The sequence below is a fragment of the Streptomyces sp. NPDC036815 genome (assembly GCF_055609205.1).
The window spans coordinates 1-47937 of the sequence record NZ_JBVJPW010000034.1; the positions used below are offsets into that span (position 1 = coordinate 1).

The window sequence follows — 47937 nt, forward strand, 5'->3', positions numbered from 1 at the left end:
AGACCAACGGCAAGGCCGAACGCTTCCACCGCACCCTGCTCGACGAATGGGCCTACCAGCAGCCCTACACCTCAGACGCCGAACGGCAAGCCGCGTTTCCCGACTGGCTGGACTGGTACAACTACCACCGACCCCACACCGGCATCGGCGGCCAAACCCCACCCAACCGCGTCACCAACCTCTCCGGACAGCACACCTAGGGGGTGTCTCCTCGATCAGTGGCTCGTTGGTCTCGGCATGCTCAGCAGGGGACGGCGAGTGGGCGGTGCTCGAACCGCTACTCCCAGGAGTAAGCACCGGTGCGGCCGGTGGCGGGATCACCGGCAGGTAATCAACGGGATCATTCATCGACTCAGCACCGGCTGCCAGTGGCGCAAGCTGCCCGAACGCTTCGGTCCTGGGCAGACCGTTCACAAACGCCATGCCTTGTGGTCGGCCGACGGCACCTGGGAACGACTGCTCCAGCATGTCCAGGCGGTCGATGATGCAGCCGGTGGCATCGATTGGAACATCAACGTTGACTCCACCTCGATCCGGGCCCACCAGCACGCAGCCGGTGCCCCGAGTAATCCGCCTCCAGCACCGCCCAGCGCCTCAAAAGGGGCCCTGCAAAGATCAGTTCACCTGCGAGGGCACATGCTCCGGCACCTGTTCCTGGCGGAGGCGGAGCAGGCGAGGCGCTCGGCCGCTCCCGTGGCGGCCTGACCACGAAGATCCATCTGAGCGCCGACGGCAGGTGTCGCCCGCTCTCCCTGGTCCTCACGCCTGGCCAGCGGGCGGACTGCACGCAGTTTGAACCCGTCATGGACAAGATCCGCGTCCCCCGGCTCGGTGCCGGCCGGCCTAGGCGACTGCTGGACAGCGTCAGCGCCGACAAGGCGTACAGCAACAGCCTGATCCGTTCCTATCTTCGACGACGCGGCATCCGGCACGTGATCCCGGAGAAGAGCGACTCCCGAACCGCCCGCTGGCGCAGAGGCTCAAGCGGTGGGCGACCTCCCGGTTTCGGGGAGACCCGGTATAGAGCACGGAACACCGTCGAGCGAGCGATCAACAAGATTAAGCAGTTCAGAGCCGTTGCCACCCGCTATGACAAGCGCGGGTACATCTACCTCGGCACTGCGACCGCCGCCGCGCTGCTCATCTGGCTCCGTTCCTGAAGCCCGACGGATACCGAAGGAACGAAGTCAATGACGAGCAGGCCGGTGTCCATATGTTGGTCTACGTGACCAACATATGGACGACTTGGCCGCTGTGATCATCTTGGGGGCAAGATCCCTCCATGACGACGGAGATACGCAAGGCGTACCTACTGGCCGCTGAACAGGCCGTGCAGCTCCTGGCTACCGAAGAGCTGGCTCGTTGCTGGGAGAAGGAGTCCGTACTGCCAGGGATGTCGGTAGGCGGACTGGCCGGCCACCTTGCACGCAGCGTGTTGCAGGTCGAGTGGTTCCTGGATGGCCAGATAGCCGACGCGGAACCGGTGTCGCCGGTGCACTACTACGCCAGACTCGTGGGCACCTCCGTTCCCAACTCTGCGCTGAACGTCGGCGTGCGGGCCCGGAGTGAGGAAACGGCCGCAGTCGGCCCCGCCGCCGTTGCTGAGCAGGCGCAGGTTGCATGGCGGCGGCTGGCGGACCGGCTCGGCAAGGAGCCGGCGGATCGGCGAGTGGCCGTCCTTCACCGGCCAGGAGAGGAGATGATGCTCGACGGCTACCTCCAGACCCGCTGCGTCGAACTGGCAGTTCACCTGGATGACTTGGCGCTGAGCATCGACGCTCGTTGCTCAGCGCCCGCAGCCGCACTGGCCATCGCAGTTGACGTGCTCGTTGCGGCTGCCCGCGAGCGGCATGGCGATCAAGCCGTCCTGCACGCATTGGCCAGACGCGAACGCGACTCCGGCCAAGCCCTGCGAGTGCTGTAAAAAAGCCTCACTCCCCATCAAAGCCCGCGCTCCCAAATATCGGGGAGACAGGCCCTAGTCCTCGAGGAGTTCGTGGAGCCCCGACGGACACGTCGTCAGTCATGGCTCAGGGGACTCCCTGGACGGCTCCTTGGCCAGACCAGAGGGGGCTACCGGAGGGTGGTGGGCCGTCTTTCTATTTGTCTACTGTTCCAGAGACTTGAGTCCCTGATACGCCTCGCGCAGGTCCGACGCTTCAGGTAGGTGCCGAGCCTCCACAGCCGTCACGACCTCCAGAGCCCGCCAGTGATTGCTGGGCACAACCTTGCCGCTGAGAATGGCTCTCTGCGCCGAGACGCAGGCTTCATCCAAGCGGTTTTCCGTGACCAGAACCAAAGCAAGATCGATGTTCGCTGAGGCCACCCGCCTAGGCCAATAGGCCTCATTGTCACTGGGGCTCAACCGCTCGATGACTTCCCGCGCGTAGGGCTCTGCGGCCACGTCACCGAGCCATGCAAGCGTCGTGGCGGTGTACGAGAGTGACTTAGCCGGATCGTACCGGTAATGGTGTTCTGGGCTCTCAGGCGTGCCTACAGCAGCCGAGAAGGCTTGCACCCGCTCTATGGCTGAGTAGGTTTCTCGGCCGTTACCGAGCCTCGCGTGTGCTCTGCCCTCTTGCGCGGTCGCTTGGATTAGGGCTGAGGAGCCGGGCGGAGCTGCTGCCTGAGCGACGCGGGAAAGCTCCAGAGCCCGGACGTAATCGCCATCCGTCAAAACTCTCCAGGCGTCAGTCTCGAAGCACCACGCTTCGATCTCAGGCACTCCGGCCTCTTGCGCGAGAGCCACCGCAGACTGAAGCCGAGCAGTCGCCGCACCCTCCTGCTTCAGATCGATGTGCAGCGTCGCACCGAGTAGGGAGAGCCAGCCACCGACGATCAACAAGCGTCGGTGTTCAGCGAGCGTCTTCTTGGCGCCCAAGAGTTGGACGACGTAGTCCGCCTGCCTTCGCACCTTCCGTAGCAAGTCGTCTGGATCAGCCTTCGGGTAGGCCATGGCCAAGTCGTCGAATGTTCGCTCTAGCCGACTCAGGGTGGCCGCACCTACGTCACTGGCCTGGACACGGCGGACCAACTCCCACGCGTCCATCTCATCATCATGTGGACTCGCATCTTCCACAGTGAGCGAGAGGCCAAGAAGTTCGTTTACAGCTTGGACCAGTTCGGCTGAAGGTGCCTGTTTCCCACCGACAACCCGGCTCAGATACGCAACATCGTAGTGAAGCTCCTTGGCCGCACCCCGCAGGCTCTTCCCTTGGCTCTTCAAAGCCCTACGGACCTGGTCCCCGAAGTCAATCATGGCGCCGCTCCCGTTGACTGTTGACCAGAGCGTACGTCAACGCTGGTCAACTGCCCTGTGCATACGCGAAATCGGTTGTCTGAGGCAGAGAACCGCCCGACCACACGCAGCGTAATCGGGCGGGCCGACTGCTAGGAGCCGACATGGCAGACAGTACGGGCCGTGCAGGGAAGACGAAAAGTGACACCACCCCCCAACCAGTGCACGCGGCCTTCGACTGGTTGGCCAGCGCCCTCCAGGAGCCGCGCTACGCACACCGGGAGTGGCAGGAACGAGGGATCGCACTGCTGCCTCTGGGCGCCAAGTTCAACACGGTGTGCCTGGAGGCCCGTCTCGTGAACAGCGCGGTCGGGTCGGATGACCTGGACATCGTGGCGCAGGCACTGGCCGAGCTGCTGGATGGACCGGTCATCCACAACTGCGTGCAGCGCATGTACTACCCGCTGACCCAGGTGTCCCCGGTGGCACGGTGGGCGTACGGGCAGGCTGCTCCCATGCTGGGCATCGGGCACTTCCTCAGCGTCCCCGCCTCAGACCTCACAGGGCCGCTCGGTCATCACTGGGCCGTGCGCCCCCGCGACGTGGGGGACCTCTGCGCCGTCCCGGGCGTCGCCGCTCTGATCCACCTCGAACGCGAAGCGCGGGCACGGGGGGCCCGATGATCGCCAACGAGGGGGTAGCAGCCGCCTCACTGTTCAGTCCGGAGGGGGCGGCGTACGCGTTGAACGGACGTCTGCGCGGGCACACGCTCAGTTGCCCCGCCTGCCGCACCGAGGAGTGCGAAGAGGGGGCGCGGATGCGCCGAGCACTGCGGGCCGTGCAGACCCTTCTGAAGGAGCCCGAGCCTCCTGTGACTCCCCAGAGGGGGTCTGCATGCTGAGCAGGTCAGAGCCTCCACAATGCGGCCGGTGCGGCTGCACCGTGCGAGAGGGCGAGGCCAACGAGCCGCGCTTGGGTGCGTCCCTTTCCCGGCCTCCCATTCGCGGTGTTGTCCACAGCCCTAAGTGCCTCCCCCCCCCTAATGGCCCGTGTCATCGTGCCCTGTGCGCCGTCTCTCCGCCTGCTCCTGAAGGACAGGGCTGGCGAGCAGCACGACTGTGTGCTCACTAGCGCGGTCGTCGTGGAGGCCACGCGGTTGGTCATCGGCCTCGAGGAGGACTGCCCGTGTCCATGCCCGGTCCCGGAGGAGAGCGAAGCTCTCCGAGCAGCTCGGGCCAAGGCCCGCAGATCGCCAGGTCGACTCCGCCCTATTATCTGCGGGGAGATTGATTCTTCCCCTGCGATGACATTTTCCGGCCCGCACGTGAAGCGGCCCCGTTATCCGTAGCAAGAGGGAAGCGGTGCCCATCGTCGTGCGACTGCCGGTCGGGAAGGCGTTGACCGTCCGCGCGGCGTCCTATGCCTTCTTCGACCGGTTCCCGCCCTCGACCGAGGACGGCGGTCTCAGTTCAGGCCGGTGAGGAACTCGCCGAAGAGCCGGTTGGCGGTCTCCGAGTCGTAGAGGCGCTCGAACTCGGCGCGCGCCAGGCGGCGCCGGAACTCACTGCGGTAGGAGGCGTCAGCCGCGTCGTGCATGAGGTCGGTGAACCACACGGCGAACGCCTGGTAGTTCCACACGTGCTTCAAGCACGTGGCGGAGTACGCCTCCAGCAGGCTCCTTGACCTGTTTCACTACGGCCGCGGCGAACACGTCGGCGTCATGCAGCGCCAGATTCATGCCCTTGGCGCTCATGGGCGGAACGATGTGCGCGGCATCGCCGAGCAGGTACAGGCGGCCGTGGCTCATCGGGTCGTGGACGACACTGCGCAGGGGCACCAGCGTCTTACCGGCGATCCGTCCCTTCACAGCGACCGTTCACCGAAGCGCGCCTCGATCTCTTCCCAGATGCGGTCGTCCGTCCACTCCTCGACGGAGGTGTCCAGGGGGCACTGGAGGTAGAAGCGGCTCGCCTGCGGGCCGCGGGCGAACTGACCGGCGAATCCCCGGTCATGGATCGCCATCATGGATTGGTGGTTGGCGGGGGCCTCCGCCAGCACGGTCAGCCAGGCGTACCCGTACTCGTGGGACTGGCGGGTGGGTACGTTGTCGGGGATACTCGCCCGGCTGACGCCGTGGTCTCCGTCGCAGCCGGCGATGAGGTCGCAGGTGATGGTGCGGGTCATGCCCGTGCTGTCGCGGTAGCGCACGCGCGGTCGGGGGCCGGTGATGTCGTCCAGTCGCACGTCCTCGGCTTCGAAGCGGAGGTCGCCGCCGTCGCTGACGAACACGTCGATGAGGTTGCGCACGAGCACTTGCTGGGGGCAGAAGCGCCCGTCGCCGAGGTCGTCGGTCACGTACCTGAAGGGCCGGGTCACCCCGTCGACGCGGAAGTTCAGCACCGGCTCGAAGGGAACGCCGCCGACAATCCGGTCCGGGCCGGGGTCAGCATCGCCACCGTCTTCCGGAACTTCGCCACCAAGCAGGACCTGATCGAGGCCACCGCAGTGCGCTATCTGGAGAAGCTGACCGCCGAGGGGTTGCAGCTCACCGGCAGCCAGGATGCAGGCAAAGCCTTCGCCTCCCTGATGAGGACGCTCGCAGCAGCCGGGCCGGTGAAAATGACCCTGCTGGACCTGTTGCCGCCCCACGGCGACGGGGAGGGCCTGTCCGGACCGGTCGCCGAGGCGGTCGACGCCTTCCGGACGGCGGTCGACGACGCGCTCCACCGCGCCCAGGCCGTCGGCGCCGCCCGCCCCGAGGTCACCTACGACGACGTCTCGCTCCTCCTGCGCGCCCTCGCCTACGCCACCGACCTCAGCGAAGGCGAAGCCCTCGACCGTGGCTGTGGGCATCGTCCTCGACGGCCTCGGCGTACCGCGCTGACGTGTTGAAGAGGACGACCGCTCTCTCACTCAGGGAACGAAAAGCCCAGCTCACGCAGGCGGGGCAAGCACACGGCGAGGCATTGCTCCACAGACGCGGCATCGGTTCGCACCAGGATGTCCGCGCGCAACGGCGCCCCACTGGCGACGAAGGTCCAAGGCTTGCGCCTCTCTGCCATCCGCTCAGCATCGGCCTTGAACAGCACCGTTATGCCCTGTTCCGCCAACGCTTCCATGATCGCGACAACGTCCACCCGGTGGTCTCCCCCTTCAGAAGTGCTTCGAACGCACCACCGGAAGAACCTACCAGCGCCGGACACCCCGCCTACCAGCAGCGATGGCACCCCTAGCCCTTGCGGAGAGGCACGCTCTAGTCGCCCGTCGTACCGTCGAGCATCTCGCGCAGGATGTCCAGGTGTCCGTTGTGGCGGGCCGTCTCCTCCGTGAGGTGGAGGAGGATCCAGCGCAGGTCCACGTGGAGGCCGTCGCGGACGGTTCCTCGGGACCGCTCGTCCAGGCTGTTCCCGGCGACCAGCTCGCGGTAGCGGGCGCTCTGCCCGGCGTATTCGTCGAGCAGCTGCGGGAGCGGGAAGTCGACGGCGATGCGCATCTCGCGGTCGGGGTCCTCATCGGTCCAGGGCCCCTCGTCCTTCTCGCCGAGGAAGACCACCTGGAACCAGTAGTACTCGACCCAGCGGAGGTGGTTCACCACTCCGCTCATGGTCATCAGCGGTGAGCCCGGCAGGATCGCCTTGCGGGCGTTCTCCGCGGAGACGCCCTCGCACTTGGCGCGGGCGGTGTCACGTGCGTAGTCGAGGAACGTGGTGAGCTGGGTGCGCTCGTCCCACGCGGGCGGCGTGTCGTCGATTCTGGTCATCGCGCGAAGCGTCCCCGATCACCCCGGCCGATGTCGAGGCATTTATGAACGGCCCCGGTCGCTGACCGCGCGGAAGCCCCCGACAGGTCCGCCTCTACGATCACCCGATGGCAACCGAATACCTCCGCCAAGGCCCGCGCGTGGCCATACGCCGCATCAGCCCACAGGACTACGAGGAGATCACCGCCCTCCGCGCGGAGAGCGCCGACATGCTGCACCGCTGGCTCGGCGTCCGCGCCCACGAGAACACGAGGGAAGGGTTCGAAAGCTCCCTCGCGCGGTTCGACCTGCCCACCCATGAGGGCTTCGTGGTCTGCCTGCACGGCACCGGCGCGATCGTGGGCGGCGTCAACATCAACAACATCGTCCGGGGCGCCTTCCAGTGCGGCACCCTGGGGTACACCGCGTACGCCTCCACCACCGGTCGCGGCTATCTCACCGAAGGGCTGGGGCTCGTGGTCGCGTACGCCTTCGACCGGCTGGGCCTTCACCGCCTCGAGGCGAACATCCAGCCGGACAACACGGCCTCGCTGAATCTCGTCAGGCGTCTGGGATTTCGGCGCGAGGGGTATTCGAGCGCCTTCCAGCATCAACGGCGAGTGGCGGGACCACGAGCGCTGGGCCATCACGGTCGAGAGCACCGACCGTCGGCCGTAGGCGTACGGGCGTACGGAACGCCTCACCGACCCGCCCTGCATGCAGGCGCCAACTCCCGCGCACAGTCGTTCTGTTGACGTAGAACAGCACGTCACTTCACGATGAGATGAAAGGCACCTGGAGGGGCCTCACGCCTCACCCGTCCCGCGGAGGTCGCAGTGCGCTTGTCCTCATGGCTCGGCGGTCTCGCTGCGGCCGTCCTCGCCCTCTCCGCCCTTCCGGCCCCCGCCGCGCACGCCGCGGCCGACCCGTCGCCGCCGCTGGAGATCCCGGCGGCCGAGCTCGCCAAGCCCCTGCACTGCCGGACCGACCTGGCGGACCTGCGCGAGGCCGACGACAAGCCGACCGTCGTCTTCGTTCCGGGCACCGGCCTCAAGTCGGAGGAGAACTACGCCTGGAACTACATGGCGGAGCTCAAGAAGAGGGGTTACCAGGCCTGTTGGGTGGACTCCCCCGGCCGCGGGCTCAGGGACATGCAGGAGTCCGTCGAGTATGTCGTCCACGCGGTGCGCACCGTCCAGGAGCGCACCGGGCGGAAGGTCGACCTGGTCGGGCACAGTCAGGGCGGGCTCCTGACCGCGTGGGCCCTGCGCTTCTGGCCGGATCTGGCGGGCCGGGTCGACGACATGGTGACGCTGGGCGCGCCCTTCCAGGGAACCCGGCTCGCCAGCCCCTGTCGCCCGATCGCCGAGATCGCCCGCTGCCCCGCCTCGGTCCTGCAGTTCGCCCGCGACTCGAACTGGACGAAGGCACTGGCCGCCGACGGCGCCCCGATGCCCGCGGGGCCGTCGTACACCACGCTCTACTCGTACGCCGACGAGTCCGTGATCGCCGACGGGCAGCCCCCGTCGCTGGCGGGTGCCCACCGCATCGGCGTCCAGGACATCTGCCCCGGTCGGCCGTGGCCCACCCACATCGCCATGGTCGTCGACCAGGTCAGCTACGACCTGGTCGACGACGCGATCGAGCACCCGGGCTCCGCCGACGCCGACCGGATCGACCGCGCGCACTGCGCCCGGCCGGTCATGCCGCTCAACAGCGAAGAGGCCGTCAACGCCCTTCCGGGCCTGCTCAATTACCCGATCGAACTCCTCATCCACAGCCAGCCCTGGGCGGACGAGGAGCCACCGTTGCGCGACTATGCGCGGTGAGTGTCCGCGGGTGAGGCTCCGCGTGATCACGCTCCGCGCGTGACCGTCAGGCCGCGTGCGGGATGATCGTCCGGTACTTGCCGCCGTCCCCCTGCCGCGGCGGCTCCTCGCCCCGTTCCACCGTGACGTTGTCGAGTTTGTTGTCGGCGAGCAGGCGGTTCAGTCCGTCGTGGGCGTTGCGCCACACGCGGTCCGCGTCGGCGCCGGGGGCCTTGACCAGGCGTACCCGCAGGGTCGACGGCTCCGTCTGCTCGATCTGGAAGAGCTCCACCCCGGGCATCCGGTCGAAGAGGCTGCTGAAGGCCAGCGGGGCGAGCCGGACGTCGTCGCCTCGGCCGGAGGGGAAGGCGAGGATGTCGCCGGCGCGGCCCTGGACCCGGATGGCGGGTGACGCGGCGCCGCAGGGGCAGGGGTCGGGCCGGAGCATGACGCTGTCGCCGAGGTCGTAACGGAGGAACGGCTGCACGCGGTTGGCGAGGTTGCTGATCAGGACCGTGTGCGAGAACTCCCCCGGCGGGACGGGCTGGTGGTCGGCGTCGACGGGTTCGAGCACGGCCCAGTCGTCGTTGACGTGGTACCAGCCCTCGACGCAGCCGTGGCTCAGATACGTGCACTCCGTCGCGCTGTACATCGTGCGCACCTTGGCGCCGAATGCCTTCGCGATGCGGTCGGTGTCGTTCTCGCTCATCGTCTCGCCCGCGGGCTCGATGAGGACCGGGTCGATGTGCAGGCGTCCCGCCTCCTGTTCGGCCGTGAGCAGCATGATCGTGCTGGCGTACCCGATGACGAACGCCGGTCGGTAGTCGTTGAGTTCGGCGACCAGCTTCTCCATCGGCTCGTGCACGGACAGGGCGCGCAGCAGCTTGCTGCGGCCCCCGCCCTCCAGGGCCATGCGGGAGTATCCGGCGAAACCGACGTAATGCCCCTCGGTGGCGACGAGTTGGGCGAAGCGGCCGCCGTGGGCGACCGCCCGTACGATGCCGAGGGGGCCGAGCCAGGAGGCGAGCACCCGGGACGAGACGGCCGAGGACACGGACATGTACCGGTCGTCGAGGACGAACAGGCCGCGCCTGCCGCTGGTCCCCGAGGTCGTGGCGACCAGATAGCGGCCGAGGAAGCGCCGCCCGATCAGGTCGGGGTCGTCGGTGAACGCGCGCACCTTCTCCAGGGTGATGTCCCGGTCCGTCGGCCAGTCGTCGAAGTGGTCCATCAACTGCTTCTTGTCGGTGACCGGCAACAGCGTCGGATCCTCCACCCGTTCGGGCAGGCCCCGGTACAACTGCCGGTAGTACGGCGATGCGGAGCGGGCGTAGGCGACCAGGTCCGCGAGCCGGTCGCCCCGACGCCGCGCGACCGCCGCCGCGCCCTGCTTGCGGGTCCGGCGGATGTCCCGCATCAGCCAGGTCGTGCTTTCGCTCTCGCTCATCGTCTCGTGCTCCTTCGGGTGGCAGGTCCGGCGGACGGCCGGCCTGCCGGAGACCGGCGGGGACGTTCGGTCGAGTGTCTTCCTCGCCGGTGGGTGTCGGGGGGTGGGTGGCGTGGGGCCGTGGGGCGGTGGGTCGACGGGCGGGCGCGGGTCCGGTCGGCCGGGCCGGTCGGGCGGCTGGGCGCGCCGGTCGGCTCCGTCCTGCCGCTCCGACGGGCTCGGGCGAGGTGGCCGGCCTCCGCGGGGTCGGCCTCCGACCGATCGTCTTCCCGCGGCTCGCGCACTTCACCCATGGCATGACGATCGCGGATACGCCGCCGTGCGGGGCCCCTTGAACGGCCCACAGTCACCCCAAAAGGTGACAACTCCGCCTGCGCGTGGGACCGCGCCGAGGCCAGGTGCGACTGGGTGCGCCCGAACGGGCCGAGCGGCCGCCCGCCAAACGGCCACCCGCCGGGGGTTCGCACCGGGCACGGGCCGGATCCGGCCACGCGTCCACCACCGGCCCGCCCCTGCGGCATGCGCCCGACGACGTACGAAGGGCAACGCGCTGGGGTTCCCGCGAGGCGATGGCAAGCACCAGAGTCATAATCAAGACCAATCCCGCCCCGCCGTCACCGCAAGAAAACAACCAGCCAGAATCGCGATCCCCAGCCATCCACCCGCCGCCGACGCGAGGAAAAGAGATCATTTCCGTTCGCGTACGCCGAGGTGAAGAAATGACGCAGGCCAACGGAGGGAGGGAAGCGGCAAACCCGCGCGGCGTAATGATCCCGCAAAAGTTGGCGTGGGTGAAAGTGGAGCGGGAGTCGAGGTGGCTTGCATCCACCCTTGAGCCCCGCCCGACCGGGCACGACACCCGACCCCTCCGTCGCCACCTGGGGCTATGCTCGCCGAGGCGTCACCACCGGCCCCGGAACGCAGCTCACGCCCCACGCCCCACAAGGCGCGATGTCAAGCATTCATAGTGAAACTTACCTCAAACTTGCCTCCTTCGATTCGATCACGAAAGAATGCGGGCGGAAAGCAAAAGGGAATGTCTCATTCCGCCCCGTTCTCCTTTCTCCACGTTGCTCTTTAAACTTTGAGCTGCGCATGATCAGGAGTGGATCCGCAATGCGGCGACACCGTTCTCAGCGTTCCTGGTGAAGGGAATGATCTTGTCTGCCTCCCCCCCACCCGATATGTCGGACCCGTGGATACGTCGTTTCCGGCCCCGTCCGGAAGCCGATGTCCGCCTCGTCTGCTTCCCCCACGCCGGCGGCTCGGCCACCTACTACCAGCCACTGGCACAGTCCCCCACCCTGCTGCCCGACGCGGAGATCCTCGCGGTGCAGTACCCGGGACGGCAGGACCGGCGCAAAGAACCGCTCCTCGACCGCGTCCCCGACCTCGCCGACCGGATCACCGAGGCGCTCACGCCCTTCGAGGACCGGCCGTTGGCCTTCTTCGGCCACAGCATGGGCGCCGTCCTCGCCTACGAAGTCGCACTGCGGCTGAGTGAGCGGACCGGCAAGGAGCCCTGCCACCTGTTCGTGTCGGGGCGCCGCGCGCCGTCCCGTTTCCGGCCGGGCACCGTACATCTCCTGAGCGACGCCGACCTGGCCGCCGAGCTGCGCCGCGCGGGCGGCACGGACCCGGTCTTCCTGAACGACGAGGAGTTGCTCGCGGAGATCCTCCCGGTCGTCCGCAACGACTACCGGGCGATCGAGCTCTACCGCTGGACTCCCTCGCCTCCCCTGACCTGCCCCGTCACCGCGCTGACGGGCGATCAGGACGCACAGGCCGCGCAGGACGACGTGGCCGCCTGGCGGCAGCACACGGACGGCCCCTTCGACCTGAAGGTCTTCTCCGGAGGCCACTTCTATCTCAACACGCTCCTCAAGGGCGTCACGGAGGCCATCTCCCAAGCCCTGACGGCCGACGCACGACAGGCCGCGACGGCAAGGGGGACAGTCAGGTGAGGTACGAGATGTTGGGACCGCTCCGCATCAGGGACGGGAACAGTTACTCCACCATCAACGCGCAGAAGGTCGAAGTCGTCCTCACCGTCCTGCTCGTCCGCGCCGACCGACTGGTCTCCCTGGAACAGCTGATGCGGGAGATCTGGGGCGAGGACCTGCCGCGGCGCGCCACCGCGGGGCTTCATGTGTACATCTCCCAGCTCCGCAAGTTCCTGAAGCTGCCCGGCACGGCGGGCAACCCCGTCGAGACCCGCGCGCCGGGGTACGTGCTGCACAAGGGCGAGGACCAGATCGACGCGCAGGAATTCCCCGAACTGGTCGACGTAGGAAGGTCGTTGCTCAGAGAGAAGCGGTACGGCGACGCGGCCTCCTGTTTCGATCGGGCCCTCGCGCTGTGGCGCGGCCCGATCCTCGGGCAGGGCGGGAACGGGACCGTCGCCAACGGCCCGATCATCGACGGCTTCTCGACGTGGCTGACCGAGATCCGCCTGGAGTGCCAGGAGATGCTCGTCGAGTGTCAGCTCCAGCTCGGCCGGCACCGGGAGGCGGTGGGCATGCTGTACGCCCTCACCGCCGAGAACCCGATGTGCGAGGCCTTCTACCGGCAGCTGATGCTGGCGCTCTACCGGTCCGAGCGGCAGGCGGACGCGCTGAAGGTGTACCAGTCCGTGCGCAAGACACTCAATGACGAACTGGGCCTGGAACCGGGGCGCCCGCTCCAGGATCTGCAGCGGGCCATCCTCTCGGGTGACATGCACCTGATGTCACCGCCCCTCGCCCTGTCCGGTCGCTGACCGGAGCCCGGCCATCGCGTGGCGTATGCGCACGGAGGAGGCATACGTCGGCGATCGGGCGAGGGCGAGCCGCGGTGGCCGCAAGGCGCACCATCGGTGTCAGAAGGCGCACTGCAGATGCTTGATGCCTTCGATGAAGCTGGAGTCGAGTCGCCGCGGCTGCCCCACGGCGTGGATCTGGGGCAGCGCGGCGAGGAGTTCCCGGTACAGGGCGGTGATCTCCATCCGGGCGAGGTGGGCCCCGAGACAGACGTGCGGGCCCACCGCTCCGAACGTGACGTGCGCGTTGGCCCCGCGCGTGATGTCGAAACGGTACGGGTCCGGGAAGACGTTCTCGTCGCGGTTGCCGGACCAGTAGAACAGGAAGATCCGGTCGCCCCTGCGGAACCGGTGCCCGTTCATGTCGCAGTCGCGCGTGGCCACCCGGCGCATCCAGTTGATGGGCGTGGAGACCCGGAGGATCTCCTCGACCGCGCCTTTGGCGTAGGTGTCGAAGTCCGACAGCAGCAGCTGCTTCTGTTCGGGGTGCTCGGTCAGCAGCACCAGCGCGTGCGAGATGGCGTTACGGGTGGTCTCCATCCCCGCGATGACGAGCAGGATGAAGAACGAGACGAGCTCCTGGCGGGTCAACTGCTCGCCGTCGGCCTGCACTTGGACCAGTTTGGTGATCAGGTCGTTCCCGGGGGCGGCGAGCCGCTCCTCGCGGAGCCCCGCGATGTAGTCCCCGAGTTCGCGCGACGCCTCGATCACCGCTCGCTCGGAGTCCGCCCGATCGGGCACGTAGTCCGGGTCGAGCGGGCCCACGATCGTGTTGGACCGCTCGAAGAGGAAGTCGTAGTCCTCCTGGGGAATCCCCATCATGTCGCTGAGCACGGCGATCGGCATCTCCGCCGCGACGGGCCGGATGAAGTCCCCCGGCCCGCGCGCGACGAGTTCACCGATGATGCGCCGGGCGGTGCGCGTCGCCACGGCCTCGAACTCGGGAACCATGTTGCGGCCGAAGGAGCGCGAGACGATGCGGCGCAGCCGGGAGTGCTCGGGATTGTCCATGTTGATCATCGAGCCGTAGTACTCGTCCAGTTCGGGCGGCAGGCCGATGATCGTGGTCGCGCCGTTCGAGGAGAAGTCCTGCGGCCGGCGGCTCACCTCCACGATGTCCGCGTACTTGACGAGGGCGTGATAGCCGAACGCCCAGGGCACACCCGGCATGTTCTGCTGGATGAACGCCGGACGCGGCAGCCCGCGCATCTCCTCGAACAGCGTCACACGTTCGCCGTGCGGCCGTGCCCAGAAAGAGGGGTCGACCAGATCGGGAAGTGTGGCGGCCGGCTTGCTATCCGTGATGGGCACGATGCCTCGCTTCGCGTTGTCCGGACCAACGGTCAGGCACCACCGGCGCCCCGGTTCGAGCGGCCCCCGGCTCTTCCCGGTTCTCCCCGGACCTCTCCGGACCTCTGCGGACCTCTCCGGTCCCGCCCGGTTCGACCGGACACGCACGGAGTGGCTTCGCCGATCCCCGCACGCCGACGTCGATCAGGGGTGTACGAACGCCCCTCAGGGCGTGGCGACCTGACACCGGCTCACCTTTGCAGTCACCGCTTAAGCGCCCCTAACTCGATGCCGCCGCCGCCCGCGTCGTCACTGCTCGTCGGGCGCGGCGGACCGTTCGGCGATCTCGGCCCTGATCGTTTCCCGCAGTCCGTCCCGCGTGAAGCCGAGGCCGCGCAGGATCCGCGCGGCCGAGCTCTCCTCGGCGTGGATCAGGCCCAGCAGCGCGTGTTCCGTGCCGACCCAGTCGTGGCCGAGGTCGACCGACGCGCGGCGCGCCTGCTCGATGGCCTCCTTGCTCTCCGGCCGGAACGCGATGTGCCCCCGCAGCGCCTTGCTCCCTTGCGGAGCCATCACCTCCTCGATCGCGTCGCGGATACGGCGCTCCGTCCCGGCCTTCGCGACCAGCACCTCGTAGGCCAGCCCCCGCGGTTCACCGAGCAGGCCGAGCAGGAGGTGTTCGGTGCCGATGAAGTCGTGCTTGTACGTGCGGGCGGCCTCCTGCGCGAGCACGATGCTGTGCCGGTTCAGGTCGGTGTACCGCTCGAACGGGCCGGGGGCGTGGCGCTGCTGGGCCGCCTGCTTGGACACCCCAATGGCGTCGCCGATCTCGGTCCAGGACGCGCCGGACCGCTTGGCCTTGCTGACGTAGTGGTCGATGAGCTGGTCACCGATGTCGGACAGGGTCTGGGCGCGCAGTCGCGCCTCGCTGATGCGGGCCAGTTCGTCGGCCTCGGGGAGTTCCTCGTCGAGTCGGGCGATCAGGTCGGCGAGGCTGATGTCGAGTGGACTCATGCGTCAATCGTAAGTTGACGATCCGCGAGCGTCAACCTGTTCTTGACGCTTGCCCCGGTCGGCGCCGGTGGTCCCGCGGTCCCGGGTCCCGCGGTCCCGGGTCCGGAGATTCCGGCGTACGCAGCCGAGTACTCGACGCACACAGCCGAGTATTAGAAGGGCTTTAGCGCCGTCGACGAGTCTGCGGACCGGCGGGGCTCCGCCTGCCCGATGCTCACGCCGATCCCGCGGCTGTCCGGCCGTCGGGTCAGGGGCCCTGGCCGTGCTCGCGGAGAGGAGCGGTTGTCCCGGGATGGCGCACAACGAAGAGAAGCTTCTTGACTACCTGAAGCGGGTCACTGCGGACCTGCGACAGACGGAACGCCGGCTCCAGGACGTCGAGTCCGCGGGCCACGAGCCGATCGCGGTCATCGGCATGGCCTGCCGCCTCCCAGGCGGGGTCCGCTCCCCCGAAGAGTTCTGGGAGCTGATCTCCGCGGGCGGCGACGCCGTCGCACCACTGCCCGGCAACCGCAACTGGGACCTCGACGCCCTGTACGACCCGGACCCGGAGAGCACCGGCACCAGCTACGTCCGCGAGGGCGGATTCGTCTACGACGCGGGCGACTTCGACTCCACCTTCTTCGGCATCGGACCGAGCGAGGCGCTGGCCATGGCCCCCCAGCAGCGGCTCGCCCTGGAGACGGCGTGGGAGGCCATCGAACGCGCCGGCATCGACCCGCTCAGCCTCCGCTCCAGCGCCACCGGCACCTTCATCGGCTGCGACGGCCTCGACTACGCCCTGGGCGCCTCCGAGGTTCCCGAGGGCACCGCCGGGTACTTCACCATCGGCAACTCCGGCAGCGTCACCTCGGGCCGCGTCGCCTACACCCTGGGACTCGAAGCCCAGGCGGTGACGGTCGACACCGCCTGCTCCTCCTCGCTCGTCTCCCTCCACCTCGCGGCCCGGGCCCTGCACGCCCAGGAGTGTTCGCTGGCCCTGGCGGGCGGTACGTACGTGATGTCGTCGCCCGCCCCACTGATCGGTTTCAGCGAGCTCCGCGGCCTGGCTCCCGACGGCCGGTGCAAGCCGTTCGCTGCGGGCAGCGACGGCATGGGCATGGCCGAAGGCACCGGCGTGGTCCTCCTTGAGCGCCTCTCCGACGCACGCCGCAACGGCCACAAGGTCCTCGCCGTGATCCGTGGCTCGGCCGTCAACCAGGACGGCGCGAGCAACGGCCTGACCGCCCCCAACGGCCCCGCCCAGGAACGCGTCATCCGCGCCGCCCTCGCCAACGCCCGCCTCTCCGCCGACGACATCGACGCGGTCGAGGCGCACGGCACGGGCACGACCTTGGGCGACCCCATCGAGGCGGGCGCCCTCATCTCCGCCTATGGGAACGAACGTCCGCAGGACCGCCCGCTGTGGGTGGGCGCGGTGAAGTCCAACATTGGCCACACGCAGATCGCCGCGGGCGTGGCCGGTGTCATCAAGATGGTCCTGGCCCTGCGGAACGACCTGCTCCCCGCCATCGTGCACGTCGACGCCCCCTCCCCCCACGTGGAGTGGGACGGCAGCGGGCTGCGCCTGCTCACCGAGCCGGTGAAGTGGCCCCGTGGCGATCGTCCGCGCCGGGCGGGGGTGTCGTCGTTCGGCTTCTCGGGGACGAATGCGCATTTGATTCTGGAGGAGGCGCCGGAGGAGGTGTCCGGGGAGGCGCCGGGGGAGGTCTCGGCGGAGGCGGGGGTGTCCCCTGGTGCGTCGCGGGGTGGGGTGGTGCCGTGGGTGGTTTCGGGGCGGGGTGGTGAGGCGTTGCGTGGACAGGCGCGGCGGCTGGGGGAGTTCGTTGCCGGGGATGCGGGGGTGCGGCCTGCCGAGGTGGGGTGGTCGCTGGTGACGACACGGTCGGTGTTCGAGTACCGGGCCGTCGTGGTGGGCCATGACCGCGAAACTCTGACAGCCGGTCTCGGCGCGCTGGCGGCGGGTGAGGCTTCGGCGGATGTGGTGTCCGGGGTGGCGGGGTCGGCCGGTTCCGGGCCGGTGTTGGTGTTTCCGGGGCAGGGCTCGCAGTGGGTGGGGATGGGGGCCCAACTCCTGGATGAGTCCCCGGTGTTCGCTGATCGGATCGCCGAGTGTGAGCAGGCGCTGTCCGCGTACGTGGACTGGTCGCTGAGGGATGTGCTGCGCGGGGACGGCAGTGAGCTGTCCCGGGTGGAGGTCGTGCAGCCGGTGCTGTGGGCCGTCATGGTGTCGCTGGCCGCGGTGTGGGCGGATTACGGGATGAGGCCCGCTGCTGTGGTGGGGCACTCGCAGGGCGAGATGGCCGCCGCGTGTGTCGCGGGTGCTTTGTCGCTGGAGGATGCGGCCCGGATCGTCGCCGTACGCAGTGACGCCCTCCGCCAACTCCAGGGCCACGGCGACATGGCGTCACTGGGGACGGGCCCGGAGCAGGCTGCCGAGCTCATCGGGGAGCGGCCGGGGGTGTGTGTCGCCGCCGTCAACGGGCCCTCCTCCACCGTCATTTCCGGCCCGCCCGAGCATGTCGCCGCCGTCGTCGCCGAAGCCGAAACCCGTGGCCTCCGTGCCCGGGTCATCGACGTCGGCTACGCCTCCCACGGCCCGCAGATCGACGAACTCCACGACCTGCTCACCGACCGTCTCGCCGACCTCCAGCCCACCCCCACCGACGTGGCCTTCTACTCCACGGTGACCGCCGAGCGGCTGGCGGACACATCCGCCCTGGACACCGGCTACTGGGTCACCAACCTCCGCCAGCAAGTCCGCTTCGCCGACACGATCAAAGCGTTGCTGGCGGACGGCTACCGCCTCTTCATCGAGGCCAGCCCGCACCCCGTCCTCCAACTCGGCCTGGAAGAGACCATCGAGCAGGCCGACCTCCCCGCCACCGTCATCCCCACCCTCCGCCGCGACCACGGCGACACCACCCAACTCACCCGCGCCGCCGCCCACGCCTTCACCGCAGGCGCCGACATCGACTGGCGCCGCTGGTTCCCCGCCGACCCCACACCCCGTACCGTCGACCTCCCCACCTACGCCTTCCAACGGCAGCACTACTGGCTCGAACGGACCGCGAAAGCCACGAGCCTGAGTGGTGAACAGGGCGCGGCAGAGGCGCAGTTGTGGCAGGCCGTCGAGGGGCTCGACCTCGGGCTTCTGGCCGAGACGCTGGGTTCGGAGGAGGGCAGCGAGGCAGCGGTCCGGGCGTTGGAGCCCGCGCTGCCGGTGCTTCGGGGCTGGCGTCGGCGGCATCGGGAGCAGGCGACCATCGACTCCTGGCGCTACCGCGTCACGTGGAAGCACCAGGCCGACGGAGTCACCCCGCACTTTGGCGGCGGGGACTGGCTGTTGTTCGTACCCGCCGACCGGTGCGAGCACCCTGCCGTACGGGCTACGGCCGAGGCGTTGACCGCGCACGGCGCGGGCGCCGTCCGGCTGCATCCGGTCGAGCCCGGCCGGGCCCGTCGTGAGGATCTGGCCGCCGTGGACACCGCCGGTCTCGCCGGGATCGTGAACCTGCTCGCGCTGGACGAGACACCCCACCCCAGGCACCCGGCCGTACCCGCCGGGCTCGCCGCGACGACCGCCCTGATCCAGGCCCTCAGCGACAACGGCACACGCGCACCCCTGCACACGGTCACGCAGGGTGCCGTCTCCACGAGCGCCACCGACCCCCTCACCCACCCTCTGCAGGCCCAGGTCTGGGGACTCGGGCGCGTCGCCGCCCTCGAACACCCCCGCCTCTGGGCCGGGCTCGTCGACCTCCCCGCCCGCGTCGACCGCCACACCCTCCCCCGTATCGCCGCCGCCCTCCTCCCCCAGGAAGAGGACCAGACCGCCGTCCGCCCCACCGGAACCCACACCCGGCGCCTCACACACGCCCCCACCACCCCCGACATCCACGGCTCTGCCCCCGTCTGGCGGCCCGAGGGCACCACCCTCATCACGGGCGGCACCGGCGGCATCGGCGCCGTCCTCGCCCGCTGGCTCGCTCGCGAGGGCGCCCCGCACCTGCACCTCACCAGCCGCCGAGGCCCCGACGCGCCCGGCGCCCGGGAACTCACCGAGGAACTGACCCAGTTGGGCACCGAGGTCACCATCACCGCCTGCGACGTCAGCGACGCCGACCAGCTCCGCCGCCTGGTCGCCGACGTGCCCGCCGAGCACCCCCTCACCGCTGTGATCCACGCGGCGGGAATCACCGATCTGACGTCAATCGGCGATCTGACGTCGGCGCGGCTGGGCGAGGTGCTCGGGTCGAAGGCCGCCGCGGCCTGGACGCTGCACGAGGCGACGCGGGAGCTGGACCTCTCGGCCTTCGTGATGTTCTCCTCCGGGGCCGGTGTGTGGGGCAGCGGCCAGCAAGGCGCTTACGGCGCCGCCAACCACTTCCTCGACGCCCTCGCCGAACACCGCCGCTCCCGGAAGCTCCCCGCCACCTCCATCGCCTGGGGCCCCTGGGCCGAAGCCGGAATGTCCGCGGACCAGGAGTCACTGACGTACTTCAAACGCTTCGGTCTGCATCCGATCAGCCCCGATCTGTGCGTCAAGGCACTGCATCAGGCGGTCGAGGCGGGCGACGCCACGCTGACGGTGGCGAACTTCGACTGGGCGCGGTTCACGCCGACGTTCACGACGCAGCGGCCCAGTCCCTTTCTCGACGACATCCCGGAGAACCGCCGGGAGGCCGAGCAGCCCGGGTCCGCCGCGGAGAGCAGCGCCTTCCGCACGGAGCTCGCGAAGACTCCCGCCTCCCAGCGGCACGGCTTCCTGGTCCAGCACGTCCGGGCGCACGCGGCGGCGACGCTCGGCCGCACCACGGAGGACATCCCCGCCGCCAAGCCGTTCCAGGAGCTTGGTTTCGACTCGCTCACCGCGGTCCAGCTGCGCAATCAGCTCAACGCCACGACCGGGCTCTCGCTGCCCGCCACCGTGATCTTCGACCATCCCACGTCCGAAGCCCTCGCCACACATCTGCGCGACCGGCTCGGCGGCGACGGCGAGACCAGCGGTGAGTCCAACGTGCTCGCGGCGCTCGACAAGTGGGACGCGACGTACGGCACGGCCGAGGTGGACGAGGCCGCCCGCCGGCGCGTCGTCGGCCGCCTTCAGGTCCTCGTATCGAAGTGGAGTCCGGCGCAGGAGGGCCCCGAGGGGACCGATTCCGCCCATGCCGACCTGGAGACGGCGAGCGCGGACGACATCTTCGACCTCATCTCCAGCGAGTTCGGCAAGTCCTGACCCCCGCCCGCCCGCACGTTCCCGCCCCACCCCTCACTCATACGTCCCCGTCACCACGTAGCGCCAAGGAGCCTGGGTCAGATGTCGAACGAGGAGAAGCTTCTCGATCACCTCAAGTGGGTCACCGCGGAGCTGCGCGAGGCCCGCCAGAAGCTCCGCGACAAGGAGTCGGCAGAGCCGGTCGCGATCGTGGGCATGGCCTGCCGCTACCCCGGCGGCACACGGTCCGCCGAGGATCTGTGGCGACTGGTGCACGACGGCGGCGACGCGGTCGCGGCGTTCCCCGACGACCGGGGCTGGGACCTGGAGTCCCTCTACCACCCGGACCCGGAACACCCGGGCACCAGCTACGTACGGGACGGCGCCTTCCTGTATGACGCGGGCGACTTCGACGCCGAGTTCTTCGGCATCAGCCCGCGCGAGGCCGTCGCGATGGACCCGCAGCAGCGCCTGCTCCTGGAGACCGCCTGGGAGGCGATCGAGCACGCGGGCCTGAACCCGCAGGCACTGAAGGGCAGCGACACCGGCGTCTTCACCGGAGTCAGCGCCCACGACTACCTGACGCTGATCAGCCAGACAGCGAGTGAGGTCGAGGGGTACATCGGCACCGGCAACCTCGGCAGTGTGGTGTCCGGGCGCATCTCCTACACGCTGGGGCTCGAAGGACCCGCGGTGACCGTCGACACGGCGTGCTCGTCGTCCCTCGTCGCGATCCACCTGGCGAGCCAGGCGCTGCGCCAGGGCGAGTGCTCCCTCGCGCTGGCCGGTGGCTCGACCGTCATGGCCACGCCGGGTTCGTTCACCGAGTTCTCGCGGCAGCGCGGCCTGGCACCCGACGGGCGGTGCAAGCCCTTCGCGGCCGCCGCCGACGGGACCGGCTGGGGCGAGGGCGCGGGCGTCGTGGCGCTCGAACTGCTCTCCGACGCGCGACGCCGCGGCCACAAGGTCCTCGCCGTCGTCCGGGGCTCGGCCGTCAACCAGGACGGTACGAGCAACGGCCTCGCCGCCCCCAACGGACCCTCGCAGGAACGCGTCATCCGCGCCGCCCTCGCCAACGCCCGGCTGTCCCCCGAGGACATCGACGCCGTGGAGGCGCACGGCACGGGCACCACGCTCGGCGACCCCATCGAGGCTCAGGCCCTGCTCGCCACGTACGGCCAGGGGCGGGCCGAGGAGCGGCCCCTGTGGCTCGGCTCGATCAAGTCGAACATCGGTCACACGCAGGCCGCCGCAGGTGTGGCGGGCGTCATCAAGATGGTGATGGCCCTCCAGAACGACCTGTTGCCCGCCTCCCTCCACATCGACGCGCCCTCACCGCACGTCCAGTGGGAGCAGGGCAGCGTACGGCTGCTCTCCGAGCCGGTCGCCTGGTCGGCGGAACGTACGCGGCGGGCGGGTATCTCGGCGTTCGGGATCTCGGGCACCAACGCACATCTGATTCTGGAGGAGGCCCCGGAGACCCCGGAGGCAGCGGAGACCGCGGAGCCCACACCGGAGGAGGCCTCTCAGGAGGCACCCGCTTCCCTCGCTGCCGCATCACCGGGTGCGGTGGTGCCGTGGGTGGTCTCCGGACACACCGGCGACGCACTGCGTGAACAGGCGCGTCGCCTCGGCGTGTTCGCCGCACAGGAGACGGATGCCCCGCCCCTGGAGGTCGGCTGGTCGCTGGCCACGACGCGGCCCCTGTTCGAGCACCGGGCCGTGATCGTGGGCCAGGACCCCGCGCAGGCCGCCGCTGCGCTGGGCGCGCTGGCGGCGGGTGAGGTGTCGGCGGATGTGGTGTCCGGGGTGGCGGGGTCGGCCGGTGCCGGGCCGGTGTTGGTGTTTCCGGGGCAGGGCTCGCAGTGGGCGGGCATGGGTGCCCAACTCCTCGATGAGTCGCCGGTCTTCGCTGACCGTATCGCCGAGTGTGAGCAGGCCCTGTCCGCGTACGTGGACTGGTCGCTGGTCGACGTACTGCGCGGGGACGGGAGCGAGCTGTCCCGGGTGGAAGTCGTGCAGCCGGTGCTGTGGGCCGTCATGGTCTCGCTGGCCGCGGTGTGGGCGGACTACGGGATCACGCCCGCTGCCGTGGTGGGGCACTCACAAGGGGAGATGGCCGCCGCATGTGTGGCGGGCGCCCTGTCGCTGGAGGATGCGGCGCGGATTGTCGCCGTACGCAGTGACGCCCTCCGCCAGCTCCAGGGCCACGGCGACATGGCCTCACTGAGCACCGGTGCCGAGCAGGCCGCCGAGCTCATCGGGGAGCGGCCGGGGGTGTGTGTCGCCGCCGTCAACGGGCCCTCCTCCACCGTCATTTCCGGCCCGCCCGAGCATGTCGCCGCCGTCGTCGCCGAAGCCGAGGCGCGTGGCCTGCGTGCCCGGGTCATCGACGTCGGCTACGCCTCCCACGGCCCGCAAATCGACCAACTCCACGACCTGCTCACCGACCGCCTCGCCGACCTCCAGCCCACCCCCACAGACGACGTCGCCTTCTACTCCACGGTCACCGCCGAACACCTCGACGACACGACCCGCCTCGACACGGACTACTGGGTCACCAACCTCCGCCAACCCGTCCGCTTCGCCGACACCATCCAGGCCCTGCTCGCCGACGGATACCGCCTCTTCATCGAAGCCAGCCCCCACCCCGTCCTCAACCTCGGCATCCAGGAAACCCTCGAAGAAGCGGGTGTCGACGCCCGCACCATCCCGACCCTCCGCCGCGACCAGGGCGGCCGTGCCCAGCTCACGCACGCCGCCGCGCAGGCGTTCACCGCGGGCGCGGACGTCGACTGGCGGCGCTGGTTCCCGGCCGAACCCCGCCCTCGTACGGTCGGCCTCCCCACGTATGCCTTCCAGCGTCGTCACTACTGGGTGGAGCCACCCGCGGCGGGCGCGCCCACCGGGGCCGGTCATGATCCGGTCGAGGCCGAGGTGTGGCAGGCGATCGAGGACCTGGACATCGACGCCCTCGCCGGCAGCCTGGACATCGCGGGGCAGGCGCAGACCCTCGGGGCGCTGGAGCCCGCGCTGCCCGTCCTCTCGGCCTGGCGGCGCAGGCACCGGCAGCAGACCACCATCGACTCCTGGCGCTACCACGTCACGTGGAAGCACCAGCCGGACACCGGGCCGCCGGAACTCGGCGGCGTGTGGCTGCTCCTTGTGCCCGCCGCGCACGTCGACCACCCGGCAGTCCTGGCGGCGGCACAGACGGTGGCCGCGCACGGTGGTGAGGTGCGGCGTCACGTGGTGGACGCGCGCACCGTGGAGCGTGCGGGACTGGCCGAGGAGCTCGCCTCGCTGACGGGGTCGACGGGGCCGACCGACAGTGTCGCCTTCGCCGGGATCGTCAATCTGCTGGCCCTGGACGAGGAGCCGCGTCCCGAGTTCCCTGCCGTACCCGCCGGGCTCGCCGCGACGACCGCGCTCGTCCAGGCGCTCGCCGACATCGGTGCCGACACCGCCGTACGCACCCTCACCCAGGGTGCCGTCTCCACGGGCGCCACCGACGCTCTCACGCACCCCGTACAGGCTCAGGTCTGGGGTCTTGGCCGCGTCGCCGCACTGGAGTACCCGCGGCTGTGGGCCGGGCTCGTGGACCTGCCGGAGCGCGTCGACCACCGGACTCTCACCCGGCTCGCCGCCGCGCTGGCCCCTCACGACGAGGATCAGATCGCCGTGAGGGCGGGCGGCCGCCACGCCCGACGCCTCGCCCACGCACCGGCTCACCCGCAGAACAGCGGCGTACGGTGGCGGCCCGAGGGCACCACGCTCATCACGGGCGGCACCGGCGGCATCGGCGCCGTCCTCGCCCGCTGGCTCGCCCGCGAGGGCGCCCCGCACCTCCTGCTGACCAGCCGTCGCGGACCCGACGCACCCGGCGCCCAGGAACTGGCCACCGAACTGCAAGAGTTGGGCGCAACCGTCACCGTCACCGCCTGCGACGTCGGCGACCGCGAACAGGTACGCGCCCTCGTCGACGGCGTCCAGGCCGAACATCCGCTCACCGCGGTGATCCACGCGGCGGGCGTGCCCAACTACATCGGCCTCGGCGAGGTGTCGGGCGCGGAGCTGGACGAGGTGCTGCGGCCCAAGGCGCTCGCCGCGCTGCATCTGCACGAGCTGACGCGAGGGCTGGACCTCAACGCCTTCGTGATGTTCTCCTCCGGTGCCGGCGTGTGGGGCAGCGGCCAGCAAGGCGCCTACGGCGCCGCCAACCACTTCCTCGACGCCCTCGCCGAACACCGCCGTTCGCGAAAACTCCCCGCCACCTCCATCGCCTGGGGCCCCTGGGCCGAAGCCGGAATGGCGTCCGACCAGGCCGCGTTGACGTTCTTCAGCCGGTTCGGGCTGCACCCGCTGAGCCCGGAGCTGTGCGTCAAGGCGCTGCACCAGGCCCTCGACGCGGGCGAGACGACGCTGACGGTGGCGAACTTCGACTGGGCACAGTTCACATCGACGTTCACCGCGCAGCGGCCGAGCCCGCTCCTCGCCGACCTGCCCGAGAACCGACGGGCGAGCGCCCCGGCGGCGCAGGAGGGCGACGCCGCAGGGGCATCGTCACTGCAGCAGGAGCTGACCGAGGCGAAGCCCGCGCAGCAGCGCCAGTTGCTGCTCCAGCACGTACGCTCCCAGGCCGCCGCCACACTGGGGCACTCCGACGTCGACGCCGTGCCCGCGACGAAGCCCTTCCAGGAGCTCGGCTTCGACTCGCTGACCGCCGTGGAACTGCGCAACAGGCTCAACAAGAGCACCGGCCTGACGCTGGCGACCACCGTCGTCTTCGACCATCCCACGCCCGACTCCCTCGCCGACGTCCTGCTCGCCGAACTGTCCGGCGACACCGCGACCGCCGACGCGGCACGGACGGCCACGGCCGCCGCCGACGACGAGCCGATCGCGATCGTCGGCATGGCCTGCCGCTACCCGGGGGACGTGCGCTCCCCCGAGCAGCTGTGGGATCTCGTCACCGCGGGCAAGGACGCCATGGGCGACTTCCCCGACGACCGGGGCTGGGACCTGGAGAAGCTGTACGACCCGGACCCGGAGAGCCGGGGCACCAGCTATGTGCGCGAGGGCGGATTCCTCTACGACGCGGCCGACTTCGACGCAGGCTTCTTCGGCATCAGTCCGCGCGAGGCCGTCGCGATGGACCCGCAGCAGCGCCTGCTCCTGGAGACCGCCTGGGAAGCCATCGAACGCGCGGGGCTCGACCGCGAGTCCCTCAAGGGCAGCAACGCCGGGGTGTTCACGGGCCTGACGATCTTCGACTATCTGGCACTCGTCGGCGAGCGCCCCACGGAGGTCGAGGGGTACATCGGCACCGGCAACCTCGGCTGTGTCGCCTCCGGCCGGGTGTCGTACGTACTCGGTCTCGAAGGCCCGGCGATGACCATCGACACGGGCTGCTCGTCGTCCCTGGTGGCAATCCACCAGGCGGCACACGCGCTGCGGCAGGGCGAGTGCTCGCTCGCCCTCGCGGGCGGTGCGACGGTGATGGCCACACCGGGCGCGTTCGTGGAGTTCTCGCTGCAGCGGGGCCTCGCGAAGGACGGGCGGTGCAAGCCGTTCGCGGCCGCCGCCGACGGCACCGGATGGGCCGAAGGGGTCGGCCTGATCGTCCTCGAAAGGCTCTCCGAGGCCCGGCGCAACGGCCACGACGTCCTTGCGGTGATCCGGGGTTCGGCGATCAACCAGGACGGTACGAGCAACGGTCTCACCGCACCCAACGGGCAGGCCCAACAGCGGGTGATCCGCCAGGCCCTCGCCAACGCCCGCCTCTCCGCCGAGGACGTCGACGCGGTGGAGGCACACGGCACCGGCACCACGCTGGGCGACCCGATCGAGGCCGGCGCGCTCGTGGCCACGTACGGCAAGGAACGGCCCGAGGACCGGCCGCTGTGGCTCGGCTCGGTCAAGTCGAACATCGGCCACGCCCAGGCGTCGGCCGGTGTCGCCGGTGTGATCAAGATGGTCATGGCGCTGCGGAACGAACAGCTCCCCGCCTCCCTGCACATCGACGCCCCCACACCGCACGTGGAGTGGGAGGGCAGCGGCGTACGACTGCTGACCGAGCCGGTGCCGTGGGAACGCGGCGAACGCGCACGCCGCGCCGGTGTCTCCGCCTTCGGCATCTCGGGCACGAACGCGCACCTGATCCTCGAACAGGCCCCGGACGTCCCCGAATCCGTGAGCGCGCCCAGCGACGACGCGCCCACCGGAGTGGTGCCGTGGGTCGTGTCGGCGCGTGGCGAGGAGGCGTTGCGCGCACAGGCCGACCTGCTGACCGAACGCGCGACGACCGACCCGCGACTGGCATCCCACCTGGATGTGGGCTGGTCGCTGGTGACGACGCGGTCGGTGTTCGAGCACCGGGCGGTGGTCGTGGGCCGGGACCGGGAGGCGCTGCTGGGGGGATTGCGGTCGCTGGCGTCCGGTGAGGTGTCGGCGGATGTGGTGTCCGGGGTGGCGGGGTCGGCCGGTGCCGGGCCGGTGTTGGTGTTTCCGGGGCAGGGCTCGCAGTGGGTGGGGATGGGGGCCCAGCTCCTGGATGAGTCGCCGGTGTTCGCTGATCGGATCGCCGAGTGTGAGCAGGCGCTGTCCGCGTATGTGGACTGGTCGCTGGTCGATGTGTTGCGCGGGGATGGCAGTGAGCTGTCCCGGGTGGAGGTCGTGCAGCCGGTGCTGTGGGCTGTCATGGTCTCCCTGGCCGCCGTCTGGGCGGATTACGGGATCACGCCCGCTGCCGTGGTGGGGCACTCGCAGGGCGAGATGGCCGCCGCGTGTGTGGCGGGCGCCCTGTCGCTGGAGGATGCGGCCCGGATTGTGGCCGTACGCAGTGACGCCCTCCGCCAGCTCCAAGGCCACGGTGACATGGCGTCGCTGGGGACGGGCCCGGAGCAGGCTGCCGAGCTTATCGGGGAGCGGCCGGGGGTGTGTGTCGCCGCCGTCAACGGGCCCTCCTCCACCGTCATTTCCGGCCCGCCCGAGCATGTCGCCGCCGTCGTCGCCGAAGCGGAAGCGCGTGGCCTGCGTGCCCGGGTCATCGACGTCGGCTACGCCTCCCACGGCCCCCAGATCGACCAACTCCACGACCTGCTCACCGACCGTCTCGCCGACCTCCAGCCCACCCCCACCGACGTGGCCTTCTACTCCACGGTGACCGCCGAGCGGCTGGCGGACACATCCGCCCTGGACACCGGCTACTGGGTCACCAACCTCCGCCAGCAAGTCCGCTTCGCCGACACGATCAAAGCCCTGCTGGCGGACGGCTACCGCCTCTTCATCGAGGCCAGCCCGCACCCCGTCCTCCAACTCGGCCTGGAAGAGACCATCGAGCAGGCCGACCTCCCCGCCACCGTCATCCCCACCCTCCGCCGCGACCACGGCGACACCACCCAACTCACCCGCGCCGCCGCCCACGCCTTCACCGCAGGCGCCGACATCGACTGGACGAGCTGGTTCCCCGCCGTTCCGCGGCCTCGGGTGGTGGATCTGCCGACGTACGCCTTCCAGCGGGAGCGCTTCTGGCTGGAGGGCCGCAGGGGGATCGCCGGGGATCCGGCGGGGCTCGGGCTCGCCTCCGCGGGGCATCCGCTGCTCGGGGCCGCCGTGGAGCTCGCGGACGGCAGCAGTCACCTGCTGACCGGGCGGATCTCGCCGCGGGACCAGGCGTGGCTGGCGGAGCACCGGGTCATGGACACCGTGCTGCTGCCGGGTTCGGCCTTCGTGGAGCTCGCGTTGCAGGCGGCGGCCCGTACCGGGTGCGAGGAGCTGGTGGAGCTGACGCTGCACACTCCGCTCGCCTTCGGGGACGAGGGCACGGGTGCGGTCGATCTTCAGGTGGCGGTCGGCTCGGCGGGTGAGGACGGCCGTCGTCCCGTGTCCGTCTACTCGCGGCCCGCGGAAGAAGGCGAGCAGGCCGCGTGGACGCGGCATGCGGCGGGCTCGGTCGCTCCGGCGGGGCCCGACCCCGTGAGCGCCTCGTCCGGCGGGGCCTGGCCGCCGCCCGGCGCCACGCCGATCGGCGGGCACGACCCGTACGACGAACTCGCCTCGTACGGCTACGACTTCGGTCCGGGTTCGCAGGGTCTTGAGCGTGCCTGGCAGCTCGGCGACGACATCTTCGCCGAGGTGGCGCTGCCCGAGACGGAGAGCGGCAGGGCCGACCGCTACCAGGTGCACCCGGTACTCCTCGACGCCACGCTGCACGCCCTGATCCTGGACGCGGTCACGTCGTCGGCGGAGACCGACCAGGTGCTGCTGCCGTTCTCCTGGAGCGGGCTGCGGGTGCGGGCGCCGGGGGCCGAGAGGCTGCGGGTCCGTATCGCGCGCACGGCGCAGGACCAGTTGGCGCTGACCGCCGTGGACGTCGGTGGAGAACCGGTCCTGTCCTTGGAGTCGCTCACGGTGCGTCCGGTTGACGCCCACCAGATCGCGGTGGCACGCGCCGCGGACCGTGACGCGCTCTTCCGGCTGGTGTGGACGACGGCGGCGGCGCGGGCCGGTGACCAGGGTGGCGGCGCCGTGCGTCCCGCTGTGGTGGCGCCTGCCGGGGAGCCGCTGGGTGCGGCGCTGGCCGGTGCGCTGTCCGGGGCTCCGGTGCGGGACACGTTCGCCGCGCTGCGGGACGCTGTCGCGGCCGCGGGTGAGGCGCCGGACGTCGTGGTCGCCACGTGTGGCACCTCCGGTGAAGGTGTCGGGGTCGATGCGGCGGCAGGTGCTCGGGCGGCTGCCGTGTCCCTCCTGTCGCTGCTCAAGGAGTGGCTCGACGATCCGGAGTTCGCGGCGAGCAGGCTCGTCGTCGTCACCCGGGGCGCGGTCGCCACGCGGCCGGGCGAGGGCGCGGGCGATCTGCCGGGAGCGTCGGTGTGGGGTCTGGTGCGCAGCGCGCAGGCGGAGAACCCCGGTCGCCTCACGCTGCTCGACGTCGATGCCCTGGAGGCTTCCCTCGCGGCGCTTCCGGACGTACTGGCCTCCACAGAGCCGGAGTTGGCGCTGCGGGACGGGCAGGTGTACGTGCCGCGGCTCGTGCACGACGACGCCTCGGCGCGGCTCGCTCCGCCAGTCGGCTCGCCGACGTGGCGTCTCGCGGAGGACGAACGGGCAAGCGCAGGGCGGCAGTTGGCCCTCGTCGACGCTCCCGAGGCCGGGCGGGCGCTGGAGCCGCACGAGGTGCGGGTGGCGCTGCGTGCCGCTGTCGCACCGGGTGCGGGCTCACTCGGTTCGGATCTGGTCGAGGGTGCCGGTGTGGTGACGGAGATCGGCGGTGAGGCCGGACCCGTGGCTGTGGGCGACCGGGTGATGGGGCTGTTCGATGTGGTGGGGCCGGTGGCTGTCACCGAGGCCGGTCTGCTCATGCCGGTTCCGTCCGGGTGGAGTTGGGCGCAGGCGGCGGGGTCCGTGGGCGCCTATGCGGCCGCGTATCACGTCCTGGCGGATGTTGTGGCACCACGCGATGAGGGTGGTAGTGCGTCGCTGCACGTCGAGGACGGCACAGGTCCCGTCGGTCGGGCCCTGCTGCGGCTCGTGGCGTGCGGGGAGGCGGCGGGCCTCGGCGGGGTCGTGCCGGTCAGCGACCTGGGCGGCGGGAGGACGCCCGATGTCGTCATCGGGCGGGAGGACGCGGCCGGGTCCCGCGCGAGGCCCGTGGTGGTCCGCCGGGCGGGCGACTCGGGCGCAGGGCAGGCCGTCGCGCCGCCCGAGCCCGGGCGCGTACGGGAAGTCCTCGCCGCCCTGGCCCGGTTGACCTCCGACGGCGTTCTCATACCGCTGGACGTCAGCGTGTGGGACGTACGGCAGGCTCCCGTGGCCCACAACGCGTCGGCCTCGACAGGAACCTCGACGGGAACCTGGACGGCCACGACCGTGTTCACGCTGCCCGTCGCCTTCGACCCCGAAGGCACGGTGCTGATCACCGGCGGCACCGGCGCGCTCGGCGCCCTCACGGCCCGCCACCTGGTGAGCCGCCACGGCGCCCGGCAGCTGCTCCTGTCCAGCAGGCGCGGGGCCGACGCGCCGGGAGCCCTGGAGCTGGCCGCCGACCTCTCCGCGCTCGGCGCGCGGGTCACCTTCGCCGCCTGCGACCCGGGCGACCGGGACGCGGCCGTCGCCCTCCTGGACGCGGTGCCCGCGGACCATCCGCTGACCGCCGTCTTCCACTGCGCGGGCACCGTGAGCGACGCGGTGGTGCAGAACCTCACGGCGGAGCAGGTCGAGGAGGTGATGCGGGTGAAGGCGGACGCCGCGTGGCACCTGCACGAGCTGACGCGGGACGCGGACCTGTCGGCGTTCGTGCTGTACTCCTCGGTCGCCGGGCTGCTCGGTGGTCCCGGCCAGGGCAGCTACACGGCCGCCAACGCCTTCCTCGACGCGCTCGCCCGTCACCGGCACGACGGCGGGGCCGCGGCGATGTCCCTGGCGTGGGGCTACTGGGATCTGGACAGCGGCATGTCGGGCCGGCTCACCGACGCCGACCGGGCGCGCCACGCCCGCGCCGGTGTGGTCGGGCTCGCCGCCGACGAGGGACTCGCCCTCCTCGACAGCGCGTGGTCCGGCGGTCTGCCGCTGTTCGCGCCGGTCCGCCTCGACCTGTCCCGGATGCGCAGGCAGGCTCAGAGCCACCCCGCGCCCGCGCTGCTGCGGGACCTGGTGCGCGGCGGGGGCAGGAGCGGTGGTTCCGCCGGTTCGGCGGGGGCGTCCGCACTCCTCAAGGCGTTGGGCGGGATGTCCGACGCGGAGCGGGAGGAGGCGCTGCTCGACCTGGTGCGGACGCACATCGCGGCGGTCCTCGGGTACGAGGCGTCCACGCCCGTCAACGCGACACAGGGGCTGCGGGAGCTGGGATTCGACTCGCTGACCGCGGTCGAGCTGCGCAATCGGCTCTCGGCGGCGACCGGTCTGAAGCTGCCCGCCACGTTCGTCTTCGACCACCCCGATCCGGCGGAGCTCGCCGCACACCTGGGGCAGGAGCTGGCGCCGCGTGCGGCGGATCCACTCGCGGACGTCCTGGCGGAGTTCGAGCGCCTGGAGAACTCCCTGCTGTCGGTCTCCTCGCAGGACGGCACGGCACGGGCCGAGCTGGCCGGGCGGCTGCGCGCCACGCTGGCCCGGCTCGACGTGCCGGTGGGCACGGCGGACGAGGCGGCGGTGTCCGCCCGTATCCAGGACGCGTCGGCCGACGAGATCTTCGCGTTCATCGACCGGGACCTCGGCAAGGACAGCGGCAACGGACAGGCAGTGGAGGGACAGCGATGAACGAGTTCGCCCGCAAGAAGCGCGCCCAGGAGCACAGCCGTCGCGTCAACGCCGGGGACCTGGACGCGATCGTCGAGCTGTACGCGCCCGACGCCGTGCTGGAGGACCCGGTCGGCCACCCGCCCGTCACCGGGCACGACGCGCTGCGCGCCCATTACGAGCGGCTCCTCTCCGCCCGTCTACGGGAGGAGGCGGCCGAGCCCGTCGCCGGGCAGGACGCCGCGCACGCGCTGATCCAGGTCGCCTCCGTCATGGACTACCTGCCCATGGGCCCGCTGTACGCGGAGCGGGGCTGGCTCAAGGCCCCCGACGACCCGGGGACGGCGCGCATCCACCGTACGGCGATGCTCGTGATCCGCATGGACGCGTCCGGCCTCGTCCGGCATCTGAAGTCGTACTGGGGCACATCCGATCTCACGGTCCTCGGCTGAACCGCCGGCCCAGGCCCCACCCTTCCTGGAGGTGCAATGCCCGACGAGGCCGCGCGCAAGCAGATGGCCGTCGACTACGCCGAGCGCATCAACGCCGGTGACATCGAGGGCGTCCTCGACCTGTTCACCGACGACATCGTCTTCGAGGACCCCGTGGGGCGGCCGCCGATGGTGGGCAAGGACGATCTGCGCCGACACCTCGAACTGGCCGTCTCCTGCGGTACGCACGAGGTGCCGGATCCGCCGGTGACGTCGATGGACGACCGTTTCGTGGTGACGCCGACCACGGTCACCGTGCAGCGGCCCCGGCCGATGACCTTCCGCATCGTCGGCATCGTCGAGCTCGACGAGAACGGCCTCGGCCGCCGGGTCCAGGCGTTCTGGGGAGTGACGGACGTGACCATGGACGAGCCCGCCGACACCCCGCACACCGACGCCACCCCGTACCCCGAAGGGACCCGCGCGTGACCACCACCCGACCCGCACACGCCGTCGTACTGGGCGCCAGCATGGCAGGCACCCTCGCGGCCCACGCCCTGGCCCGCCACGTGGACGCCGTCACCGTCGTCGAACGCGACGCGCTGCCCGGGGAGCCCCGGCACCGCAAGGGAGTGCCGCAGGGCCGCCACGCCCACCTGCTGTGGTCCAACGGCGCCCGGCTCATCGAGGAGATGCTGCCCGGCACCACCGACCGGCTCCTCGCGGCCGGCGCCCGCCGCCTCGGCTTCCCCGAGGACCTGGTGACGCTGACCGGGCAGGGCTGGCAGCACCGCTTCCCCGCCACGCAGTTCGCGCTGGTCGCCAGCCGCCCGCTGCTCGACCTGACCGTACGCCGCCGGGCACTCGCGGCGGGCAACATCACCGTCCGGCAGCGCACCGAGGCCGTCGAGCTGACGGGCGGCGACCGCCGGGTCACCGGTGTCGTCGTCCGCGAGGACGACGGCGGCCGTCAGGAGACCCTGGAGGCCGACCTGGTCATCGACGCCACCGGCCGCGGCTCCCGCCTCAAGCAGTGGCTCTCCGCGCTCGGGGTGCCCGCCCTGGAGGAGGACGTCGTCGACGCGGGCGTGGCGTACGCCACCCGCCTCTTCCAGGCCCCGCCCGGCGCGACCACGCGCTTCCCCGCGGTGAACATCGCCGCCGACGACCGGGTGCGCGAGCCCGGCCGATTCGGCGTGGTCTACCCCATCGAGGGCGGCCGCTGGCTGGCGACGCTCTCCTGCACGCGAGGGGCTCAACTCCCCACGTCCGAGGATGAGTTCGTGCCGTTCGCGGAGAACCTGAACCATCCGGTCATCGCCGAGCTGCTCCGCGGCGCCGAGCCGCTGACCCCCGTGTACGGCTCCCGTTCCGGGGCGAACCGCCGCCTGTATCCCGAGCGTCTCGACCAGTGGCCCGACGGCCTCCTCGTCGTCGGCGACTCGCTGACCGCGTTCAATCCGATCTACGGGCACGGCATGAGCTCGGCGGCGCGCTGCGCCGACACGATCGACCGCGAGTTCGAGCGGAGCCCGCATGGCGGCGCCGGGTTCGCCCTGGCCCTGCAGAAGGCGATCGGCGCGGCGGTCGACGACCCGTGGATCCTGGCCGCCACGAAGGACATCGACTACGTCAACTGCCGTGTCTCCGCGACGGATCCGCGGCTCATCGGCGTGGACACCGCGCAGCGGCTGCGGTTCGCCGAGGCCATCACCGCGGCGTCGATCCGCTCGCCGAAGGCCTCGGAGATCGTCACGGACGTGATGAGCCTGAACGCGCCGCAGACCGAACTGGGCTCGAACCGCTTCCTGATGGCGATGCGCGCCGACGAACGGCTGCCCGACCTGGCCGCTCCGCCGTTCCTTCCGGAGGAGCTGGACGTGGTGGGCCTGGACGCGGCGACGCTCGCCCCGGCGGCCGTACGGTCCTGACCTCGACGTCGGCCCGGTCCACTCCCCCAGCCCGCTCCCCCGGTCCGCCGCCCGGTCAGCGGGCTGAGCGGATGCGGATCGGGCCGCGGGCTGTCGCCGGGTCGACGGGCCGGCCTGCCTGGGTGATCTCCACCTCGCCGGCCGTGACCAGGCGCCGGGCCGCGCGGCGGGCCGGTTCCATCAGCGCGCGCCAGCCGTCGTCATCGCCTTCGTACACCGCCCGCGCGGCATCCGACGGGCAGATCGTCGCGGTCGGACCGCGACGCTCCAACAGCTCCAGGATGGTCTGCTCCAAGCGACGGTCCATGCCCTGTTCGGTGTGCGTCACCGCGTCAGTCTGGCACCTCCGCCGGGCCCGGCGGTGCAAGGACGCCTCCAGGGCCCCGCCTACAGGGCGGCCTGCAAGTCCGGCCGCTTGACGTCGAGCTTGCGGTAGATGCGGGTCAGGTGCTGTTCCACGGTGCTGACCGTGACGCACAGTTGCCGGGAGATCTCGCGGTTGGTGAGCCCGTCCGCGGCCAGCTCCGCCACCCGGCGTTCCGCGCCGGTCAGTTCGGTCTCCGGATCGGGGGCGGAAGGAAGTTCGGGGGCCTCGGGGGCGGTCACCGGGGTGGGCGCGCCGCCCCAGCGCCGGGCCAGGAGGTGCGCTTTGCGGGCCAGTAGCCGGGCGCGCTCCGCCTCACCGCTCTCGCGTACGGCGACACTCTGGTCGGCGACGGCCCGCGCCAGCTCGAAGAGGTCACCGCTCTCCCGGAGCACCGCCACGGCCTCGTCGAGGAGCCCGGCCCGTACGGGGGCGGGGGCCGTGGCCGCCCGCAGGCGCAGGGTCATGCCTCGGGTGCGTCCGCCCCGCGGTGCGGGCAGTACGCGCTGCGCGTCGACGAGTTGGCGGGCCAGCAGCGTTTCACCGAGGGCCAGGTACGCCTCGGCGGCGCCCAGGCGCCATGCCTCCAGCGCGGGCAGGTCCACGCCCCAGCTGCTCATCCGCGTACCGCAGGCGTAGAAGTCGCACAGTGCCGCGTAGTGGCAGCCGGTGGCGAGGTGGTAGCGGCCCCGTGCCGCCAGGTAGTGCAGTCCGGTGCGGGACTGGAAGACCGACTGCGGTACGGGCCTCTCCAGCAGGGCCGCCGCCCCGTCCACATCGCCCAGAACTGTCCTGGCCTGCACGGCGGCCGCCAGCGGAAGGCCGATCGCGGCGCCCCAGCCCTTGGGTCCGAGCAGGGCGAGCGCGGTCCCGGCGCGCCGCTCCGCCGCCGCGGGATCGCCCTGCCGCACGTGGATCAGGGCGCGCCACGCGTGGAACAGCGCTTGCCAGGTGGGGCTGTCGCACTCGGCCGCCTGGGCGAGGAGACCGTCGCACCAGGCGGCCGCGCGGTGCGGCCGGTCGCGGTAGGTGAGGGTGGCCAGGGCGGCGGTCTGGACCGCCACCGTGCGAGGGCCGAGCCGGTAGCGGTTCAGGGCGCGCTCGGCGGCGTCGACAGCATCGCGCTCGCCGCCGTGCAGCAGTTCGCTCATGAGCGTGCCGGAGCCCTGTAGCTCGGGGGTGGACGCCGGGGGCGCGGAGCGCTGCGAGGACAGGACGCCCGACCCCAGGCGCTCCTTGACGTGCCCGGGGTAGAGGAAGGCGCCCCAGAGCCACGGGGTGTCGAGGTCCGCCGCATTGACCGACGGCGCGCCGCCGGGGTTCGGGCCGGTGAGCGCGTCCATGGCCGCCAGGCCCTCTTCGACCCGGCCGTGCCAGAGGAGGTGGGTGGGCAGGGGCGGGGGTGGGGGTGGGGGTGGGGCGGTAGTGGGTGCGGCGGGCCCGGGGGCGGGAAGGTGGCGGAGGACCTTCGCCGGGTCCAGGCGCCATTCCGCGTCGGCGAGCGCTCCGACGATCACGGCCAGCTGGTCGACGCTCCGGCAGCGCCGGTGGGCGGCGCGCAAGTAACCCACGGCCGTCTCCACCCGGTGCTCGTCCAGGGCGAGTTGGGCGGCTTCCTGGAAGACGGGTACCGCCCAGGGTGTGTCCGAGCGATCGGCGGCGGCCACGAGGTGCGCGGCGACCTCGGTGGCCGGGGCCCCCTCCTCGTGGAGGAGTGCGGCCACGCGCCCGTGCAGGGCGGCGCGCTCCTCGGGCGGCATACCGTCCAGGACCGCCGCGGCGAAGGCGGGGTGGCACAGACGTCCGTCGTGCAGCACGTTCGCGGCGGTCAGCAGGCGCACGGCGCGGGCGATGGAGGCGGTATCGACGTCGGCTTCGCAATCCGCGTCGGAACCGGCGGCGAAATCCGCGTCGGCCTCGGTGCCGAGGAGCCGTCCGACCAGAGTCGGGTGGGCGGCGTGTTCCCCCAGGACCGCGACGGCGCGCGCCACCAGGGTGACGGGGGCCTCGTGCCGGTACAGGAAGCCGAGCACCGCGCGTTCGTACGCTTCCCCGGCGCCGTCCGCCGTGCGGTGGTCGTCGGCGAGCGCCCGGACGAGGTGCGGGTGGCCGGCGCTCATGGCGTGGACGGCGGGCGTGAGGTCCTGGGCCGTCCGCTCGTCCAGGCGCCGGGCGAGCACGGCCTCCACTCCCGCCTTCGACAGGGGCTCCAGCCGTATCCGCCGCAACGCCGGTTGGTGCGGGAGCTCGCTCCCCAGCAGGGCGTTCGCCGCCTTCTCCTGAACGTTCTCGGTGACCACCAGGTGCAGCGGCGCCGACCGCAGCCGACGGACCACGTACAGGAGACACTGCAGCGAGGCCGCGTCGGCGTGGTGCGCGTCGTCGACGGCGACCACGACGGGCCGCTCGGCGAGCAGGTCTCGCAGCAGTGCGTGGAGGGCGCGGAGGAGGGGGGCGCGGGGTACCGGGGGCGTGAGGGGCACCGGAAGTGTGGGGGGCACCGGGAGTGGGGGGGGCACCGGGAGTGTGGGGGGCACCGGCCTGTCGTCCGTCCCCGTACGGGCGTCCGTACCGGTGTCGGCGATCCAGCTCAGCACGCCTTCGGCCTGCGCGGCAGGCACGCCGGGGCTGTCCAGGAGCTGCTCCAGGACGCCCAGGGGCAGGGCGCGCTCGGCGCGGCAGGCAGTAGCGGTCAGCACCAGGGCGTCGGCGCCGAGGCGGTCCGTCCAGGCACGCAGCAGCGCGGTCTTGCCGGTGCCGACCGCGCCGCTGATCAGCACGAGGCTGCCGCGGGCGTCCGGAGATCCGTCGAACGCGTCCTGCAGGGCCGCCAGTTCCCCGGCCCGTTCCACCAGGCTCACCGCGTGCCCCACTCCCGGTCGATCAGCGCGAACATGTCATCGGCGCTCGCCGCCGCCAGATCCTCGCCCTCGCCCGGCGTCTCGTCCTCGTCGGAACCGGCCGTCCTGGCGACGCCGGGCTGTTTCCACAGCAGGGTCTGCAAGCGCCGGACCAGGCCCTTGCGGCGCGGATCGTCCACCGCGAGTCCGGCGAGGGTGGCCTCCAAGTCGTCCAGGAGGGCGGCGGCCGGAAGCTCACCCGCGCCGCCGTCGGGCAGGAGCCTCTCCAGCAGGTGTTCCGCAAGGGCGCGGGGCGTCGGATAGTCGTAGACCATCGTGGCGGGCAGCCGGAGGCCGGTGGCGGCACGCAGCCGGTTGCGCAACTCCACGACCACGAGCGAGTCGAAGCCGAGGTCCTTGAACGCCTTCTCCGCTTCCACCTCCTGGCCCGGCTCGTACCGCAGGACGGCGGCCACCTGCTCGCGTACGACATCCAGGAGCGCTCCGGTCCGCTCACGCACGGGCAAGGTGGCCAGTTCGCGGCGCAGCGCCGCCGCGTTCTCCGACGGCCCCTCGGCGGTGTCCGACGCGGCGTCGAGGACGCGTACGGCCGCGGGGACCCCGTCGAGCAGTCGGGCCGGGCGGGCCAGCGTGAACAGCGGCGCGAACCGTTCCCACTCGATGTCGGCGACCAACGTGTGTCCCGTGCCCCCGTCGAGCAGCGCGTGCAGGGCGCCGAGCGCCAACTTCGGTTCCAGCGGGGGCAGTCCCTGCCGCCGGGAGAGTCCGGCGGCGCTGCGGGCCGGTTCGCCGTCGTCCGGCAGATCCCAGATGCCCCAGCCCACGGAGACCGTCCGGGGGCCTTCGGCGCCGGACGGTCGCGCCGAGGCGAGCGCGTCCAGGTAGGCGTTGGCGGCGGCGTACGCGCCGTGCTCCCTGCTGCCGAGGGTTGCCGCCACGGAGGAGAAGTACAGGACGGTGTCGACCGTGTCCGCCCCCGCCCCCGCCCCCGTCCCCGCGTCCGTCGGTCGCGGAGCCGGGCTCGCCAGGTGGGCGAGCTCCACGGCGGCGGAGGCCGCCTCACCGAGTTCCTCGGGGGTGATCTCCGCCAGGGGCGCGAGTCGGCCGGGCAGCGAGGTGTGGATGACGGTGCGCAGGGGTGTTGGGGTCGGGCCGGGGGGCGATGCGTCGTCTTCAGCCGTCCGGGCGAGCGCCTGCGTCACTGCTTCCCGGGCGTCACTCCGGTCGCCGTCGAGGATCGTCAACGCGGCCCCGTACTGGGCCACTTCGGCCGCGAGTTCGCCGTCCCGCCGACCGTCCTCGGGGCCGGTGTCCAGGAGTACGACCTGTTCGGCGCCGGACGCGGCGAGCCACCGTACGACCTGGTCCGCCAGATGGCCGACGCCGCCCGTGACCAGGACGGCACCGTGCGGCCGCCAGTCACCGGCGGGCTCGTCACCGGTGGCCGCGTCGGGCACCAGACGGCGGCCGAGAACACCGCCACGCCGCAGTGCGACCTGGTCCTCGCCGCTGTCGCCGCGCAGCACCGCGTACAGCGCGCCTCCGTCGAGCGCGTCCGGGTCGGCGGGCAGGTCCAGCAGGCCGCCCCACAGGTCCGGGTGCTCCAGGGCCGCTACCCGGCCGAGCCCCCACACCGGCGCCTGCGCCGGGGCGACGACCGGGTCGGCGTCGCCGCACGAGACGGCGCCTCGGGTCGCGCACCACAGAGGCACCGCCAGGCCCGCGTCCAGCGAGCCCTGCACCAGCGTCAGGGTGTCCGTGAGGCCGCGCGTCGGGGCTTCGCCGTTGCGACCGGGCGCCTGCGGCCCCTCGCCGAGGACAGACAGGTCATCGAGGGCCGACAGGTCGTCGAGGGCCAGCAGGTCATCGAGGGCCAGCAGGGACAGCACTCCGGCGAGCGGCGCGTCGTCCGGGAGGGCGGACTGCCGTGCCCGGAGCAGGTCCGCCAGGTCGGCCCGCCCGGTGGCCGGGCCGACGTCCATCAGGTCGACATGGGCTCCGGCTTCCTCCAGGGCCCGGGCACACGCCCGCGGCCAGGCTCCGGCTCCGGTGGTGGGGGCCACGACCAGCCAGGTACCGGTGGGCGTCGCATCCGTGGCGCAGGGCGCCGCGACCGTCGCGAGGTCGGTGTGCTGCCAGTCGACGCGGTACCGCCACCCGTCGACGACCGACCGCTCACGCCGTTCGCGCCGCCACGCCGACAGCGCCGGGAACACCGTCTTCAGAGCCGACCTGTGTTCGTCGTCCTTGAGGCGCAGGGTGTCGCAGAGCGCCTGTACGTCCGCCCCTTCGACGGCAGCCCAGAACCCGGCCGCCCCCTCGTCCGCCTGCGGCATGGCCATCGGCGCCGTGACGTCCGCCAGCCAGAAACGTCGGCCCTGAAAGGGATAGGTGGGCAGGTCCACGGTGCGGGGCTCCGGGTCGGCCGGGAAATACACCGACCAGTCCACCGCGATCCCCGCCGTATGCAGGCGGCCCATGGCGTGCGCGAAGGCGACGTCGTCCAGCTGGGAGGAGTGGAGGGAGGCGGTGACGACCGGCTCGGAGGTGTCGGGGTCACCGTCGACGGCGGCGTCGAGGGTGTGTTGGGCGGCGGTGACCAGGACGGGGCCTGGGCCGAGTTCGATGAATGCCCTTGCGTTCGAAGCCAGTTGGGTGATGGCGGGCTGGAAGAGTACGGGCTGGCGCACGTGCCGCACCCAGTACTCCGCACTCGCGATCTCCGCACCAGCACGCTCACCCGAGACATTACTGATCAACGGAATCGACGGCCGCCGGAACTCGATCCCACTCAGGGCCTCGGTGAACTCCGCCAGCATCGGCTCCATCAACACCGAATGAAACGCATGACTCACCGCGAGCGCCTTGGTCTTACGACCCCGCTCCCGCCAGACCGCGGCGATCCGCTCCACCTCGTCAGCGGGGCCCGAAATGACGGTGGAATCGGGGGTGTTGACCGCCGCCACACTCACCGCAGTCCCGGCCAACTCCCCAGCCAGCTCCTCACGCGTGGCCTGCACCGCACACATCGCCCCACCCCCGGGCAACCCACCCATCAAACGAGCCCGCGCCCCCACCACCCGGCACGCATCCTCCAGCGAGAACACCCCCGCCACATACGCAGCCGCAACCTCCCCGACCGAATGCCCCACCACCACATCCGGCCGCACCCCCACCGACCCCCACAACCTCGCCAAACCCACCTGCAACGCAAACAACCCCGCCTGCGCCCACATCGTGTGATCCAACCGCTCCTTCGGACCACGGAACACCGTCTCTCGCAGGGAGCCGCCCAATTCCACGTCCAACAAGGCACACACCTCGTCGAACGCCTCCGCAAACACCGGGAAACGCTCATACAGCCCCGCACCCATACCCACCAACTGACTGCCCTGGCCACTGAACAGCCAGACCATGTCGCCACCGGTACGTACGGACGAGGAAGGCGGTCCGACCAGCGCCGGGTGCGGCTCCCCCGCCGCCAATGCTTCCAGCGCCGCCATCGTCTCGGCCCGCTCCGCAGCCACCACTACGGCCCGGTGTCCGTGCAGCGCACGCGCCGTCAGCAGGGACCAGCCGATCTCGACGGGTTCGCCCAACTCATCGTCGTACGCGACGCGTTCGGACAGCGACCTGGCCTGGGCCCGTAGTGCTTCATGGCCGCGCGCGGAGACCACCCACGGCACGGCGCGCGGCTCCGCGCCCGGCTCCGCACGGGTGGCGGAGGGGCCGGAACCCGCGGGGAGCGGGGCCTGTTCCACGATCAGGTGGGCGTTGGTGCCGCTGATGCCGAAGGAGGAGACACCTGCCCGGCGCGGGCGGTCGCTCCGGGGCCACGGTACGGGCTCGGAGAGCAGGCGCACTCCCCCGTCCTCCCAGTCCACGTGCGGCGTGGGCCGGTCGATGTGCAGGGAGGCCGGCAGCTCGCCGTGGCGCATCGCCATGACCATTTTGATGACGCCCGCCACGCCCGCGGCGGCCTGTGTGTGACCGATGTTCGACTTCACGGAACCGAGCCACAGCGGCCGGTCCGACGGCCGGTCCTTCCCGTACGTGGCGAGGAGCGCGTTGCCCTCGATCGGGTCGCCGAGTGTGGTGCCGGTGCCGTGCGCCTCCACGGCGTCGACGGCGTCCGGGGTGACGCGCGCGTTGGCCAGGGCCTGGCGGATCACTCGTTCCTGGGCCACGTCGTTGGGAGCCGTCAGACCGTTGCTCGCGCCGTCCTGGTTCACCGCCGAACCCCGTACGACGCCGAGCACTTGATGTCCGTTGCGACGGGCGTCGGAGAGGCGTTCCAGGAGGATCAGGCCGACGCCCTCGGAGAATCCGGTGCCGTCGGCGGCTTCGGCGAACGGTTTGCACCGGCCGTCGGGGGCCAGTCCGCGCTGCCGGGAGAACTCCACGAAGGCGGTCGGCGTGGACAGTACGGTCACACCTCCCGCGAGCGCCAGGCCGCAGTCGCCCTGGCGCAGGGCCTGACAGGCCAGATGGATCGCCACGAGCGAGGCCGAACACGCCGTGTCGAGCGTCACCGCCGGGCCTTCCAGGCCGAAGGTGTAGGCGATGCGGCCGGAGATGACGCTGGACAGGGTGCCCGTGGTCGCATACCCCTCGACCTCCGGTGGCACCCGGCCGCCGGACATGTGGTCCTGGCTCGACACACCCGCGTACACACCTGTGAGCGTGTCCTTGAGGGTGGCGGGGTCGATCCCCGCCCGCTCGAACAGCTCCCAGGACACTTCGAGCAGCACCCGCTGCTGCGGGTCGGCGGCGAGCGCCTCGCGCGGATTGACACCGAAGAAGTCGGCGTCGAAGCGCGCCGCGTCCCGCAGGAACCCGGCCTCCCGTACGTAGGTCGTGCCCGGGTGGTCGGGATCGGGGTGGTAGAGACCGCCCAGGTCCCAGCCACGGTCGGCGGGGAACTCCTCGATGGCGTCGCCGCCCGATGCGACCAGGTCCCACAGCTGTTCCGGTGACGTGACGCCGCCGGGGTACCGGCAGGCCATCGCGACGATGGCCACCGGTTCCCGCTGCCGCTCCTCCATATCGCGCAGGCGCTGACGGGTCTGCCCGAGATCCGCCGTCACTCGCTTCAGATAGTGGCGAAGCTTGTCCTCCGTACCCGGTGTGTCGTGCGTACCCGGCATGTCTTCTCCACTCCTGATCAAGAAGGCAGTTCTCGGTCGATCAGCTCGAAGAGTTCGTCGTCCGAGGCGGACTCGAGGTCCCCGTCCTGGCCCGCCTCGTCGTCGGCATCGCCCGCCCCGCGCACCCCGCGCACACCGGTCGCGGCGTCGTCCAGGCGCCACAGCAGGCTCTGCAACCGTGCCGCCAACCGGCCGCGGGTGTCCTCGTCGTGCGCGTGCCCCGCGATCACCGTCTCCAGCTTGTCCAGCTCACCGAAGAGCGGTGCGGCGGGATCGGCCCCGGCGGGGCAGAGCTGGGTGCGCAGTTCGTCGGCGATGGCCGAGGGGGTGGGATGCCGGAAGATGAACGTCGCGGGCAGGCGCAGGCCGGTGGCGGCCGAGAGGCGGTTGCGCAGTTCGACCGCCGTGAGCGAATCGAAGCCCAGGTCCTGGAAGGGTGCGTCGGCGCGCACGGCGTCGGTGCCGGTGTGCCCCAGGACCGCCGCCGCGTGCGTCCGCACCAGGTCGAGCAGGGTGCGGCGCTGTTCGTCCGTGGTCAGCGCGGACAGCTTCCCTGCCCAGTCGATGTCCTGCCGGACGGTGGAGGCCGAGGCCGTCGGCCGCGCGGAGCCCCGGCCCCCGGCGAACGCGCGCAGGAGAGCGGGCAGGGACGTGGCGGGCCGGCCTGCCAGGACGCGGGTGTCGAGGTCGGCGGCGACCAGGTGGGCACGGCCGTGGTGACGTGCGGCGTCCAGCAGGGCCAGGCCGTGTTTGTTGGTCATGGCCTTGACGCCGATACGGTTCATCCGGGCTACGTCGGTGTCGCTGAGGCCGCCGGACATGCCCTTGCCGCTGCCGTCTGCTGCCGGGTCGTCCGTCGTGGCGTGTGTCGGGGTGTGTGTCGGGGTGTGTGCACGGGCGTCCGAGGCCTCCCACAGTCCCCACCCGACGGACAGACCGGCCAGCCCTTGTGACCGTCGGTGCTGCATCAACGCGTCGCAATAGGCGTTGGCGGCGGCGTAGTTGGCCTGCCCGGGACTGCCGAGCGTCGCGGCCGCCGAGGAGAACACCACGAACATGCCCAGCCGCATCCCACGAGTCGCCTCATGCAGGTTCCTCGCGGCGGCGGCCTTCGCCGCCCATACCCGCGCCAGTCCTTCCGGCGTCTGCGCGGTCACCACGGCATCCGCCAGCACACCCGCCGCATGCACCACACCGGTCAGCGGATGCGAGGGATCGGTCTTGCCCACCAGCTCCGCCACCGACTCGGCATCACTGACATCGGCCGCAACGATGCTCACCTCCGCACCCAACGCGCCCAGCTTCTCCACCAGTTCGCTTGCACCCGGCGCGTCGGGGCCACTGCGGCTGGCCAGCAACAGGTGCCGCACCCCCCACTCCCGCACCAGATGCTCTGCCACGACCTGCCCGAGCACACCCGTGCCGCCGGTGACCAACACCGTGCCCTCGGGATCGAGGGCAGGCGGAACCTCCAGCACCAGCTTGCCGGTATGCCTGGCCTGACTCATGAACCGGAACGCCTCCCGCGCCTCGTCCAGCGGCCAGGAACGTACCGGCAACGGGTCGAGGGCGCCCGAAGCGAATCTCTCGCCCAGCTCCCGCATCATGACCTCGATGCGGTCGGGCCCGGCATCGGTGACGAGGTCGTAGACGGTGTAGCTGACGCCCGCGTACTCAGCGGCCACGGCCTCGGGGGTCCGCAGGTCGGTCTTGCCCATCTCCAGGAACCTGCCGCCCTCGCCGAGCAACCGCAGGGAGGTGTCGATGAACTCGCCGGTGAGGCTGTTGAGTACGACGTCCACACCGCGCCCGCCGGTGGCCTCCCGAATGACGTCCTCAAAGTCGAGGTCACGAGAGGACGCCCGATGCGCGGCATCGACGCCCATCTCCTCCAGTACGCCATGCTTGGCCGGACTCGCCGTGGCGAACACCTCGGCGCCGAGGTGGCGCGCGATCTGCACCGCCGCCATCCCCACACCACCCGTACCGGCATGGATCAGAACCCGCTCCCCCGCCTTCAGACCGGCCAGCTCCACCAACCCGTACCAAGCCGTCAGATACGCGACGGGCATACCGGCCGCCTGCCGCATGTCCCAGCCTCGCGGAACCGGCGCCACCATACGTGTGTCGGCGACCGCCATGGGACCGAAAGAACCGTGCAGCACACCCATGACGTGGTCGCCGACCGACAGGCGGGTGACATCAGGACCGACCTCCGTCACGACACCGGCACCTTCGCCGCCCAGCCCGATCTGGCCCGGCACCATACCGAGGCTGACCAGGACGTCCCGGAAGTTGATGCCCGCGGCGTGGATGTCGAGGCGTACCTGGCCGGGGGTGAGAGGTGCCAGGAGCTCCGGGCAGGCGACCGGGGCCACGCTCTCCAGCGTCTCGGCGCTGCCCTTGTCCAGACGCCAGGCACGCTCGTCGGGCACCGCGACCGGCGCGCCGCCGGTCGCACGGACGAGCCGGGGTACGAACACTTGGCCCTCTCGCAGAGCGAGTTGGGGTTCATCGAGTTCCTCGATGGCTGCACGCAGTACGTCCTGCGGCAGATCGTCGATCGCCACGGTGCTGTGATCGGCCGCGACGTCGAGCAGGGCGAACCGGCCCGGGTTCTCCGACTGCGCACTGCGCACCAGACCCCACACAGCCGCCGCGGCCGCCTCCACGGCGCCGTTCCCGTTTTCGCTTCCCTTCCCGTCGACGGCCACGGCTCCGTGCGTCACGAACAGCAGACGGGACTGCGCGAGTTCCGGCGCCGCCAGGAACTCCTGCACCAACGCCAACACTTGCTGCACGATCGACAGGTCGTCACCGACCGGGGCGTCGACGGGAGCGACGACGGCCCACGGCACCTCACCACCGGTCTGCACCGCGCCGACCAGACCGGCGACACCGTCCTTCAGCCCGACCCAGCCGCTGCTATCGCCGCCCTCCGTCCCCGCGTCCGCCTCCGCATGCGTCCGTGGCGGCGGGAGAGGTGTCCAGTCCACCACGAACAGGCCCTCATCACCCGCCTGTTGGGATTTCAGCTGTCCGATGTCGGCGGGACGCATCGCCACCGAGCCGACGCTCAGGACGTTGGCCCCGGTGCCATCGGTGACCTCGACCCGCACTTCCCGCTCGGCTTCGTCATGCGCTCCGGGCGACAGACGCACCCGTACGGTGTCCGCGCCTGCGGCCCACAAAGAGACCTGGTTCCAGGTGAACGGCAGCCAGATCCTGTCGTCCCCCTGCGGCTGCCCGGGCCAGTCGAGCAGCAGGGCAGGGTGGAGGACGGCGTCCAGGAGGGCGGGGTGGATGCCGTAGCCGTCATGGGTACCGGCAGCCTCGGGCAGCGCCACCTCGGCCAGCAGGTCCTGCCCATCCCGCCATACGGCTTGCAGGCCCTGGAACGCAGGACCGTACGCGTAGCCCGCATCGGCCACCCGCTCGTAGAAGCCGGTGAGGTCGACGGGGCTGGCGCCGGTCGCGGGCCACACGCCTGTCGGCCCGTCGGCCGTGGCGACGGGGGCTTCTGAATCTTCGGGGGCGAGTACGCCGGTGGCGTGGCACACCCACGCGTCACCGCCAAGCACGGCGTCGGCGTCGGTGTCCGGGCGGGTGTAGATCCCCACGCCGTGACGTCCGTCCTCGCCCGCCTCGTCCACCACGACCTGCACCCGCAGACCCGCCGACTCAGGCACCACCACCGGCGCCTGCAACATCAACTCCTCCACCACCCCGCAACCGACCTCATCACCGGCCCGCAACACCCACTCCACCAACGCGGCACCCGGCACCAACACCGCACCAGCCACCACATGATCCACCAACCACGACACACCCGACCGCGACAACCGCCCCGTCAGCAGACACCCACCCCGACCGGCAAACTCCACCGCCGCACCCAGCAACGAGTGCCCCGCCGACACCAGCCCCAGCCCCGCCGCATCCCGTCCCCCACCGGACCGACCCGACAACCAGAACCGCTCCCGCTGAAACGCATACGTCGGCAGATCCACCACCCTCGGCGCCCTCACCCCACCCGAGAACACCACCGACCAATCCACCACCACACCCGCCACATGCAGACGCCCCAACGCCTCCACAAACGCCAACTCCTCCGCCCGCCCACCAGCGAGCGAGGACACCAGAACCGGCTCGGACCCACGCGTCGCGGCCCTGTCGTCCAGGGTGTGCTGCGCGGCAGTGATCAACACGGGCGCAGGGCCCAGCTCCACGAACACAGCCGCAGCATCCGCTACTTGGGCGACGGCGGGCTGGAAGAGTACGGGCTGGCGTACGTGCCGCGCCCAGTACTCCGCACTCGCGATCTCCGCACCAGCACGCTCGCCTGACACGTTACTGATCAACGGAATCGACGGCCGCCGGAACTCGATCCCACTCAGGGCCTCGGTGAACTCCGCCAGCATCGGCTCCATCAACACCGAATGAAACGCATGACTGACCGCGAGCGCCTTGGTCTTACGACCCCGCTCCCGCCAGACCGCGGCGATCCCCCCCACCTCGTCACCGGGGCCCGAAATGACGGTGGAATCGGGGGTGTTGACCGCCGCCACACTCACCGCAGTCCCGGCCAACTCCCCAGCCAGCTCCTCACGCGTGGCCTGCACCGCACACATCGCCCCACCCCCGGGCAACCCACCCATCAAACGAGCCCGCGCCCCCACCACCCGGCACGCATCCCCCAGCGAGAACACCCCCGCCACATACGCAGCCGCGATCTCCCCGACCGAATGCCCCACCACCACATCCGGCCGCACCCCCACCGACCCCCACAACCTCGCCAAACCCACCTGCAACGCAAACAACCCCGCCTGCGCCCACGTGGTGTGGTCCAACCGCTCCTTGGGGCCGTGGAACACCGTCTCTCGCAGGGAGCCGCCCAATTCCGCGTCCAACAAGGCACACACCTCGTCGAACGCCTCCGCAAACACCGGGAAACGCTCATACAGCCCCGCACCCATACCCACCAACTGACTGCCCTGACCGCTGAACAGCCAGACCACGTCACCGCTCGGGTTAGCCGCGCCCTCCGGGGTCTCGGTCAGGGCCGGGTGTGTCTCGCCATTGGCCAACGCGGCGAGTGCCGCCAGGAGTTCGGTTCGTCCCCGCCCCGCCACCACCGCGCGCTTCTCGAACAGAGAGCGTGAACGAAGCAGGGACCAGCCGATGTCACGCAGCGCCGAATCCGGGCCGTCCGACGCCACCGCATCACTCAGGCGGCGTGCCTGGTCGCGCAGGGCCTGCGGGCTGCGCGCCGACAACAACCACGGCACCACCACCCCACCATCCCCGACGCCGCCCCCGTCACCATCAGCCGCCGGGGACACCGCACCCACCGGCTCAGCCACATGCTCCAGAATCAGATGCGCATTCGTCCCCGACGCACCGAACGACGACACCCC

25 protein-coding genes and 2 pseudogenes are annotated in these 47937 nt (G+C 71.1%); 14 read left to right on the forward strand and 13 right to left on the reverse strand.

The window, feature by feature from the left end; translation table 11 throughout:
* The 3 genes and pseudogenes from ACZ69I_RS37535 to ACZ69I_RS37545 form a co-directional block, all read left to right on the forward strand.
* Positions 1-200, forward strand: a 200-nt coding sequence (locus ACZ69I_RS37535) for an integrase core domain-containing protein (RefSeq protein WP_470836987.1), incomplete at its 5' end; no start/stop codon positions are given.
* Between the two features lie 26 nt (positions 201-226).
* Positions 227-1160 (forward strand): annotated as a pseudogene (locus ACZ69I_RS37540) (IS5 family transposase).
* 122 nt (positions 1161-1282) lie between these two features.
* Positions 1283-1924, forward strand: coding sequence for a maleylpyruvate isomerase N-terminal domain-containing protein (locus ACZ69I_RS37545; RefSeq protein ID WP_470836988.1), 642 nt, complete (start codon positions 1283-1285; stop codon positions 1922-1924).
* 183 nt (positions 1925-2107) lie between these two features.
* Here ACZ69I_RS37545 and ACZ69I_RS37550 read toward each other — a convergent pair whose 3' ends face one another.
* Positions 2108-3259: a helix-turn-helix domain-containing protein gene (locus tag ACZ69I_RS37550; protein ID WP_470836990.1), complete on the reverse strand. Its 1152-nt coding sequence runs from the start codon at positions 3257-3259 to the stop codon at positions 2108-2110.
* Between the two features lie 143 nt (positions 3260-3402).
* Here ACZ69I_RS37550 and ACZ69I_RS37555 point away from each other — a divergent pair, with 143 nt between their 5' ends.
* Entirely contained in the window at positions 3403-3921 is a 519-nt protein-coding gene (locus ACZ69I_RS37555) for a hypothetical protein (protein ID WP_470836991.1), read from the forward strand.
* A gap of 781 nt (positions 3922-4702) precedes the next feature.
* Here the strand turns inward: ACZ69I_RS37555 and ACZ69I_RS37560 are convergent.
* Genes ACZ69I_RS37560 through ACZ69I_RS37570 form a run of 3 tightly spaced genes read right to left on the reverse strand, consistent with a single transcriptional unit; the run spans position 4703 to position 5593 of the window.
* Positions 4703-4885, reverse strand: coding sequence for a hydroxybenzoate 3-monooxygenase (locus tag ACZ69I_RS37560; RefSeq protein WP_470837020.1), 183 nt, complete (start codon positions 4883-4885; stop codon positions 4703-4705).
* Entirely contained in the window at positions 4818-5105 is a 288-nt protein-coding gene (locus ACZ69I_RS37565; protein WP_470836993.1) for an FAD-dependent monooxygenase, read from the reverse strand. The genes ACZ69I_RS37560 and ACZ69I_RS37565 overlap by 68 nt, the downstream gene beginning before the upstream one ends.
* Entirely contained in the window at positions 5102-5593 is a 492-nt protein-coding gene (locus ACZ69I_RS37570) for an FAD-dependent monooxygenase (RefSeq protein WP_470836994.1), read from the reverse strand. Before ACZ69I_RS37570 ends, ACZ69I_RS37565 begins: the two co-directional genes overlap by 4 nt.
* Here ACZ69I_RS37570 and ACZ69I_RS37575 point away from each other — a divergent pair.
* Positions 5552-6130, forward strand: a complete 579-nt coding sequence (locus ACZ69I_RS37575) for a TetR/AcrR family transcriptional regulator (RefSeq protein WP_470836995.1) — start codon at positions 5552-5554, stop codon at positions 6128-6130. The two genes, ACZ69I_RS37570 and ACZ69I_RS37575, sit on opposite strands and share 42 nt — an antisense overlap.
* A gap of 17 nt (positions 6131-6147) precedes the next feature.
* On the opposite strand, the gene ACZ69I_RS37580 is transcribed toward ACZ69I_RS37575, so the two are convergent.
* On the reverse strand, positions 6148-6375 hold the full coding sequence (locus tag ACZ69I_RS37580; RefSeq protein ID WP_467674871.1) for a hypothetical protein: 228 nt from the start codon (positions 6373-6375) through the stop codon (positions 6148-6150).
* A gap of 116 nt (positions 6376-6491) precedes the next feature.
* Entirely contained in the window at positions 6492-6998 is a 507-nt protein-coding gene (locus tag ACZ69I_RS37585; protein ID WP_470836997.1) for a DinB family protein, read from the reverse strand.
* 107 nt (positions 6999-7105) lie between these two features.
* Here ACZ69I_RS37585 and ACZ69I_RS37590 point away from each other — a divergent pair.
* A pseudogene (locus ACZ69I_RS37590) lies at positions 7106-7655 on the forward strand (GNAT family N-acetyltransferase).
* Between the two features lie 158 nt (positions 7656-7813).
* Positions 7814-8806 carry an esterase/lipase family protein gene (locus tag ACZ69I_RS37595; RefSeq protein WP_470836998.1) on the forward strand — a complete coding sequence of 331 codons (993 nt, stop codon included), beginning with the start codon at positions 7814-7816 and terminating at the stop codon, positions 8804-8806.
* Between the two features lie 46 nt (positions 8807-8852).
* Here ACZ69I_RS37595 and ACZ69I_RS37600 read toward each other — a convergent pair whose 3' ends face one another.
* The gene (locus ACZ69I_RS37600; RefSeq protein WP_470836999.1) at positions 8853-10232 is read right to left on the reverse strand and encodes a phenylacetate--CoA ligase family protein; all 1380 of its coding nucleotides are present in this window, start codon (positions 10230-10232) and stop codon (positions 8853-8855) included.
* A gap of 1160 nt (positions 10233-11392) precedes the next feature.
* Here ACZ69I_RS37600 and ACZ69I_RS37605 point away from each other — a divergent pair.
* Both ACZ69I_RS37605 and ACZ69I_RS37610 read left to right on the forward strand, forming a co-directional pair.
* Entirely contained in the window at positions 11393-12196 is an 804-nt protein-coding gene (locus ACZ69I_RS37605; protein ID WP_470837001.1) for a thioesterase II family protein, read from the forward strand.
* Positions 12193-12990: an AfsR/SARP family transcriptional regulator gene (locus tag ACZ69I_RS37610; protein ID WP_470837002.1), complete on the forward strand. Its 798-nt coding sequence runs from the start codon at positions 12193-12195 to the stop codon at positions 12988-12990. The genes ACZ69I_RS37605 and ACZ69I_RS37610 overlap by 4 nt, the downstream gene beginning before the upstream one ends.
* 99 nt (positions 12991-13089) lie before the next feature.
* Here ACZ69I_RS37610 and ACZ69I_RS37615 read toward each other — a convergent pair whose 3' ends face one another.
* Together ACZ69I_RS37615 and ACZ69I_RS37620 are read right to left on the reverse strand one after the other, a co-directional pair.
* Positions 13090-14340, reverse strand: a complete 1251-nt coding sequence (locus tag ACZ69I_RS37615; protein ID WP_470837003.1) for a cytochrome P450 — start codon at positions 14338-14340, stop codon at positions 13090-13092.
* A 288-nt stretch (positions 14341-14628) separates the two neighbouring features.
* Entirely contained in the window at positions 14629-15333 is a 705-nt protein-coding gene (locus ACZ69I_RS37620; RefSeq protein ID WP_470837005.1) for a Clp protease N-terminal domain-containing protein, read from the reverse strand.
* A gap of 292 nt (positions 15334-15625) precedes the next feature.
* On the opposite strand from ACZ69I_RS37620, the gene ACZ69I_RS37625 reads away from it, so the two are divergent.
* The 5 genes from ACZ69I_RS37625 (at position 15626) to ACZ69I_RS37645 (ending at position 34151) form a co-directional block, all read left to right on the forward strand.
* On the forward strand, positions 15626-20572 hold the full coding sequence (locus tag ACZ69I_RS37625) for a type I polyketide synthase (protein WP_470837007.1): 4947 nt from the start codon (positions 15626-15628) through the stop codon (positions 20570-20572).
* Between the two features lie 81 nt (positions 20573-20653).
* Positions 20654-31810 carry a type I polyketide synthase gene (locus ACZ69I_RS37630; RefSeq protein WP_470837009.1) on the forward strand — a complete coding sequence of 3719 codons (11157 nt, stop codon included), beginning with the start codon at positions 20654-20656 and terminating at the stop codon, positions 31808-31810.
* Positions 31807-32241 carry a nuclear transport factor 2 family protein gene (locus tag ACZ69I_RS37635; RefSeq protein WP_470837011.1) on the forward strand — a complete coding sequence of 145 codons (435 nt, stop codon included), beginning with the start codon at positions 31807-31809 and terminating at the stop codon, positions 32239-32241. The genes ACZ69I_RS37630 and ACZ69I_RS37635 overlap by 4 nt, the downstream gene beginning before the upstream one ends.
* Before the next feature lie 36 nt (positions 32242-32277).
* Complete coding sequence (locus ACZ69I_RS37640) at positions 32278-32709, forward strand: nuclear transport factor 2 family protein (RefSeq protein WP_470837012.1); 432 nt, start codon at positions 32278-32280, stop codon at positions 32707-32709.
* A complete protein-coding gene (locus tag ACZ69I_RS37645) occupies positions 32706-34151 on the forward strand; it encodes an NAD(P)/FAD-dependent oxidoreductase (RefSeq protein WP_470837014.1) in 1446 nt (481 codons plus the stop codon). Before ACZ69I_RS37640 ends, ACZ69I_RS37645 begins: the two co-directional genes overlap by 4 nt.
* Before the next feature lie 55 nt (positions 34152-34206).
* Here the strand turns inward: ACZ69I_RS37645 and ACZ69I_RS37650 are convergent, their stop codons facing one another.
* The 4 genes from ACZ69I_RS37650 to ACZ69I_RS37665 form a co-directional block, all read right to left on the reverse strand.
* A complete protein-coding gene (locus ACZ69I_RS37650) occupies positions 34207-34458 on the reverse strand; it encodes a DUF3253 domain-containing protein (protein ID WP_467682900.1) in 252 nt (83 codons plus the stop codon).
* Between the two features lie 80 nt (positions 34459-34538).
* Positions 34539-37376 carry an AAA family ATPase gene (locus tag ACZ69I_RS37655; RefSeq protein ID WP_470837015.1) on the reverse strand — a complete coding sequence of 946 codons (2838 nt, stop codon included), beginning with the start codon at positions 37374-37376 and terminating at the stop codon, positions 34539-34541.
* Entirely contained in the window at positions 37373-42544 is a 5172-nt protein-coding gene (locus ACZ69I_RS37660) for a type I polyketide synthase (protein WP_470837017.1), read from the reverse strand. Before ACZ69I_RS37660 ends, ACZ69I_RS37655 begins: the two co-directional genes overlap by 4 nt.
* Positions 42541-47883, reverse strand: a complete 5343-nt coding sequence (locus ACZ69I_RS37665) for an SDR family NAD(P)-dependent oxidoreductase (protein ID WP_470837018.1) — start codon at positions 47881-47883, stop codon at positions 42541-42543. Before ACZ69I_RS37665 ends, ACZ69I_RS37660 begins: the two co-directional genes overlap by 4 nt.
* Positions 47884-47937 lie beyond the last annotated feature (54 nt).

Excerpts from the sequence above, each read along its gene's own strand:
- ACZ69I_RS37545 (WP_470836988.1), top strand. The coding sequence starts at position 1,283 with ATGACGACGGAGATACGCAAGGCGTACCTACTGGCCGCTGAACAGGCC.
- ACZ69I_RS37550 (WP_470836990.1), bottom strand. The coding sequence starts at position 3,259 with ATGATTGACTTCGGGGACCAGGTCCGTAGGGCTTTGAAGAGCCAAGGG.
- ACZ69I_RS37555 (WP_470836991.1), top strand. The coding sequence starts at position 3,403 with ATGGCAGACAGTACGGGCCGTGCAGGGAAGACGAAAAGTGACACCACC.
- ACZ69I_RS37585 (WP_470836997.1), bottom strand. The coding sequence starts at position 6,998 with ATGACCAGAATCGACGACACGCCGCCCGCGTGGGACGAGCGCACCCAG.
- ACZ69I_RS37600 (WP_470836999.1), bottom strand. The coding sequence starts at position 10,232 with ATGAGCGAGAGCGAAAGCACGACCTGGCTGATGCGGGACATCCGCCGG.
- ACZ69I_RS37620 (WP_470837005.1), bottom strand. The coding sequence starts at position 15,333 with ATGAGTCCACTCGACATCAGCCTCGCCGACCTGATCGCCCGACTCGAC.
- ACZ69I_RS37625 (WP_470837007.1), top strand. The coding sequence starts at position 15,626 with ATGGCGCACAACGAAGAGAAGCTTCTTGACTACCTGAAGCGGGTCACT.
- ACZ69I_RS37630 (WP_470837009.1), top strand. The coding sequence starts at position 20,654 with ATGTCGAACGAGGAGAAGCTTCTCGATCACCTCAAGTGGGTCACCGCG.
- ACZ69I_RS37635 (WP_470837011.1), top strand. The coding sequence starts at position 31,807 with ATGAACGAGTTCGCCCGCAAGAAGCGCGCCCAGGAGCACAGCCGTCGC.
- ACZ69I_RS37640 (WP_470837012.1), top strand. The coding sequence starts at position 32,278 with ATGCCCGACGAGGCCGCGCGCAAGCAGATGGCCGTCGACTACGCCGAG.
- ACZ69I_RS37650 (WP_467682900.1), bottom strand. The coding sequence starts at position 34,458 with ATGGACCGTCGCTTGGAGCAGACCATCCTGGAGCTGTTGGAGCGTCGC.